The sequence below is a fragment of the Accumulibacter sp. genome (genome assembly GCF_029255285.1).
Lineage (GTDB): Bacteria > Pseudomonadota > Gammaproteobacteria > Burkholderiales > Rhodocyclaceae > Accumulibacter.
In genome coordinates this window covers 1-56,166 of sequence record NZ_JAPUVI010000087.1, presented here as the reverse complement: position 1 = coordinate 56,166, position 56,166 = coordinate 1, and the positions used below count along the sequence as shown (strand labels likewise).

The 56,166-nt window shown below is 63.4% G+C and carries 55 protein-coding genes and 1 pseudogene (1 of these 56 only partly in view); 34 read left to right on the top strand and 22 right to left on the bottom strand.

Annotated features, from left to right (window positions below; genetic code table 11):
• From Q1M07_RS10590 to moaC, 4 genes are all read right to left on the bottom strand, one after another.
• A protein-coding gene (locus Q1M07_RS10590; RefSeq protein ID WP_300453851.1) for a symmetrical bis(5'-nucleosyl)-tetraphosphatase crosses the window boundary here: on the bottom strand, positions 1–69 show its 5' portion. Its footprint begins 750 nt before the window's first position; the window shows 69 of its 819 coding nt (coding positions 1–69); its start codon is at positions 67–69; the stop codon falls past the left edge of the window.
• Between the two features lie 11 nt (positions 70–80).
• Entirely contained in the window at positions 81–1,082 is a 1,002-nt protein-coding gene (gene galE / locus Q1M07_RS10585; RefSeq protein WP_300453737.1) for a UDP-glucose 4-epimerase GalE, read from the bottom strand.
• A gap of 41 nt (positions 1,083–1,123) precedes the next feature.
• Positions 1,124–1,510 (bottom strand): H-NS histone family protein, encoded by a 387-nt coding sequence (locus tag Q1M07_RS10580; RefSeq protein ID WP_366984066.1) that lies wholly within the window; start codon positions 1,508–1,510, stop codon positions 1,124–1,126.
• A gap of 223 nt (positions 1,511–1,733) precedes the next feature.
• Positions 1,734–2,216, bottom strand: coding sequence for a cyclic pyranopterin monophosphate synthase MoaC (gene moaC, locus Q1M07_RS10575; RefSeq protein ID WP_300453735.1), 483 nt, complete (start codon positions 2,214–2,216; stop codon positions 1,734–1,736).
• 143 nt (positions 2,217–2,359) lie between these two features.
• Here moaC and Q1M07_RS10570 point away from each other — a divergent pair, with 143 nt between their 5' ends.
• The 3 genes from Q1M07_RS10570 to pabB all read left to right on the top strand — a co-directional run bounded on the left by Q1M07_RS10570 (position 2,360) and on the right by pabB (position 5,929).
• Positions 2,360–3,820: a M48 family metalloprotease gene (locus tag Q1M07_RS10570; protein WP_300453733.1), complete on the top strand. Its 1,461-nt coding sequence runs from the start codon at positions 2,360–2,362 to the stop codon at positions 3,818–3,820.
• 33 nt (positions 3,821–3,853) lie between these two features.
• Positions 3,854–4,081 (top strand): sulfurtransferase TusA family protein, encoded by a 228-nt coding sequence (locus tag Q1M07_RS10565; RefSeq protein ID WP_300453731.1) that lies wholly within the window; start codon positions 3,854–3,856, stop codon positions 4,079–4,081.
• 69 nt (positions 4,082–4,150) lie between these two features.
• A complete protein-coding gene (gene pabB, locus Q1M07_RS10560) occupies positions 4,151–5,929 on the top strand; it encodes an aminodeoxychorismate synthase component I (protein WP_300453729.1) in 1,779 nt (592 codons plus the stop codon).
• Positions 5,930–5,956: 27 nt separating this feature from the next.
• On the opposite strand, the gene Q1M07_RS10555 is transcribed toward pabB, so the two are convergent.
• The 4 genes from Q1M07_RS10555 to Q1M07_RS10540 are packed head-to-tail and all read right to left on the bottom strand — an operon-like array spanning position 5,957 to position 11,259.
• Positions 5,957–8,773 carry a valine--tRNA ligase gene (locus Q1M07_RS10555; RefSeq protein WP_300453727.1) on the bottom strand — a complete coding sequence of 939 codons (2,817 nt, stop codon included), beginning with the start codon at positions 8,771–8,773 and terminating at the stop codon, positions 5,957–5,959.
• Positions 8,774–8,831: 58 nt separating this feature from the next.
• Positions 8,832–9,341, bottom strand: a complete 510-nt coding sequence (locus Q1M07_RS10550) for a hypothetical protein (protein WP_300453725.1) — start codon at positions 9,339–9,341, stop codon at positions 8,832–8,834.
• Complete coding sequence (locus Q1M07_RS10545) at positions 9,341–9,766, bottom strand: DNA polymerase III subunit chi (protein WP_300453723.1); 426 nt, start codon at positions 9,764–9,766, stop codon at positions 9,341–9,343. Before Q1M07_RS10545 ends, Q1M07_RS10550 begins: the two co-directional genes overlap by 1 nt.
• On the bottom strand, positions 9,763–11,259 hold the full coding sequence (locus tag Q1M07_RS10540) for a leucyl aminopeptidase (RefSeq protein WP_300453721.1): 1,497 nt from the start codon (positions 11,257–11,259) through the stop codon (positions 9,763–9,765). Before Q1M07_RS10540 ends, Q1M07_RS10545 begins: the two co-directional genes overlap by 4 nt.
• Before the next feature lie 74 nt (positions 11,260–11,333).
• Here Q1M07_RS10540 and lptF point away from each other — a divergent pair, with 74 nt between their 5' ends.
• Together lptF and lptG are read left to right on the top strand one after the other, a co-directional pair.
• Positions 11,334–12,413, top strand: a complete 1,080-nt coding sequence (lptF, locus tag Q1M07_RS10535; protein ID WP_300453719.1) for an LPS export ABC transporter permease LptF — start codon at positions 11,334–11,336, stop codon at positions 12,411–12,413.
• A complete protein-coding gene (lptG, locus tag Q1M07_RS10530) occupies positions 12,410–13,483 on the top strand; it encodes an LPS export ABC transporter permease LptG (RefSeq protein WP_300453717.1) in 1,074 nt (357 codons plus the stop codon). The genes lptF and lptG overlap by 4 nt, the downstream gene beginning before the upstream one ends.
• On the opposite strand, the gene Q1M07_RS10525 is transcribed toward lptG, so the two are convergent.
• Genes Q1M07_RS10525 through Q1M07_RS10510 form a run of 4 tightly spaced genes read right to left on the bottom strand, consistent with a single transcriptional unit; the run spans position 13,431 to position 15,470 of the window.
• Positions 13,431–13,934, bottom strand: a complete 504-nt coding sequence (locus Q1M07_RS10525) for an RDD family protein (protein WP_300453714.1) — start codon at positions 13,932–13,934, stop codon at positions 13,431–13,433. The genes lptG and Q1M07_RS10525 overlap by 53 nt on opposite strands.
• Complete coding sequence (locus Q1M07_RS10520; protein ID WP_300453712.1) at positions 13,934–14,560, bottom strand: DUF3106 domain-containing protein; 627 nt, start codon at positions 14,558–14,560, stop codon at positions 13,934–13,936. Before Q1M07_RS10520 ends, Q1M07_RS10525 begins: the two co-directional genes overlap by 1 nt.
• A complete protein-coding gene (locus Q1M07_RS10515; protein WP_300453710.1) occupies positions 14,533–14,910 on the bottom strand; it encodes a DUF3619 family protein in 378 nt (125 codons plus the stop codon). Before Q1M07_RS10515 ends, Q1M07_RS10520 begins: the two co-directional genes overlap by 28 nt.
• Positions 14,907–15,470 carry an RNA polymerase sigma factor gene (locus Q1M07_RS10510; protein WP_300453846.1) on the bottom strand — a complete coding sequence of 188 codons (564 nt, stop codon included), beginning with the start codon at positions 15,468–15,470 and terminating at the stop codon, positions 14,907–14,909. The genes Q1M07_RS10515 and Q1M07_RS10510 overlap by 4 nt, the downstream gene beginning before the upstream one ends.
• 136 nt (positions 15,471–15,606) lie before the next feature.
• On the opposite strand from Q1M07_RS10510, the gene Q1M07_RS10505 reads away from it, so the two are divergent.
• From Q1M07_RS10505 to Q1M07_RS10485, 5 genes are all read left to right on the top strand, one after another.
• Complete coding sequence (locus tag Q1M07_RS10505; protein ID WP_300453708.1) at positions 15,607–17,319, top strand: acetolactate synthase 3 catalytic subunit; 1,713 nt, start codon at positions 15,607–15,609, stop codon at positions 17,317–17,319.
• Between the two features lie 12 nt (positions 17,320–17,331).
• Positions 17,332–17,823, top strand: coding sequence for an acetolactate synthase small subunit (ilvN, locus tag Q1M07_RS10500; RefSeq protein WP_300453707.1), 492 nt, complete (start codon positions 17,332–17,334; stop codon positions 17,821–17,823).
• A 32-nt stretch (positions 17,824–17,855) separates the two neighbouring features.
• Complete coding sequence (gene ilvC / locus Q1M07_RS10495) at positions 17,856–18,872, top strand: ketol-acid reductoisomerase (RefSeq protein WP_300453705.1); 1,017 nt, start codon at positions 17,856–17,858, stop codon at positions 18,870–18,872.
• 77 nt (positions 18,873–18,949) lie between these two features.
• Complete coding sequence (pssA, locus tag Q1M07_RS10490; protein WP_300453703.1) at positions 18,950–19,717, top strand: CDP-diacylglycerol--serine O-phosphatidyltransferase; 768 nt, start codon at positions 18,950–18,952, stop codon at positions 19,715–19,717.
• A gap of 102 nt (positions 19,718–19,819) precedes the next feature.
• Complete coding sequence (locus tag Q1M07_RS10485; RefSeq protein WP_300453701.1) at positions 19,820–21,358, top strand: 2-isopropylmalate synthase; 1,539 nt, start codon at positions 19,820–19,822, stop codon at positions 21,356–21,358.
• Positions 21,359–21,360: 2 nt separating this feature from the next.
• Here the strand turns inward: Q1M07_RS10485 and Q1M07_RS10480 are convergent, their stop codons facing one another.
• Entirely contained in the window at positions 21,361–21,708 is a 348-nt protein-coding gene (locus Q1M07_RS10480) for a DUF2069 domain-containing protein (protein WP_300453700.1), read from the bottom strand.
• Positions 21,708–22,301: an NAD(P)H:quinone oxidoreductase gene (gene wrbA, locus Q1M07_RS10475; protein ID WP_300453698.1), complete on the bottom strand. Its 594-nt coding sequence runs from the start codon at positions 22,299–22,301 to the stop codon at positions 21,708–21,710. Before wrbA ends, Q1M07_RS10480 begins: the two co-directional genes overlap by 1 nt.
• Positions 22,302–22,345: 44 nt before the next feature.
• On the opposite strand from wrbA, the gene Q1M07_RS10470 reads away from it, so the two are divergent.
• The 3 genes from Q1M07_RS10470 (at position 22,346) to Q1M07_RS10460 (ending at position 25,228) form a co-directional block, all read left to right on the top strand.
• Positions 22,346–23,560, top strand: coding sequence for a glutaredoxin family protein (locus Q1M07_RS10470; protein WP_300453696.1), 1,215 nt, complete (start codon positions 22,346–22,348; stop codon positions 23,558–23,560).
• A gap of 268 nt (positions 23,561–23,828) precedes the next feature.
• On the top strand, positions 23,829–24,764 hold the full coding sequence (locus Q1M07_RS10465) for a carbohydrate kinase family protein (protein WP_300453694.1): 936 nt from the start codon (positions 23,829–23,831) through the stop codon (positions 24,762–24,764).
• 11 nt (positions 24,765–24,775) lie between these two features.
• Positions 24,776–25,228: a glycine zipper 2TM domain-containing protein gene (locus Q1M07_RS10460; protein ID WP_300453693.1), complete on the top strand. Its 453-nt coding sequence runs from the start codon at positions 24,776–24,778 to the stop codon at positions 25,226–25,228.
• Here Q1M07_RS10460 and Q1M07_RS10455 read toward each other — a convergent pair.
• Positions 25,218–25,661: an MliC family protein gene (locus Q1M07_RS10455; RefSeq protein ID WP_300453692.1), complete on the bottom strand. Its 444-nt coding sequence runs from the start codon at positions 25,659–25,661 to the stop codon at positions 25,218–25,220. The two genes, Q1M07_RS10460 and Q1M07_RS10455, sit on opposite strands and share 11 nt — an antisense overlap.
• A gap of 200 nt (positions 25,662–25,861) precedes the next feature.
• Positions 25,862–29,128 (bottom strand): fused isobutyryl-CoA mutase/GTPase IcmF, encoded by a 3,267-nt coding sequence (gene icmF / locus Q1M07_RS10450; protein WP_300453690.1) that lies wholly within the window; start codon positions 29,126–29,128, stop codon positions 25,862–25,864.
• A 168-nt stretch (positions 29,129–29,296) separates the two neighbouring features.
• Here icmF and Q1M07_RS10445 point away from each other — a divergent pair, with 168 nt between their 5' ends.
• A complete protein-coding gene (locus Q1M07_RS10445; protein ID WP_300453688.1) occupies positions 29,297–30,409 on the top strand; it encodes an AraC family transcriptional regulator in 1,113 nt (370 codons plus the stop codon).
• Between the two features lie 44 nt (positions 30,410–30,453).
• Here Q1M07_RS10445 and Q1M07_RS10440 read toward each other — a convergent pair whose 3' ends face one another.
• Positions 30,454–31,764 carry a GNAT family N-acetyltransferase gene (locus Q1M07_RS10440; protein WP_300453686.1) on the bottom strand — a complete coding sequence of 437 codons (1,311 nt, stop codon included), beginning with the start codon at positions 31,762–31,764 and terminating at the stop codon, positions 30,454–30,456.
• Between the two features lie 32 nt (positions 31,765–31,796).
• Here Q1M07_RS10440 and Q1M07_RS10435 point away from each other — a divergent pair, with 32 nt between their 5' ends.
• Positions 31,797–32,888 carry a lipid A biosynthesis acyltransferase gene (locus Q1M07_RS10435; RefSeq protein ID WP_300453684.1) on the top strand — a complete coding sequence of 364 codons (1,092 nt, stop codon included), beginning with the start codon at positions 31,797–31,799 and terminating at the stop codon, positions 32,886–32,888.
• Between the two features lie 146 nt (positions 32,889–33,034).
• Positions 33,035–34,807 (top strand): carbamoyltransferase, encoded by a 1,773-nt coding sequence (locus tag Q1M07_RS10430; protein ID WP_300453683.1) that lies wholly within the window; start codon positions 33,035–33,037, stop codon positions 34,805–34,807.
• Positions 34,808–34,830: 23 nt separating this feature from the next.
• On the opposite strand, the gene Q1M07_RS10425 is transcribed toward Q1M07_RS10430, so the two are convergent.
• Complete coding sequence (locus tag Q1M07_RS10425; protein WP_300453682.1) at positions 34,831–35,514, bottom strand: transglycosylase SLT domain-containing protein; 684 nt, start codon at positions 35,512–35,514, stop codon at positions 34,831–34,833.
• Between the two features lie 444 nt (positions 35,515–35,958).
• On the opposite strand from Q1M07_RS10425, the gene Q1M07_RS10420 reads away from it, so the two are divergent.
• From Q1M07_RS10420 to Q1M07_RS10410, 3 genes are all read left to right on the top strand, one after another.
• Positions 35,959–36,729: a TerC family protein gene (locus Q1M07_RS10420; RefSeq protein WP_300453680.1), complete on the top strand. Its 771-nt coding sequence runs from the start codon at positions 35,959–35,961 to the stop codon at positions 36,727–36,729.
• Between the two features lie 2 nt (positions 36,730–36,731).
• Positions 36,732–37,514, top strand: a complete 783-nt coding sequence (gene aroD, locus Q1M07_RS10415) for a type I 3-dehydroquinate dehydratase (protein WP_300453678.1) — start codon at positions 36,732–36,734, stop codon at positions 37,512–37,514.
• A gap of 85 nt (positions 37,515–37,599) precedes the next feature.
• Positions 37,600–38,886 (top strand): hemolysin family protein, encoded by a 1,287-nt coding sequence (locus Q1M07_RS10410; RefSeq protein WP_300453676.1) that lies wholly within the window; start codon positions 37,600–37,602, stop codon positions 38,884–38,886.
• Positions 38,887–38,945: 59 nt separating this feature from the next.
• On the opposite strand, the gene Q1M07_RS10405 is transcribed toward Q1M07_RS10410, so the two are convergent.
• Positions 38,946–40,448 (bottom strand): YifB family Mg chelatase-like AAA ATPase, encoded by a 1,503-nt coding sequence (locus Q1M07_RS10405; RefSeq protein ID WP_300453674.1) that lies wholly within the window; start codon positions 40,446–40,448, stop codon positions 38,946–38,948.
• 159 nt (positions 40,449–40,607) lie between these two features.
• On the bottom strand, positions 40,608–40,853 hold the full coding sequence (locus Q1M07_RS10400; protein ID WP_300453672.1) for an accessory factor UbiK family protein: 246 nt from the start codon (positions 40,851–40,853) through the stop codon (positions 40,608–40,610).
• 246 nt (positions 40,854–41,099) lie between these two features.
• On the opposite strand from Q1M07_RS10400, the gene Q1M07_RS10395 reads away from it, so the two are divergent.
• From Q1M07_RS10395 to amt, 3 genes are read left to right on the top strand one after another with little or no spacing between them, the layout of a single operon-like run.
• Positions 41,100–41,975, top strand: a complete 876-nt coding sequence (locus Q1M07_RS10395) for a TorF family putative porin (protein ID WP_300453670.1) — start codon at positions 41,100–41,102, stop codon at positions 41,973–41,975.
• A gap of 51 nt (positions 41,976–42,026) precedes the next feature.
• A complete protein-coding gene (gene glnK, locus Q1M07_RS10390; protein ID WP_300453668.1) occupies positions 42,027–42,365 on the top strand; it encodes a P-II family nitrogen regulator in 339 nt (112 codons plus the stop codon).
• 10 nt (positions 42,366–42,375) lie between these two features.
• Positions 42,376–43,875: an ammonium transporter gene (gene amt / locus Q1M07_RS10385; RefSeq protein ID WP_300453666.1), complete on the top strand. Its 1,500-nt coding sequence runs from the start codon at positions 42,376–42,378 to the stop codon at positions 43,873–43,875.
• Positions 43,876–44,022: 147 nt separating this feature from the next.
• Here amt and Q1M07_RS10380 read toward each other — a convergent pair whose 3' ends face one another.
• The gene (locus tag Q1M07_RS10380) at positions 44,023–44,589 is read right to left on the bottom strand and encodes a response regulator transcription factor (RefSeq protein ID WP_300453665.1); all 567 of its coding nucleotides are present in this window, start codon (positions 44,587–44,589) and stop codon (positions 44,023–44,025) included.
• A 4-nt stretch (positions 44,590–44,593) separates the two neighbouring features.
• Positions 44,594–45,967 (bottom strand): ATP-binding protein, encoded by a 1,374-nt coding sequence (locus Q1M07_RS10375; protein WP_300453664.1) that lies wholly within the window; start codon positions 45,965–45,967, stop codon positions 44,594–44,596.
• Positions 45,968–46,301: 334 nt separating this feature from the next.
• On the opposite strand from Q1M07_RS10375, the gene tpx reads away from it, so the two are divergent.
• The 12 genes and pseudogenes from tpx to Q1M07_RS10315 all read left to right on the top strand — a co-directional run bounded on the left by tpx (position 46,302) and on the right by Q1M07_RS10315 (position 55,738).
• Positions 46,302–46,805 (top strand): thiol peroxidase, encoded by a 504-nt coding sequence (tpx, locus tag Q1M07_RS10370; protein WP_300453662.1) that lies wholly within the window; start codon positions 46,302–46,304, stop codon positions 46,803–46,805.
• 44 nt (positions 46,806–46,849) lie between these two features.
• A complete protein-coding gene (locus Q1M07_RS10365) occupies positions 46,850–47,725 on the top strand; it encodes an IclR family transcriptional regulator (protein ID WP_300453660.1) in 876 nt (291 codons plus the stop codon).
• Positions 47,709–47,975 (top strand): YkgJ family cysteine cluster protein, encoded by a 267-nt coding sequence (locus Q1M07_RS10360; protein WP_300453658.1) that lies wholly within the window; start codon positions 47,709–47,711, stop codon positions 47,973–47,975. The genes Q1M07_RS10365 and Q1M07_RS10360 overlap by 17 nt, the downstream gene beginning before the upstream one ends.
• 33 nt (positions 47,976–48,008) lie before the next feature.
• Complete coding sequence (locus Q1M07_RS10355; RefSeq protein ID WP_300453657.1) at positions 48,009–48,833, top strand: undecaprenyl-diphosphate phosphatase; 825 nt, start codon at positions 48,009–48,011, stop codon at positions 48,831–48,833.
• Entirely contained in the window at positions 48,805–49,407 is a 603-nt protein-coding gene (locus tag Q1M07_RS10350) for a YqiA/YcfP family alpha/beta fold hydrolase (protein WP_300453655.1), read from the top strand. The genes Q1M07_RS10355 and Q1M07_RS10350 overlap by 29 nt, the downstream gene beginning before the upstream one ends.
• 8 nt (positions 49,408–49,415) lie before the next feature.
• Positions 49,416–51,332, top strand: coding sequence for an RNB domain-containing ribonuclease (locus tag Q1M07_RS10345; RefSeq protein ID WP_300453844.1), 1,917 nt, complete (start codon positions 49,416–49,418; stop codon positions 51,330–51,332).
• Position 51,333: 1 nt separating this feature from the next.
• On the top strand, positions 51,334–52,224 hold the full coding sequence (locus Q1M07_RS10340) for a TonB family protein (protein ID WP_300453654.1): 891 nt from the start codon (positions 51,334–51,336) through the stop codon (positions 52,222–52,224).
• A gap of 6 nt (positions 52,225–52,230) precedes the next feature.
• Entirely contained in the window at positions 52,231–53,055 is an 825-nt protein-coding gene (gene aroE, locus Q1M07_RS10335; RefSeq protein ID WP_300453652.1) for a shikimate dehydrogenase, read from the top strand.
• Entirely contained in the window at positions 53,052–53,747 is a 696-nt protein-coding gene (gene mtgA / locus Q1M07_RS10330) for a monofunctional biosynthetic peptidoglycan transglycosylase (protein ID WP_300453650.1), read from the top strand. Before aroE ends, mtgA begins: the two co-directional genes overlap by 4 nt.
• A 139-nt stretch (positions 53,748–53,886) precedes the next feature.
• Positions 53,887–54,414, top strand: coding sequence for a LapA family protein (locus Q1M07_RS10325; RefSeq protein WP_300453648.1), 528 nt, complete (start codon positions 53,887–53,889; stop codon positions 54,412–54,414).
• Between the two features lie 829 nt (positions 54,415–55,243).
• Positions 55,244–55,348, top strand: a pseudogene (locus tag Q1M07_RS10320) (RHS repeat-associated core domain-containing protein); the annotation flags it as partial.
• Positions 55,349–55,483: 135 nt separating this feature from the next.
• A complete protein-coding gene (locus Q1M07_RS10315; RefSeq protein WP_300453646.1) occupies positions 55,484–55,738 on the top strand; it encodes a hypothetical protein in 255 nt (84 codons plus the stop codon).
• Positions 55,739–56,166: the final 428 nt, after the last annotated feature.

Genomic DNA, 56,166 nt, shown 5'->3' with positions numbered 1-56,166 from the left:
GCAGGTACTCAGCAAGCGTTGCAGCGAGTCGAAGCAACCCTGGATGTCGCCAATTGCATAGGTCGCCATCGGTACGGCGATCAGGTGGCTCGTTGCCGTTGCCAGCGCCAAGCATCGCGGCACATGTCGTCGATCCCGCGCTGTGCCGTCCAGCCGAGCAGACGCCGTGCGAGTTGCGGGTCGGCGTAGCAGGTGGCGATATCGCCTGGCCGGCGTGCCACCAGCGCGTACGGTACCGCTTGCCCACTGGCCCGTTCGAAGGCGCGCACCATTTCGAGTACCGAATAACCCCGACCGGTACCGAGATTTACCGTCAGCAAGCCGCCCTTGTCGAGTAGATAATCGAGCGCCGCGAGGTGACCCTCGACCAGATCCATCACATGGATGTAATCCCGCACGCCGGTACCATCAGGTGTTGGATAATCACTGCCGAAAATGCTCAACTGCCGCCGACTGCCGGCCGCCACTTGCGCGACATAAGGCATCAGATTGTTCGGCTCGCCATTCGGATCTTCGCCAATCAGCCCGCTTTCGTGCGCGCCGACCGGATTGAAATAGCGCAGGCGCGCGATCCGCCATTGATCGTCGGCCCGGCTGAGGTCGGCGAGTATGTCTTCGATCATCAGTTTGCTGCGGCCATAGGGATTGGTCGCCGAGCGCGGAAAATCCTCCCGGATGGGCACCGTGGCCGGATCGCCATAAACTGTTGCCGATGAACTGAAAATCAACGTCCGGACGTTTGCCTCGGCCATTATCTCGCACAGCGCGATGGCTCCGCCGACATTACAGTCGTAATAGCGTAGGGCCTGCGTAACCGACTCGCCGACCGCTTTGAGACCGGCAAAATGAAGCACCGCATCGACCGCTGTGGTGGCAAAGATACGATTCAGCAAGTCGCGGTCGCGAACGTCACCGTGAAAAAAAATCGGCCGCCGTCCGGCGATTCGGGCTACCCGATCAAGCACTTCGACCCGGCTGTTGGAAAGGTTATCCACCACACTCACGGTGTGGCCCATGGCGAGCAGAGAAACGCAGGCATGCGAGCCGATGTAGCCGGCACCACCCGTTACCAGGACGTGCATTTTCCGACCTTTCGAGTTTTGCCGATACGCGAGGCGATGATTCAGGAGCGGTGGACCAGGAAATCGTTCTTGTCTCTTCCCTGGGCAATCAAACTGGCTAGCCAATTCGGAGCCTTGCCACGGCCCGACCAGGTTTCGCCGTTCGGACCGCGATATTTTACGGCTACCGGCGTACGGACCTTGCCGCCCGCCGCCGAACCCGCGTTGGGTAGTTTGAAACCGCAATCGGCCGCCGTCAGGCCATACTCGGCAATCAGCTGTTTTGCCTGCGCGATGGCGGCCGCCACTTCCTGATTGCGTGTTTCGGCGATTTGTTTTTCCAGCTCGGCGCGTTGTGCGAGCAGTTCCTTGTAAGTTGCCATGCACTCCTCCTTAAAAAATCGGTTCATGGTTGATCGAAAGCCGGTAATTGCAACACGCAGAATCAAGTCCGTCAAGCGCCGCGGTGAATGGCGAGAGTTTTGGATTACCATTGGGCAGACCGGTGGGCAAGGATTTTCCCGTTCTGGAACAGGATTTTGACGAGTGCGATGCGCGGCGACTAGCACACGTCGTTAGTCGAGCTTTCGGGGTGGATATTCCGGCCGGCTCGCGATCAAACCATTGGGCGGCGCCTGGGTGCTCGCTGAAAGGGCGATAAGCATCGCCGACTCATTGACGCCGCCAATGCCCCGACTTGCCGCCGGTTTTTTCGAGCAGTCTAATGCTTTCGAAGCGCATCTCGCGATCGACCGACTTACACATGTCGTAGATGGTCAGCAAACCGATGGTCGCGGCGCAGAGAGCTTCCATCTCGACGCCGGTGCGACCGAAACACTCGGCACGGGTTAAACAGTGGACGGTGTTGGCGGCGGTATCGATTTCGAAGTCGACGGTGACCTGAGTCAGGGCGAGCGGGTGGCACAAGGGAATCAGTTCCGCCGTACGTTTGGCGCCCTGGATGGCGGCAATCCGCGCGACGCCGAGAACGTCACCCTTGCGGGCCGTGCCGGCGACGATCAGCGCCAGCGTCTCCGGCCGCATGACGATACTGCCGGCCGCTCTCGCTTGACGGTGGGTTTCCGCCTTTTCAGCGACATCGACCATTTGCGCCTGACCTGAGGAGTTGAAATGAGTGAGCGGACTGGCGGTCATTGGTGTTGGCACGAAAAGTGGGGACGGTTCGTCGGCGCCAAGCTGTCATGTCTGGCAACGGTTTGTAACAATTTGGCGGCGGACGATTGGGTATGATACGCCATCCTATTCAGGCGTGTGCCGAGCCGGCCCGGGAGTCCATCTTGATCAGAGCCACTCTTGCTTCGTTGTCGTTTGCCGTGCTGGCGCTGCTCGGCGCCAGCCGGACCGTCTGCGCCGACGATCTGCCGGATCTCGGCGAGGCGGCGCGTGCGGAGTTTTCGCCGCAGATCGAACGGAAAATCGGCGAACGGATTTTCAACGAGATCCGCTTGCACGAACCGAGTTATGTGGACGATGCACCGATCAACGACTATCTGAATCAGCTCGGTAGTCGCCTGGTGGCCGCCAGCGCGAACCCGTCCGTCGACTGCCAGTTCTTTGCCATTCGCGACAACGCCGTCAACGCTTTCGCGATGTTCGGCGGTTTCATCGGGGTGAACACCGGCACGCTGCTGACTGCGCAATCGGAGTCCGAGTTGGCAGGTGTTCTGGCGCATGAGATCGCGCACGTGATACAGAATCATCTGGCTCGGCAGATTGCCAGGGCAAAGCAGAATTCGATCGCGACGATGATCGCGATGGCGGTCGGTGTTCTGGCCGCTCGCTCCAATTCGCAGGTGGCGAGCGCGACGATCGCTTCGGCACAGGCCACCTCGATCCAGTCGCAACTGGCTTACAGTCGGGACTTCGAGCGTGAAGCCGACCGCGTTGGCTTTCAGACGCTGGCCGGCGCCGGCTACAACGTGCGTGGCATGGGCGACTTCTTCACTCGGCTGCAACAGGCCGGGCGGGTCTACGAGAACAACGCCCCGGTCTATCTGCGCTCGCATCCGCTGACTGTCGAACGCATTTCCGACATGCAGAGCCGGGCCGATGCCTCGCCCTATCGGCAGGTTCCCGACAGCCTGGACTTCCACCTCGTGCGGGCCAGGATACGGGCACAAGCGAACGCGCCGCGCGATGCCGCCAACGAGTTCGCCGCGCAGTTGAAGGAGAAGAAGTTCGCCTCCGAGGCGGCAACGCGCTATGGCCTGGCGTATTCGCTGCTGCGTGCCAAGGACATGGCGGCGGCGCAGCGCGAAGTCGAGGGCCTGCTGGCGCTCAGATTGTCGTCGCCGATGATCGCCGGTCTGGCGGCCGACATCCGCCTGGCGGCCGCCGACTCGGCCGGCGCGTTGGCGATCTATCGCGATGCGCTGCAACGTTATCCGCAGTCCAGGGCCCTACTCTATGGTCAGGCCGAGGTGCTGCTCGCCGCCGGACAGTATGAACAGGGTCTGCGTTTTCTCGACTCGCAGTTGCAGCTCTACCATTCCGACTACCGCCTGTACGGCTTGCAGGCGAGAACATTCGCGCTGGCCGGCAAGCGTCTGCAGCAACATCGGGCGCAGGCCGAGTTCTATTTCCTGCAGGGACAGTTGGGACCGGCCGTCGAGCAACTGCAGTTCGCGCAACAAGCGGCCGACGGCAATTTCTTCGAACAATCCGCCGTCGATGCGCGACTGCGCGAATTGCGCAAACTCCAGGCCGAAGAGGCCAAGCAGAAAAGGAATGGCGGTTAAAATACGCCCCCCGCTTTCGTTCTGGAACAGACCATGCAATTCGATCGAGAACTCGACGTCAAAGGGCTGAACTGTCCGTTACCGATTTTGCGCACCAAGAAGGCTTTGTCCGAAATGACTTCCGGGCAGGTGCTGCATGTGCTGGCAACCGATCCCGGCTCGCTCAAGGACTTCCAGGCTTTTGCCAGACAGACGGGCAATGAGTTGCTGTCCAGCGCCGAGGTGGAAAGCGTCTTCGAGTACTATCTCAAGCGGAAGTAAGCCCCGGCTTTCTTGGGCGGAATTCTCACTACCGCGCGCCCTGCCGCGCTTTCCTCGAGGTGTTGACTGATGGTCGCCGGCGGCCATTTCGCGCTGTTCGACGATGACACCGGCGGGGCTCTGCTGCTCAGCGGCTGGCTCCATTCCTGGCAGATCGCGGCAGGCGAAGACCCGGCGCCGGTCTTTGCGGCGCTCGACGGGGCGCGCGCCGACGGATATTGGGTTGCCCTGGCCGCCGATTACGCACTCGGTGCCAGCTTTGAAGCCGCGGTTCCTGCGCCGCCGCGCGGTCGCCCGGTGTTGCGCGCCTGGCTCTTCGCTAATGCGCAACGGCTGACAGCGGCCGGGGTCGACCGGTTTCTTGCCGAGCGTCTGGCGGCGCTATCCGAATCGCAGCGCGTGGCTGGAATTGCCGAGCTGACACCGGCCCTCGACGCGGCAAGGCACGCCGCGCAGGTCCGGCAGATCTGTCGCTGGATCGCCGATGGTGATTGCTATCAGATCAACCTGACGTTTCCCATCACTTTCCGGGTGTTTGGCCATCCGCTGGCACTCTACGCCGGTCTGCGCCGACGACAACCCGTTCGTTACGGTGGCTACGTCGATACCGCCGAGGCCAGGATCCTCTCCTTCTCACCGGAGCTGTTCTTCGAACGCCGCGCCAATCGGGTCGTGACGCGGCCGATGAAGGGCACCGCCGCACGCGGCGCCACTCCGTCGGAAGACGAGGCCAATCGTGCCGGTCTGCTGTCGTCGGCCAAGGAACGGGCAGAGAACGTCATGATCGTCGACCTGCTGCGCAACGACCTCGGTCGTCTGGCGTTGCCGGGCAAGGTCCGCGTAAGCGCTCTCTGCGAAGTAGAGCCCTATCCGACACTGTGGCAAATGGTGTCCACGGTAGTCGCTGAGCTTCCCGCGGTCAGCTTGGCGGAGTTGTTCGGTGCCTTGTTTCCCTGCGGGTCGATCACCGGCGCGCCGAAGATTCGCGCCATGCAGCGCATCGCCCAGCTCGAAGAAGTACCGCGCGGACTCTACACGGGCGCTTTGGGCTGGCTGGCGCCAGACGGCGACTGTCGCTTCAACGTCGCGATCCGTACCATCGACATGGGGGTCGGCTCGTCGGCTAGGCTGGGTGTCGGCAGTGGCATCGTCGCGGACGCCCAGCCGGGGCGCGAATACGCGGAATGTCTGTTGAAGGCGAGTTTCCTCAGTGGCTTCGATCCCGGCTTCGAGCTACTCGAAACCTTGCGCCTCGAAGCCGGCGTCTATCCGCGGTTGAGGTGGCACCTCGAACGTCTGCGGGCGTCGGCGCGCGCCCTGGGCTTTGCCTGTTCCCTGGCCGCGGTGCGCGCGGTGCTGGCCGCCGAGGCGGCGAGCCGGCGGCGAGGTGTTTTCCGCGTTCGCCTGAACCTGGCGCACGATGGCCGTTGCCGGGTGGAGTCGTCTGCCTTGGCGAACGACGACCGCGCGCCGCGGCTAGTGGTCCTGGCCAACGAAGCCCTGGAGGCCGACGACTACCTGCTGCGCCACAAGACGACCGCACGCCAGCGCTACGACCGCATCCTGGCGGCGCTGGCCGAGCGGCCGGAAGTATTCGACGCCGTATTCCTGAACACCGCTGGCGAAGTATGCGAGGGCGCGCGCAGCAACGTCTTTGTCGAGCGCGCTGGTCTTCTGCTGACGCCGCCCCTGGCCTGCGGCCTGCTGCCCGGTGTTCTGCGGCGAACGCTGCTCGAGTCCGGGCGCGCCGTCGAGTCGGTGCTGTCGCTCGACGATCTGCAACAAGCGGACGCCTTGTATGTCGGTAACGCCCTGCGCGGTCTGCTGCCCGTGCTCCTCGAGTGCTGACCGCCGGGGCTCAAGAGCCCGACGGGCCTAGCCGCAGCGAAGGCGTGCGCGTTGCGCTTCGAGTTTATCGAGAGTGGCGACGAAGTCGCCGAGTCGCTTCCTTTCCTGGTCGACCACCGCTGTCGGTGCGCGCGCGACGAAGCTGGCGTTGGCCAGTTTGGCCTTGGCTTTGTCGATCTCGCCAGCCAGGCGGGTGATTTCCCGGTTCAGCCGATCACACTCGACCGCCAGGTCGATCTCGATCTGCAGCATCAATTTCGTGTCGCCAACAATCGCTACCGGCGCGTTCGCATTGGCCGGCAGTTCGTCGACAATCTGTACTTCGGCCAGCTTGCAGAGGGCCTTGAGATAGGGCGCAAATTCCCCGAGCAGGCGACTGTCTCCGCTGGCCAGGAGCGGTACGCGCCGGGCCGGCGAGAGGTTCATTTCGCCGCGCAGGTTACGGCCCGCGTACACGAGAGCCTTCAGTTGCGCCACCCTGGCTTCGCTGTCGGTATCAACCTTCTCGGCCTGCGCGACAGGGTAGGCGGCGAGCATGACCGAGGGATGCGTCTTGCGGCCGGCGATCGGCGCCACCGCTTGCCAGAGCTCCTCGGTGATGAACGGCAACAGCGGGTGCGCCAGGCGGAGAACGGTTTCCAGTACGCGCGCCAGCGTCCGGCGGGTGGCGCGTATCCGGATCTCGCTGTCGCTTTGCAGTTGCACCTTGGCGAGCTCGACATACCAGTCGCAGAATTCGTCCCACACGAACTCGTAGATCGCGCGCGCCAGCAGGTCGAAGCGATAGTCGGCGTAGTGCTGCGCGACTTCGGCTTCGGTTCGCTGCAGCTGGCTGACGATCCAGCGGTCGGCACAGCTCAGGGCGGCCGATCCGTCGTCGCCGCCGACGCCAAGCGCCAGACCGAGATCCTGGCCGGCGGTGTGCATGAGGACGAAGCGGCTGGCGTTCCACAGCTTGTTGCAGAAGTTGCGGTAACCTTCGCAGCGGCTGAGGTCGAACTTGATGTCGCGCCCCGGGCTGGCCAGCGAGAGGAAGGTGAAGCGCAGGGCGTCGGTACCGAAAGCCGGAATGCCGGAAGGAAACTCCTTGCGGGTGCGCTTCTCGATCTGTTCCGCCTGGCCGGGATTCATCAGGCCGCTGGTGCGCTTGGCGACCAGTGCCTCGAGATCGATCCCGTCGATGAGGTCGATCGGGTCGAGGACGTTGCCTTTCGACTTGCTCATTTTCTGGCCCTCCGCGTCGCGGATCAGGCCGTGTACATAGACGTGCCGGAAAGGAATCCGGCCGGTGAGATGTCGGGTCATCATCACCATCCGCGCCACCCAGAAGAAGATGATGTCGAAACCGGTGACGAGCACGGTCGACGGCAGATAGAGGTCGAGAGCCGGATTGGAACAGGCCGGGTAGTCCGGCGTCCAGTCGAGTGTCGAGAACGGCCACAGGGCCGACGAGTACCAGGTGTCGAGAACGTCCGGGTCGCGCTGCAGCAGGCCGTGATAGCCTTGTTCAGCCGCGTCGGCGCGCGCTTGCTCTTCGTCGTGGGCGACGAAGATCCGGCCGTCGTCGCCGTACCAGGCCGGAATCTGATGGCCCCACCACAGTTGCCGAGAAATGCACCAATCCTGAATGTTGGTCAGCCACTGGTTGTAGGTGTTGACCCAGTTCTCCGGAAAAAACCGGATCTCGCCCGCGGCGACACAGGCCAGCGCCTTGCCCGCAATGCTCGTCCCGTCGGCGCCCGGTTTGCTCATCGCGACAAACCACTGATCGGTGAGCATCGGCTCGATGACGACACCGGTGCGGTCGCCGCGCGGCACTTTCAGGACATGCGCTTCGACCTTGTCCAGCAGGCCCTCGCTTTCCAGATCGGCGACGATCCTTCGGCGCGCGTCGAAGCGGTCCATTCCCCGATAAGCCGTAGGTGCGTTGTCGTTTATCCTGGCGTCGAGAGTCAGGATGGGAATCATGGGCAGTTTGTGCCGCTGGCCGATGGCGTAATCGTTGAAGTCGTGGGCCGGTGTCACCTTGACGCAGCCGGTACCGAACTCGAGATCCACATAGGCGTCGGCGATGATCGGGATCTCGCGGCCGCACAGCGGCAGGCGGACCATTTTTCCAAGCAGGTGGCGGTAACGCTCGTCCTCCGGATGGACCATCAGCGCGGTGTCTCCGAGCATGGTTTCTGGCCGGGTGGTGGCGACGGTCAGCGTCGCGCTACCGTCAACCAGCGGATAGCGAATGTGCCACAGATGGCCTTGCTCTTCCTCCTGCACCACTTCGAGGTCGGAGACCGCGGTGCGCAATACCGGATCCCAGTTCACCAGGCGCTTGCCGCGGTAGATCAAGCCTTCCCGATAGAGCCGGACGAAGGTTTCGGTGACTGTCTTCGACAATCCGGCGTCCATCGTGAAGCGCTCGCGCCGCCAGTCGGGGGAAGTCCCGAGGCGGCGCATTTGTCGTGTGATGGTGCTCCCCGAGAACTCCTTCCACTCCCAGACTTTTTCGAGGAAGCGCTCGCGACCCAGGTCGTGACGCGAGATTCCCTGCGCGTCGAGCTGGCGCTCGACGACGATCTGCGTCGCAATGCCGGCGTGGTCGGTTCCCGGTTGCCACAGCGTGTTGTCGCCGCGCATCCGATGGTAGCGCGTGAGTGCGTCCATGATCGCCTGGTTGAAACCATGGCCCATGTGCAGCGTACCGGTGACGTTGGGTGGCGGCAACAGAATGCAGAAGGCGGCCGACTTGTCGGCGTCGAGGCCGGCGTCGAAATAGCCTGCGGCTTCCCATTCAGGATACCAGCGGCGTTCGATATCCGCCGGTTCAAAGCTCTTGGCAAGTTCCATGGGCGCCTAGGGGGAATTCGGGAGCGCGCATTATACCGGATCGCGCCGGGGCTCCGGATCAGTCCTCCGGCGTCCGATCGGCAGCCGATTGCTCATCGTCGTGGCGCTCGGCCAGTGGTAGCCGGAGCTGACCGCGTGCCGCGACGAAGTTGCGCAGGGCCAGTTGTAACGTCGCCTCGAGGCTTTGCCGCAAGGGTTCGGCGGCATTGAGCAAAGCGGCTTCGAGCAGGACTGGCAAGTCGTTTGCCAGTTGTCGAGCGACCATGTCGGCCAAGTCGTCGGCCAGGGTCGCGCGCAGCCGCGCTACTAGCGGTTCGAGGTTTGCGCCGGGTTCCGTCGTTGCCGGCAGGACGATGTCGGTCAGTACCGGCAAATCGTCGTCGTCGCTGGCGGGTGGCGTTGGCCGAGCCGGCGCCAGCCGCCGGTCGGCGCGTGTTGGCGAGGCGACGAAGCTGCGGCGTCTAGACATTTGGAGCCGGCTTTCCAGGCGCTCGCCAGCCGCGTCGGGCTTGATCAGAGAGTCGGCACGGCTGATCAGATCGTCAATCGGATCAAGGCCTTCCCGCATCAGCCCTGCCCCGACAAATCGACATAGCGAATGTCGTAACCGCGGTCCTTGTAGAACCGGGCGCGTTGGCGAGCGGCGGTGCGTTCTTCTTCCGCCTGGCCGACGACTTCGATCAGGCTCGTGAAGCGGGAAAATCCCGGCGGCACGTCGGCCGAGAGGTTGAAAAGCCGCTCGTCCTGCGCCACGGAGTCGAGTCGATCGGCGATCAGTACCGGCGTTTCACCGGCCAGTGGCGAATCGATCCCGACGTGCGGAACGAAACCCGTCGGCGGATGCATCCACAGGTGACGGTCGAGTGCCGCGGCGACCGACGCCTCCGGGGCGTAAACCAATAGGGCCTTTTTTTGCGCGACGGCCTTGCGGATCAGGTTGGAGGCCGCGGCGATCCGGTCACCGGCGCCATGGTAGAAGAAAATCTGCGTCAAACCAGCTTTCCGGCCCGTTTCAGCAGGTAGTGAACGAGCAGGGGTACCGGCCGGCCGGTGGCGCCCTTGTCGGGCCCTGACTTCCACGCGGTGCCAGCGATGTCGAGGTGGGCCCAGGTGTACTTTCGGGTGAAGCGGGAGAGGAAGCAGGCGGCGGTAATGCTGCCACCCCAGCGGCCGCCGACGTTGGCCATGTCCGCAAAAGGACTCTTGAGCAACTCCTGGTAATCGTTCCACAGGGGCATCTGCCAGGCGCGGTCGTGTGCTTCGTCGCCGGCATGGACGAGTTCCCGAGCGAGTGCGTCATTGTTCGCGAACAGGCCGCTGGCGACGTGGCCGAGAGCGATCACGCAGGCGCCGGTCAGCGTCGCCACGTCGATCACCGTGTCCGGGTCGAAACGCGCGGCATAGCTCAGTGCATCGCACAGGATCAGGCGGCCCTCGGCGTCGGTGTTGAGGATCTCGATGGTTTGCCCGGACATCGAGGTCACGATGTCACCGGGTCGGCTGGCGCCACCACCAGGCATGTTTTCCGCCGTCGGCACGATCACCGTCAGATTGAGCGGCAGCTTCATCTGTGCCACGGCACGGAGTGCCCCGAGAACACTGGCGGCACCGCACATGTCGTACTTCATTTCGTCCATGTCGGGCGCCGGCTTGAGCGATATGCCGCCACTATCGAAAGTAATTCCCTTGCCGACCAGCACCACCGGCCGGTCATCGGCGCGGCCTCCTTTGTACTGCAGAACGATCAGTTTTGGCGGCTGCCGCGAGCCCTGCGCGACGGAAAGCAGCGAGTGCATGCCCAAGGCGGCCATCTCGTCGCGCTCAAGAATTTGGCACTCGATCTTGAATTCGCTGGCCAGTTTTTGCGCCATTTCCGCGAGGTAGGTCGGGGTGCACACGTTGCCGGGCAGATTGGCCAGATCCTTGGCGAAAGACATGCCGTCGGCGATGGCCTCTCCCTGGCGCAGAGCTTCCTCGGCGGCCGCCAGTTCGTTGCGACGGTCGACCACGAAGGTGAGCTTGCGTAGCGGTCGGCGAACCTTGTCCTTCTTGCTCTTGAACTGATCGAAGCGATAGACGGACTCCTGCGCCGCGACGCTGGCCTGACGCACACGCCAGGTCGCGCTGCGCTTCCTGACGCCGGTTTCGGTGAGAAAGACCGTGCCGTCGAAGGCGCCGGTTTCATTGAGCGTACGCACCGCACTGCGGATGGCGTCGCCATACTCCTTGTCACCGAATTCCTTTTCTTTGCCGAGACCGACCAACAGGACGCGATCGCATAGGGTTCCTGGAACGTTGTGTAGCAGTAGCGTGGCCCCCGCTTTGCCTTCCATGTCGCCGCGCCGAACGATGTCCGACAGGTGATTGCGCGCCGCGTTATCGAGCAGTTCGGCCGCCAGTGTCAGCTTGCGTGGTTCGAAAACGCCGACCACGACACAGGCGCTGCGTTGCTTTTCCGGGCTGCCGCTTTTTATGCTAAATTCCACTCCCCCTCCTCGTGCGCTGCGTATTGGCTCCAAAAGTCTGATTATCTCTTCAGTTTTTCACCAAAGTCAAAACAATGATCTTCCAGCGCGCCGTGCGGCGCGAGTTCGCCCACGTGGCGGCCGGCATTTTCACCGCGCTTTTCGCGATCATGGTGACGACCCAGCTTATTCGCCTGTTGAACGAGGCCGCACAGGGCAGTGTCACCCCGGATGCGGTCGCGGCGCTGCTTGGCTTTGCCTCGCTCAACTACCTTGCTCCCCTGCTCTCTCTGTCACTGTTCGTCGCCATCCTGCTGACGCTTTCGCGTAGCTATCGCGATTCCGAGATGGTCGTCTGGTTTTCGTCGGGTTTGCCATTGACGGCCTGGATTCGGCCGGTCCTGGTATTCGCAGCGCCTCTGGTCGTGATGGTTGCCGCGCTGTCCTTCTTTCTCTCGCCGTGGGCCTTGTCGCAGAGTGCCGAGTACCGCGGCAAGTTGAGTACGCGCAAGGATGCCGGAGAGATCTCGCCTGGAACCTTTCAGGAGTCATCGGCCGGTGACCGTGTGGTCTTCGTCGAAGGAGTCGCTGACGATACCAGTCACGTTCGCAACGTTTTCGTCAGCGAAGCGAGGGAGGGCCTCCTTGGCGTGACCATGGCAGTGACCGGTCATCAGGAGACGGCGCAGAACGGTGATCGCTTCATCGTTCTTCAGGGCGGTCGCCGCTACGAACTCGTACCCGGAACAGCGGAGTTGCGCATTCTCGAGTATGCGCGCTACGCCGTTCGCCTGGAAACCAAGGAAGCGCGCGGTATCAAGACTACGCCGAAGACCTTGCCGACCCTGGCGCTGCTGCCGGTGGACTTGCCCGCCTATCGTGCCGAACTGCTTTGGCGCCTCGGGTTGCCGGTGTCGGCGGCGGTGATGGCTTTGCTGGCGATACCGCTCTCTTTCGTCAACCCACGCGCCAGTCGTTCGGCGAACATGCTGCTTGCCATCCTTGTCTACGTGATCTATAGCAATCTGCTGACCATCAGCCAGGGCTGGGTGGCGGCCGGCAAACTGTCTTTCACGGTCGGCGTGGCCGCTGTTCATCTCCTCATGCTGAGTCTCCTGCCGCTCCTGTTCTACCATCGGATCGCGGTGAATTCTTTCCGGCGCCTGTCGCGATGAAAATCTATCGTCGCTACCTGGGGCGCGAGGTAACGGCCGCGATTCTTCTGGTCTTGCTGGCCTTCCTCGCTTTGTTCGCCTTCTTCGACATGCTCGGTGAAGTCAGGAACGTCGGCCAGGGTGGCTACCAGTTGCACCACGCGTTTGGCTTCGTTCTGCTGCGGGTTCCCGGGAGGGTCTACGAATTGATGCCGATTGCCGTCCTGATCGGCGCGCTTTACGCACTTTCGACGCTGGCCCGTCACTCGGAGATCACCGTTTTGCGGGCTTCCGGCTTGTCTTCCGGGGCCTTGCTGCGAGCACTGTTTCAGGTGGCGGGCTGGTTTGCCGTCGTGACCTTCCTGATTGGCGAATACGTTGCCCCACCCGCCGAACGAGCCGCTTTTCAGCTCCGCTCGAAGGAAAGAACCGGCATGGTCGGGCAGGATCTGCGCTCGGGCTTGTGGGTCAAGGACGAGCGCCGTTTCATCAATGTGCGCGTGGTTCTGCCGGATACTCGCCTGCGTGGAATCCGCATCTTCGAATTCGACGAGGAGGCCCGCCTACGCTCGGTCACCGAGGCGGCGGAAGGCGAATACGTGGTGCCGGATAGTTGGCGTCTGACGAAGGTCGTACACACTGTTCTCGGTGCCGAGCAGGCCGAGGTTCAGAAGGTGCCCGACATGTTGTGGCGTTCCGCCCTCAACCCCGACATTCTGGCGGTGCTGCTGGTGGCGCCGGATCGCATGTCCCTGCGCCACCTGTCGGCGTATACCAGGCATCTGGCGGAGAATCGTCAGATTACCAACCGTTACGACATTGCTTTCTGGAAAAAAGTGGTTTATCCGTTGGCGGCGCTGGTCATGGTCGCCTTGGCCGTGCCTTTTGGCACGGCGCGTTCGCGGGTCGAAGGTGCCGGCCTCAAGATCTTTGCCGGAGTGATGATCGGCATTCTGTTTCACATGCTCAATGGCCTGTTTGCCAACCTCGGGGCGATCAACAACTGGTCGCCACTGATCAGCGCGGCGACCCCATCGGTCATCTTTCTCCTGGCGGCGGCGGCCATGACCTGGTGGGTCGAGAGGCGCTGAGCGCCGCTCGATCAGGCAAGCTCATTACCAGTTGCGTGCCTGCCAGTCGGTCATGCAGAAACAGGCGGTCGCGGTCGACCAGCGCCCAAAGGATTCCGCCGCCGCCCAGCGCCAGGCTTGGCCAGCACAGCAGGAAACGAAGTAAAGCCTGTACCGGTGGAACGGCCAATCCGTCGCGCGTCACCAGCCGGATACGCCAGGTTTTCATGGCCAGTGTCTGTCCGCCGTTAGTCCAGAACCACAGGAAATAAATCAGCAGCACAACGAAGCAATGAAGCTGCAGGACGATCGGAGCCGCTAGGCGATGAGCGAAGGCACCGAGCAGGACGTGCGGGAGAACCAGTAGAATCGCCAGCACACCAAGCAACAGCAAGGACTCGTAAGCCATGCTGGCGAGTCGGCGCAGGATGCCCGGCCGCTTGACGAGGGGAGGGTCGGACGCCGCCGGCATCAGCGCTTGGTTTCAGCCTCGCTTGGCGTTACCGTCGCACTACCGCTCGCCACTGAAGTGTCGGCGCTTTCCGCCGGCGCTGGCGTGGGCGATGGGCCGCCGCCGATACCCGGCGGTGCGGCGCTAACTGGCGCGCTTGCCGGAGCTGGCGAAGTCGCATCGGCTGTCACGCGTCCAGGTCGTGGACGCGGCTTGCTGTCGGCTTGCTGCTTAAGTCTGGCCTTCTCTTCTTCGGGCAAACTGGAATACTCTTCCCATTTTTGCTTGAGTTCTTCCTTCTTCTCGGCCGGAAGCTGCTTGGCCGTCTTGAAGTTCTCCCGCGCGAGCCGCCGTTGCTCCGGGGTCAGTTTTCCCCACTCCTGCATCTGAACCTGTATCCGGCGTTGCTCTTCCGGGGTCATGGTCGAGAAGCGACGAGTGATTCCCAGCCATTTCTTCTGGCGGAAATACTCCATCGCATCCCAGTCGTCGCTCAGCGGGGCGAGGATCACTTTCTGCTCCACCGTGAGCTCGCTCCATTGCGGCTGCGGTGGCGTGACGATGACCGACGGTACGGGGACGTCGGCCCAGGCCGTGAACGCGATGAAGCTGCTGAGAATTACTCCGAGGAGGAGCTTTTCAGCCATGCCGCAAAGCCCCGGTCGGTGTACGCAGCAATCGGCAGATCGTCGGCGAGCAGTGCGCTGTCGATGGCCTCGAGTTCGGCGACGCTTTCGTCGGCAGACCAGTAGGTATATGTCGCAACGCCACACACCACGGCAAGAGCCAACAGCGCCTGCCTGAGATGCGGGCTGTCCACGTGATGCTGAACGAAGCTCCCGGCCAGGCTCAACACCGACTGTCGCTCGGCGACCTTTTGCCGCGCCAGCGCGCGTTCGCGCGCGCTGGCCAGGCGGTTGACGGTTGCCGGCGGCAGCTCGTGCAGCCCTCCGTTGAGGTATTGCCTCAGCTTGTACGCAAAATGTAGTTCATTCATAGGGTGATTCCTCTTGCTTTGAGTGCTGCCGCCAGCGTATGGTTGGCCCTTGAGCAATGCGTCTTGACGCTGCCCTCCGAGCAGCCCATGGCCGACGCCGTCTCGGCAACATCCATATCTTCCCAGTAACGCAGCAGGAAGGCTTCGCGTTGACGTGCCGGCAGCAATTCGATCTCTTTCTCTATTATCGCAAGGATTTGTGCTTGCTGGAGCTGCCCGTCCGGTGTCTGCGGGCTGTGTGACCCCGCTTCGCCGGCGATGGTTTCGAGTGGGTCGTGCTCCTCGTCGTCGTTCGGAGAAAGGGATGACAGCAGGGTGGTCCACAGCGAGCGCACCTTGCTGCGTCGATAGTAGTCACGAATCGTGTTCTGCAGGATGCGATGGAAAAGCATCGGCAGTTCCGTCGGTGGGCGGTCGCCGTACTTCTCGGCGAGCTTCATCATCGCATCCTGCACGATGTCGAGTGCGGACTCTTCGTTGCGCACGGCGAACATCGCCTGTTTGAAGGCGCGGCGCTCAATCTCGATAAGAAAATCCGACAGTTCGCGTTGGCTGGCCAGAGCGAGGTTCCTTGCTGTTTTCGGGATGGAAACTGTTGACCGAGACGCCGATTCTTGTGAATGCCTTGACCAATCGAAGTATAGGCGCTAACGTTGCAGAATTTTTTCGAGCAAATTGCTTGCTGGGGCTACGGCGATGACCATGATGACCGGTGCAGAGATTGTAATCAGGTGCCTGCAGGAAGAAAAGGTCGAATACGTATTCGGCTACCCCGGCGGGGCGGTTCTCCATATCTATGACGCTCTGTTCAAACAGGATCAGATCAAGCACGTTCTGGTGCGCCATGAACAGGCGGCAGTGCACGCCGCCGACGGCCTGGCCCGTTCGACGCACAAAGTCGGCGTCGCGCTGGTAACCTCGGGCCCTGGGGCGACCAACGCGGTGACCGGCATCGCGACGGCTTACATGGATTCGATTCCGGTCGTGGTCATCTCGGGACAGGTGCCGAACGAGTACATCGGGCAGGACGCCTTCCAGGAATGCGATACCGTCGGCATCACGCGGCCCTGCGTCAAGCACAACTTCCTGGTCAATGACGTACGCAACCTAGCGCTGACGATTAAAAAGGCCTTCTATATCGCCAACAGCGGCCGTCCCGGCCCGGTGGTGATCGACATTCCAAAAGATGTCACAGCGGCCAAGTGCCGCTTCGAGTATCCGGAAACCGTCCAGATGCGCTCCTACAACCCGGTCGTCAAGGGACATCTCGGGCAGATCAAAAAGGCCGTCCACCTGCTCCTCGAAGCCAAGCGACCGATGATTTACAGCGGCGGCGGCGTTATCCTGTCGAATGGCTCCGAACAGTTGACCCGGCTCACCCGCCGTCTCGGCTTTCCGATCACCAACACCCTGATGGGGCTGGGCGCTTATCCGGCGACCGATCGGCAGTTCCTCGGCATGCCGGGCATGCACGGCACGGTCGAGGCCAACCTGGCAATGCAGCACTGCGATGTGCTGCTCGCCATCGGTGCCCGCTTCGACGACCGGGTGATCGGCAATCCGCTGAATTTTGCCTCGCTGCCCCGCCGGATCATCCATGTCGATATCGATCCGTCGTCGATCTCCAAACGTGTTCAGGTCGACGTGCCGATCGTCGGTAACGTTCCTGATGTCCTCGACGAGATGCTCAAGCTGCTGGACGCCGGCAATGCGGTTCCGGAGGCGGCAGCGCTTGCCGACTGGTGGCGACAGATCGAGGAGTGGCGGGCCAAGGAGTGCATGAAGTACCGGCGGCGGAAAAGCGTCATCATGCCGCAGTACGTGATGGAGAAGCTGTACGAGGTTACCGGCGGCAACGCGATCGTCACCTCCGACGTCGGCCAGCACCAGATGTGGGCGGCGCAATACTACAAGTTCGACCAGCCGCGCCGCTGGCTCAACTCGGGCGGTCTGGGGACCATGGGTGTCGGCCTCCCTTATGCCATGGGTGCGGCGCTGGCGCACCCGGAGATGACGGTCGTCTGTGTCACCGGGGAAGGTTCGATCCAGATGTGCATCCAGGAACTTTCCACGGCCAAGCAGTTCCGTTTGCCGATCAAGATCATCAATCTCAACAACCGCTACCTCGGCATGGTCAGGCAGTGGCAGGAGATGTTTTACGGCAGTCGCTACTCGGAGTCGTACATGGACTCGCTACCCGACTTCGTCAAACTGGCCGAGGCCTACGGCCATGTCGGCATCCGCGTCGAACGGCCGGAAGACGTCGACGCGGCCTTGAAGAAGGCGTTCATCGACCATAAGGACGACCTCGTATTCATGGATTTCATCACCGATCAGAAGGCCAACGTCTTTCCGATGGTGGCTGCCGGCAAGGGACTGGCGGACATGATCCTGACTGAAGATCTGTAGGGGAAAGGCAAGATGCGACACATCATCTCAATCCTGCTGGAGAACGAAGCCGGGGCGCTGTCGCGCGTGGCGGGTCTTTTTTCGGCACGGGCCTACAACATCGAGACTCTGACCGTGGCGCCGACCGAGGACGTTTCGCTGTCACGGCTGACCATCGTCACTTCGGGAACCGACGCGGTAATCGAGCAGATCACCAAGCAATTGAACAAGCTGATCGACGTCATCAAGGTCGTCGATCTCTCCGAGGCGGCCCATATCGAGCGCGAACTGATGCTGATCAAGGTACGCGCCATCGGCAAGGACCGTGAGGAGGTCAAGCGTCTGGCCGACATTTTCCGCGGCCACATCGTCGATGTCACCGAATCGACTTATGTCATCGAGCTTGCCGCGAGCGGGGCAAAACTCGATTCCTTCATTCAGGCCATCGACCCCGGACTGATTCTCGAAACGGTTCGCACTGGCGTCTGCGGCATCGGTCGTGGCGAGCGCATTCTAAAAGTCTAGTCAGACGCAACAGCAAGAGAGGAAAATAGTGCATGAAAGTTTATTACGACAAGGACGCCGATCTGTCCCTGATCAAGGGCAAGAAAGTCACTATCGTCGGTTACGGCTCGCAGGGGCATGCGCACGCACAGAATCTGAGCGATTCTGGAGTCAGCGTAACGGTCGGTTTACGCAAGGGAGGTGCCTCGTGGGGCAAGGCGGAGAATGCCGGCCTGCAGGTGGCCGAGGTGGCCAGTGCGGTGAGGGATGCCGACGTAGTAATGATGCTGTTGCCGGATGAAAGCATCCCGCAGGTCTATAACATCGATGTCGCGCCGAACATGAAGAAGGGCGCGGCACTGGCGTTTGCCCATGGTTTCAACATCCATTACAACCAGGTCGTGCCGCGCGACGACCTCGACGTAATCATGGTGGCACCTAAGGGTCCGGGTCACACGGTACGTTCCGAGTACCTAAAAGGGGGCGGGGTGCCGTCGCTGATCGCCGTTCACCAGGACCGTTCGGGCAAGGCGCGCGACCTTGCCTTGTCCTATGCCGCGGCCAATGGCGGGACTAAAGGTGGCGTGATCGAAACCAATTTTCGTGAAGAGACCGAAACCGACCTGTTTGGCGAGCAGGCGGTGCTCTGCGGTGGCGCCGTCGAACTGGTCAAGATGGGCTTCGAGACCCTGGTCGAGGCCGGCTATGCTCCGGAAATGGCGTATTTCGAGTGCCTGCACGAACTGAAGCTGATTGTCGACCTGATGTACGAGGGTGGTATCGCCAACATGAACTACTCGATTTCCAACAACGCCGAGTATGGCGAGTATGTGACCGGCCCCGAGGTGATCAATGAACAGTCGCGTGCCGCGATGCGCGCTGCACTGAAGCGGATTCAGAACGGTGACTACGCGAAGATGTTCATCCTCGAAGGGCGAACCAACTATCCTGCGATGACCGCACGGCGTCGCCTCATTGCCCAGCACGAGGTGGAGACCGTTGGCGCCAAGCTGCGCGACATGATGCCCTGGATCAGGAAGAACCGGCTCGTCGATCAGAGCAAGAACTGATCGCTCCCGTGGTGGTTTGCGGGGAGAACGGATGGTCGTTCTTTCCCCGCCCGGTCCCGATTCCCGTCGAGAGCGCAATGCCCGAAATCAAGCCTCGCAAGACCCTGTTCAATCCCGAATTGAGGCGCCGGGGAATCTATGTGCTGCCCAATTTGTTCACCACCGCAGCGCTGTTCTGCGGCTTTTTCGCCATCGTCAAGGCGATGATGGGCAACTTTGAACAGGCGGCGGTGGCAATTTTCATCGCCATGGTCCTCGATGGCCTCGATGGACGGGTGGCGCGCATGACGCGGACGCAGAGTGCTTTCGGCGCGGAATACGATTCGTTGTCCGACATGGTCTCGTTTGGCGTCGCCCCGGCGCTGGTGATCTATGCCTGGGCGCTCAAGGACATGGGGCGGCTAGGCTGGATCGCAGCGTTTATCTACTGCGCCGGCGCAGCCTTGCGCTTGGCGCGTTTCAACACGACGCTGGAAGTAATGGACCGGCGTTATTTTCAGGGTTTGCCGAGTCCGGCAGCGGCGGCGCTGGTGGCCGGATTCCTGTGGGTGATGATCGACAAGAATGTGGTCGCCGACGACGTGCGCTGGCTGGCCTGCGGCTTGGTGATCTTTGCCGGCATCTCGATGGTGAGCAATATTCGTTTCTACAGTTTCAAGGATGTCAACCTGCGACGCAGCGTACCTTTCATCTCGGTCGTTGCCATTGCCTTGGCATTTGCCGTAGTCTCCTACGACACGCCGCTTGCCTTGTTCGGCCTTTTTGTCGCCTACGCTTTCTCGGGATACGTTCTGGCGCTGACACGGGTGATCAGATCGAGGTCAGCTCCACCGCCAGCCGCTTAAGCAAGGCCCGGCGGTCCCGTGACCGCCAGCCGTTCGCGTCGCTGCTCAGCGATGACGGCCGTCTTTGCCGTGTAGATATTCGTTCAGATCCGGAGTCGGGACATGAAAGATCACCTGGTAATTTTCGATACAACCTTGCGCGACGGGGAGCAGAGCCCCGGCGCTTCGATGACCAAGGAAGAGAAGCTGCGTGTCGCGCGACAACTCGAGCGGATGCGGGTCGACGTGATCGAGGCCGGCTTTGCCGCGGCTTCGCCCGGCGATTTCGACGCGATCCGCTCGATTGCCAGGATCATCAAGGGCTCGACGGTCTGTTCCCTGGCGCGCTCCAACGAAAATGACATTCGTCGGGCCGGCGAAGCGATCACGCCCGCCGCTCGCGGGCGGATTCATACTTTCATCGCCACCAGTCCGATCCACATGGAAAAAAAGCTGCGCATGACGCCCGATCAGGTCGTCGAAGCCGCCGTTCGTGCGGTGCACTGGGCACGCGAATACACCGATGACGTCGAGTTTTCAGCCGAGGACGCCGTGCGTTCGGAGGTCGATTTTCTGTGCCGGGTCTTTGCGGCAGCGATCGAGGCAGGGGCGACGACGATCAACGTTCCCGATACGGTCGGCTACAGCGTTCCCTCGGTATGGGGCGACCTCATCCGCATTCTGATCGAGCGCGTTCCGGGTGCCGACCGGGTCGTGTGGTCGACCCATTGTCACAATGACTTGGGAATGGCGGTTGCCAATTCGCTGTCAGCCGTCCTGGCTGGCGCACGGCAGGTCGAATGCACGATCAACGGACTCGGCGAACGCGCCGGCAATGCCTCTCTGGAAGAGGTCGTGATGGCGGTACGCACGCGTGGCGACATTTTTCCGGTGCAGACCGGCATCGATACGACGCAGATCGTTCCGGCATCCAAGCTGGTGTCACAGATTACCGGTTACCCGGTACAGCCCAACAAGGCCGTCGTCGGCGCCAACGCCTTTGCGCACGAATCGGGGATTCACCAGGACGGGGTGCTCAAGCACCGCGAAACCTACGAGATCATGCGTGCCGAAGATGTTGGCTGGGCACAGAACAAGCTGGTGCTCGGCAAGCACTCGGGACGCAATGCCTTCAAGTCTCGCCTGTCGGCGTTGGGCGTCGTACTCGAGAGCGAGGAGGCCTTGAACGCCGCGTTTGCCCGCTTCAAGGAACTGGCCGATAAGAAGCACGAGATTTTTGACGAAGATCTTCAGGCGCTGGTTTCCGACGAAGAAGTGGCGCCGGCCGGCGAATACTACAAGCTGGTCTATTCGCGTGTCTGCTCGGAAACCGGCGAAACACCCGCTGCCGACGTAACCCTGATGGTCGACGGCACGGAACGAAAAGCGTCAGGAATGGGCAGTGGCCCGGTCGATGCGACGTTCACGGCGATCGAATCGATCGTCGCCAGTGGCGCCCAATTGCTGCTCTATTCGGTCAACGCCATTACTACCGGCACCGACGCGCAAGGCGAGGTGACCGTGCGGCTGGCCAAAGGAGGACGCATCGTCAATGGCAACGGCGCCGACACCGACATCGTGATCGCCTCGGCCAAGGCCTATCTGAATGCCTTGAACAAACTGCAGTTTCCTGATCGGGTCGATCCGCAGGGCGATGTCTGAACTCACCCTCCCGCTGGTGCGCGAGTGAGCCTGACGTAGCCGACGCTGGCGGCAAAGAAGATTAGTGAGAGGGCGGTTTCAGCGATCGCCAGCGTCTGGCCCAAGCCCGTTTCGGTGGTCGCGCGGACGATGCCCTCGGTGAAATAGAGCAGGATCAGCAGGCAGGCCCACTGATACGAATAACGCCGGCCATGCAGGATTCCGAACAGTGGTGCCAGCAGAGGCAGGCATTTCAAGGCCAGCCAGGAGCCGCCGCTTTGCACCGGCGCTAGGCGAAGCTCCCAAGCAAGACAGAGAAAGATCAACGCGATCAGACTGCTGCAAGCCGCCAGGTAGACGTTGCGCAGCATCAGCTAGCGAGCTTGCGGGCAATGGTCACGAGCCGGCGCCCTTGCGCAAAAGCCAGCTGGCGTTCTTCGTCGCTCAGCGTCGGGTCGCCACTGACTCCGGCCAAATGGCTGGCGCCATAGGGAGTGCCGCCGCTGCGTGTGCGTGAGAGGGCGGTTTCGGCATACGGCAGGCCGACCAGCAGCATGCCGTGGTGCAGCAGTGGCAGCATCATCGACAGCAAGGTGCTTTCCTGGCCGCCATGGGCGCTGGCCGTCGAGGTGAACACGCAAGCCGGCTTCCCGGCCAAGGTACCGGCCGACCATTGGCTGGCGGTGCTGTCCCAGAAGTACTTCATTGCCGCCGCCATGTTGCCGAAGCGAGTCGGGCTGCCGAGCGCCAGTCCAATGCAGTCCGTCAAGTCGGCTGCCTCGACGTATGGTGCCCCGCTGTCGGGGACGTCTGGCGCGCTTGCTGTGCAAACCGAAGAGACTTTCGGCACGGTCCGCAGACGAGCGTGGACCTCGCCCGTGGATTCGATGCCGCGAGCGATCTGCTGCGCTAGCGCCCGCACCGAACCCCGATGGCTGTAGTAAAGAACGAGTATTTCCGCCATCGCGCTATTATAACCACCTCGCCGTTTCCTCTTGTCCCTGTTGCATGCGGCACCGTCCTTTCCCGACACCGTCCTGGCTGTCGCGCTTCCGTCTGATCGGCGCCGTCCTTTGTCTGCTCGTGCTTTCGGCGGGCCAGAGCCAGGCTGTGGCGGCGGCCCCGGAGAGGCCGCGGCTCGAGATCGAGGCTTTTCTCAAGGAAGGCTGTCCGCATTGCACGGCGGCCAAGGCATTTCTCGCCGATTTGGCAGTCGAACGCCCTGACCTGCGCATCAGCCTGCGCGATATCCGTCGCGATCCTGACGCGCTGGCCCGCCTGAACGAGCTTTCGCGCCAAGCCGGTGTCGCGCCGGCTGGCGTGCCGACGATCCGTATCGGTGCCGAACTCGTGATCGGTTTCGACACGCCGGCAACAACCGGTGAGCAAGTCCGCGCCCTGCTCGACCGGGATGTGGCCGCAGCGGCGAACGCCGCCATTTGCGACGTTGCCGCGGCAAGCGATTGTCAGAGTGCGGACGAAAGCCCTGTCGAGCTTTCCGTGGGCGGCCGGCGGATCGGCGTCGATGAAATCGGGTTGCCTTTGTTCACGGTCGTCATCGGCTTGCTCGACGGCTTCAATCCCTGTTCGCTCTGGGTGCTGATCCTGATGGTTTCGATGCTGGCGACCCTGGGTGATCGACGCCGCATGCTGGCGATTGCCGGCACTTTCGTCGCCGTCGAGGGGGTTGCCTACTTCGCTTTCATGGCCGCCTGGCTCAACCTGTTCGTCCTGGTCGGGCTGTCGCGTCTTTCCGAGATCGTGATCGGATTGCTCGCCATCTTCGCTGGCACCATCAACCTGAAGGATTTCGTGGCCTTCGGGCGTGGCGTCACGCTCTCCATTCCGGACATCGCCAAGCCGGGCATCTATGCTCGACTACGGGCGATTCTACGTACCGATCGTCTTTGGCCGGCGGTCGCCGGGGCAGCCGTCCTGGCGTTGCTGGTGCAGGTCGTCGAACTGCTCTGCACTTCGGGTTTCCCGGCGCTCTATACTCGCCTGCTCACCATGCGCCGGCTCGACAACGAGAGCTACTACGCATATCTGCTGCTCTACAACCTGATGTACATGCTCGACGACCTGGTGATTCTCGCCATCGGCGTCGCTACGCTGAGCCAGCGCCGCCTGCAGGAAAAGGAGGGCCGGCTCCTCAAACTGCTCGCCGGGCTGGTCATGTTCGGGCTGGGCGTCTATCTGCTCGTCCCGGCGGCAAGCACCTAGCCACACACCGCGGACGGCGATTCGCCAAAGGTTTCAGCCTCCGCTGCACGGCGTTCACGGCTGGCCTGGCCGCTCCGCAAGGCGGGCGGTACCGCTGTCAGCCAGCAAGCGACGGCCGGGGCAAGCACGGGAAGCGCCGCCGGAACAGCATCTCCGGTGATGTGCCGGGTTGGCGCCGTGGCAGACCGAGAAGAGGGCGCGGCGAAGCCGGGAGGCAACGATGCTATACTTTTTCCCTCCCGCCCTACCCAGTGAACCCAGAAACGCCATGTCCACGCTTATTTGCGGCTCGATCGCCTTCGACAACATCATGGTTTTCCATGATCGCTTCAAGAATCATATTCTCCCGCAGCAGATCCACATTCTCAACGTGGCTTTTCTGGTCCCCGAGATGCGCCGCGAATTTGGCGGCTGTGCGGGCAACATCGCCTACAACCTGAAGTTGCTGGGCGGCGAACCGACGATCATGGCGACCGTCGGCGACGATGCCGACTCGTACTTGGTACGCCTCGACGATTTGGGCCTGTCGCGCGCGCATGTACGGCGGATCGCCGGCAGCTTTACCGCGCAGGCCTTCATCACCACGGATCTCGACGACAACCAGATCACCGCCTTCCATCCGGGAGCGATGACTTTTTCGCATCTCAATCGGGTTGCCGACGTGCCGGAAGCCACTCTCGGCATCGTCGCTCCGGATGGGCGCGCCGGCATGCTGCAGCACGCTCACGACCTGGCGGCAGCGCGCATTCCTTTCGTGTTCGATCCTGGTCAGGGCTTGCCGATGTTCTCGGGCGACGAACTGATGACCTTCATACGGCTGGCCAACTACGCCTGCTTCAACGACTATGAAGCCAGATTGCTGTGCGACCGGACCGGCCGTTCACTGGAGCAGCTCGCCGGCGAGGTGGAAGCCTTGATCGTCACACGCGGTGGCGAGGGCTCGCACATTCACGCCGACGGACGTCGCTACGAGATTCCCTGCGTCGAGGCTGACTCCGTGGTCGATCCAACCGGCTGTGGCGACGCCTACCGTTCGGGGCTTCTCTATGGTCTGGCGGCTGGCTGGGAATGGGAAAAAACGGGCCGCTTGGCGGCCGTCATGGGCGCCATCAAGGTCGCCCATCGTGGTGGGCAGAACCACCGTCCAAGCCGTGACGACATCGCGGCGTGTTTTGCTCGGACCTTCGGCAGCACACTCTGGTAAAGGAGCGAACCATGAAACTACCCTTGGTTGTCGCACTCGTTCTATCGGGCAGCGTACTCGTCGGCTGCGCCGACAGCCGGTCGGGGAGCGTCTATTCACGCGACCAGGCGCGTCAGGAACTGCTTGTTCGGCAGGGAATTGTCGAGAGCGTGCGCGAGGTCGCCCTGGAAGGCAGCAAGTCGGGTACCGGCATTGTCGCCGGGGCGGCCGTCGGCGGTGTGGCGGGAAGCAACATCGGCGGCGGCAAGGGGCAAATCGTCGGCGCGATTCTTGGCGCCGTCGCCGGCGGCCTCGCTGGCGCGGCTATCGAGGAGGGAGCGACGAGGAAGATCGGTCTCGAGATCACCGTCCGCCTGGAGAGCGGCCAGCTCGTTGCGGTCGTTCAGGAGGGCGATGAACGCTTCCTGCCCGGAGAGAGGGTCCGCCTGCTGTCCGGTCGGGGCGACACCCGCGTCACGCATTAGGCGGCGCGCGGCGAATCGTTGACTTAGCCGGCGCCGCCTTGCATTCGTTGGCCAGCGGCCGTCCACTGTTGACGTCCATGAGGACGCTCTTCCAGGGCAGGTCGACCCACAACAGGCCATTCTGCCGGTCTTCGTAGCGCGGAAGGCCGGAAGAAGAGTCGTGGCGTTGCAGGGTGTGACGATTTCCCTGCCAGCTCAGCTCGATCAGGTTCGCGTTTCGCGTATCGCGCTGGACTTCGATTTTCTGGCCCGCCTCGCAAAGGTAAACACCGCTGGCCAAGCGGAATCTGAGCTGCTGTTGCTCGCGGCGGGCCTTGCCGCCCGCGTCGGCGCGTGCGCTGGTTTCTATCGCCGCTTCCTGCGTTGCGCAGGCGGTAAGCAGCGCAGCCATGCTTGCCGTGGCGGTGGCCCTGACCAGGTGTTCGAAAGTCATAGGTTTTGCTCTCCGAAGCTTAGCTGGTAGGCCGCACTGACGATCCGAGCCGCGCGCCACACCCGGTGATGGGCGTGGCGCTCGCGACCACGGTGGCGTGGTGGTGATCACCATGCCGTCGGCAGCGTGGCATTTGGCCGGGAGCGGGTGCCGGAACACGAACGAATCCGCTGGCCGCTCACGCCGGACAGCCGTGTTCGCTACATGCTGCGGCGATACTGGCCGCCGACTTCATACAGTGCGCTGGTGATCTGCCCCAGCGAACAGACGCGGACGGCGTCGATAAGCACGGCGAAGACATTGCCGTTCTCGATGACCGTCTGTCTCAAGCGCTCGATCATTGCTCCGGAAGCCCCCGCATTGCGCCCCTGGAAGTCACGCAAGCGATTGATCTGCGACTGTTTTTCCTCTTCGGTCGAGCGCGCGAGTTCGATTTCGATCTGGGCGTCGCCCTGCGGGTTGCGGAAGGTGTTGACGCCCACGATCGGGAACGATCCGTCGTGCTTCTTGTGCTCATAGTAGAGCGACTCTTCCTGGATCTTGCCGCGCTGATAGCCGGTTTCCATCGCGCCGAGAACGCCGCCGCGCGACGCAATCGCTTCGAACTCCTTCAGCACGGCTTCTTCCACAAGGTCGGTCAACTCGTCGATGATGAAGGATCCCTGATTCGGGTTCTCGTTCATCGCCAGGCCCCACTCGCGGTTGATGATCAGCTGTATGGCCATCGCCCGGCGAACGGATTCCTCGGTCGGTGTCGTGATTGCTTCGTCGTAGGCGTTGGTATGCAGCGAGTTGCAGTTGTCGTAAATGGCGATCAGCGCCTGCAGCGTCGTCCGGATATCGTTGAACGCCATTTCCTGCGCGTGTAGCGAACGGCCGGACGTCTGGATGTGGTACTTCAGTTTCTGGCTGCGCTCGCTGCCGCCGTACTTGTTCTTCATCGCGACCGCCCAGATGCGGCGCGCCACACGGCCGATCACCGAATACTCCGGGTCCATGCCGTTGCTGAAGAAGAACGACAGGTTGGGTGCGAAGTCGTCGATGTGCATGCCACGCGCCAGATAGGCCTCGACATAAGTAAAGCCGTTGGCCAGCGTGAAAGCCAGTTGTGAAATCGGATTGGCGCCGGCCTCGGCGATGTGATAGCCGGATATCGACACCGAGTAGAAGTTGCCGATATGGTTATGGACGAAGAACTCCTGGATATCGCCCATCATCTTGAGCGCGAACTCGGTCGAAAAGATGCAGGTGTTTTGCCCCTGATCTTCCTTCAGGATGTCCGCCTGGACCGTGCCGCGAACGTTGGCCAGCACCCAGCTGCGGATTTTCTGGATCTCGTCTTCGGTTGGCTCACGGCCGTTGTCGCTGCGGAATTTCTCGACCTGCTGATCGATCGCGGTGTTGAAAAACATCGACAGAATGATCGGTGCCGGACCGTTGATCGTCAGCGATACCGAAGTGGTCGGCGCGCAGAGCTCGAAGCCGTCGAACAGGACCTTCATGTCGTCGAGCGTCGCGATCGAGACGCCCGAATTGCCGACTTTGCCGTAGATATCCGGTCGGGGGTCGGGATCGCAACCATAAAGCGTGACCGAATCGAAAGCGGTCGACAGCCGCTTGGCCGGCATGCCCTCGGAAACCTTCTTGAAGCGCCGGTTGGTGCGGAAAGCATCGCCTTCGCCAGCGAACATGCGCGTCGGATCTTCGTTCTCGCGCTTGAACGCAAAGACGCCGGCGGTGAAAGGGAACGAACCCGGGACGTTCTCCTTCATCAGGAAGCGTAGTACCTCGCCGTCATCCTTGTAGTTCGGCAGCGCGACCTTGCGAATGCGCGATCCGGACAGCGACGTGTTGGTCAGCCGGGTACGAATTTCCTTGTCGCGGATCTTCACCACGTACTCGTCCTGCGCGTAAAGCTCGACGGTCTTGGGCCACATGTCGAGCAGCTTCTTCGCCCGTGGGTCGAGCTGTCCTTCCTTCCAGGTGATCAATTCGTCGAAATCACCGGCCGGCTTGCCGCAACCGACGAACAGTTGTTTGGCAGTGCGCAGCGACTGCCGCTGGCGCGCGACTTCTGCCTGTTCGGCGGTGTGGCTGTGGTAGCGGCGCACCGCCTCGGCAATCTCGGCCAGGTAGCGTACGCGCGGCGCCGGAACGATCGCGCGCTGGTTCGACGACTGCTTGACCGTCACCAGGGGCAGCTTGCCCTTCTTGAGCTTCAATCCGAGGCCGTGCAACTTCGGCGCAATCGCCTGATAGAGCGCGGTCACGCCGTCGTCGTTGAAACGCGCCGCCATGGTACCGAAGACGGGCATTTCGTCGGGGCTCTGGCCGAAAGCCTCGTGGTTGCGCTGATACTGCTTGCGGACGTCGCGCAAGGCATCTTCCGCCCCTTTGCGGTCGAACTTGTTGATGGCGATGAAATCGGCGAAATCGAGCATGTCGATCTTCTCGAGCTGCGACGCAGCGCCGAACTCGGGCGTCATCACGTACAGCGAAACATCGACCAGCGGCACGATTGCCGCATTGCCCTGGCCGATTCCCGAGGTTTCGACGATGACGAAATCAAAACCGGCCAGTTTGCAGGCGGCGATCACTTCGGGCAAGGCCGCCGACAGTTCGGATCCCGTTTCCCGTGTCGCCAGCGAGCGCATATAGATGTTCGTGTGCTCGATGGCGTTCATGCGGATGCGGTCGCCGAGCAGCGCGCCTCCAGTACGTTTGCGTGACGGATCGATCGAAATGATCGCCAGCTTGATGGCGTCGCCTTGGTCGAGCCGGAAGCGGCGCACCAGTTCGTCGGTCAGGGACGATTTGCCGGCGCCGCCCGTACCGGTGATGCCCAGCGTCGGAACCTTGAGTCCGGCAGCCGCGTGGACGATTCTTTTGCGCAGCGCTTCAGGGTAGTGACCGTTTTCGAGCGAAGTGATGATGCGTGCCAGTTGGCGCCGATCACCGCTCTTCAGCGCCGCCAGAACGGCTTCGGGGTCCTGCGGGGCAAGCGCTGACAAGTCGACGTCGGCTTTTGCCACCACTTCGTTGATCATCCCCTGCAGGCCGAGGGACTGGCCATCCTGCGGCGAGTAGATGCGCGCCACTCCATACGCATGCAACTCGTCGATCTCGCTCGGCACGATGACCCCGCCGCCTCCGCCAAAGACCTTGATGTTCTCGCCGCCACCCGCTCGCAGCAGGTCGATCATGTACTTGAAAAACTCGACGTGACCGCCTTGGTAGGACGTAATGGCGATGCCCTGCACATCTTCCTGCAGGGCGGCATTGACGATCTCCTGCACGGAACGATTGTGGCCGAGGTGAATGACTTCGGCGCCGGTGGATTGGAGGATGCGACGCATGATGTTGATCGACGCATCATGCCCGTCAAACAGCGAAGCCGCGGTGACGAAGCGCACCTTGTGCTTGGGTTTGTAGGGCAGAAGCTTCTTGGCGATGGATAGGTCGGTCATGACGGTCACGCTCCTCAGAAATCAGAAGGGTCTTGTTACCAGAAACTGCTCAAGGACGCCCATGGTAGAAAGTTGACGACAATAAAGCCACTACCCAATACGCCGCCCACGATGTAAATATTGCCAACTTGGAATATGCTGTCAATACACGGTCTTGCGAGAAAACGCTTGCCCTACCCTGAGAAGACCGCCAACAGGAGCGCCGAACCGGCGCCGTCGAGCGTCGCCAGTCCCGCACCGGCGAGGGCCACGGTGGCCATCGCCTTCGTGCAGGGGATGCTGGCCGGTCTGCAAAATTCCGGGCGCGATGGTTCGCGCCTGCTGGAACAGGCCCACATCCCTCCGGCGATCCTGAGCGACCCGACGGCGCGGATTCCAGTCGACCGCTACGCCGAACTGTACAACCTGATCAACCAGGAACTCGACGACGAAGGCTTCGGCCTGTTTTCGGTGCCGCTACGCACCGGCACGTTCGAGTTCCTGTGTCGCGCCATCATCACCGCACCGACGCTGGCCGATGCCATCGAGCGCAGTATTCGCTTTCTGCGCCTGGTTCTTCCTGATCTTGCCGTCCGCCTCGCGAGCACGCGCGAGCAGGCGCACCTGTGTATCGTCGAAACTCGCCGCCTGACGATCGGCCGGGTTTTCGCCTTCGAATGGCTTCTTCGCTTGCTGCATGGCGTCTTTTCCTGGCTTGTCGGGCGCGGCATCGTTCTCGATTCGGTGGCCTTTCCCTATTCCCGCCCCGAACACGCCGACGATTATTCCCTGATCTACACGGCCCGGTCGACCTTCGATGCCGACACGCTGACGGCGGCCTTTGCCGCGCATCTGCTCGAGCTGCCGATCCGGCGTGACGAAACCGCCTTGCAAACCTTTCTCGACGGCGCGCCGGGCCGACTGACGACCTTGTACCGGCGCGACCGCGAAATCGTACAGCGCGTGCGCAACGCACTGCGCAGCGCACTGCCGGTTTCGCTCTCGCTGTCCGAAGTCGCACACGCCCTGCATTTCTCGCCACGCACCTTGCATCGCCGTCTGGAAGACGAGGGATCGAGCTTCCAGACGATCAAGGACGCGTTGCGACGCGATGTGGCGACCAGCAGTCTGGCGAAAACCCGACAGGCCGTGGCGGAGGTTGCCGCCGAACTCGGCTTCGCCGACACCGCCGCCTTCTATCGGGCCTTCGTGCGGTGGACGGGAATGGCGCCGGCGCATTACCGACGGCGACTGCAGGCGGGCGGCGGCGCTTCGCGTGCCGGCGGCAACGCGACAGATTAGAACCGCGCGGGGCCATGCCGCGCGCGATGTCGCGCGACCCGCGGTCAACGATCGGTCATGAAGCGCGTCGCGTTTTCCAGGTCGGCGTGGATGCTGCCGCTGTACAAGGCGTTGACGAACTTGCGCCAGATCAGGTCGGGTTCGCCGAGGCGGAAACCGTAGACTCCTTCGCCCGAGTCCCGCGAGGCCGAAACCTGGATGCGCGACACTTCTGCCGGTCCCAGTTGAATCATCGCTTCGCCCCAGACGTTGATCGGAATGGCAGAGAGCGCGTGCGCCTTGAAGCCGTAACGCGAAAGCTGAAAGATTTCCAGATTGACCTTGCTTTCGATGCCGTCGGGCGCGACGAGCGACAGTTTCGCCGGGCAGCGCACCGAAAAACGCTGGTGCCGCCGTCGCGCCGTGCCATCCTGGCTACCCTCGGAGAGCGCCGGCAGAACGGCCTGATAGGCCGGCAAGTCGTAGATCGTGTGCATCAGACATTTCTTGCGGTCGCTGAGCTGTTGGAATACCTTGGTCCGGACGTTGAAGAAGTAGTCGAGCAGTTCCGGAGTCAGTACCGGATCGTTGGTGGTATAGAAGCGTCGTTGCGGCAGTTTGATGTTGGGCAGCTTGACCGAGGTGAAGAAAGCGTAAAGATTCCGCTTCGGTGGTTTCGATCCATAGTGCCGGCGAAAGATCTCCGGCGCCGAGCCAAGATCGAGAGTGGCGCCGACCGCTGGCGCGCCGTTGACGAAGTCGTAGTTTTCGACGACGTTCTGCGTCAGACGTTCGAAGAACAGCAGCGATTCGTACATCTCGATGTGCTTGGGGTTGACGGCGATAACGAGATGTCGTGTGTCGAAGAAGGTCGTGCAATACTCGTACATGAACTTCATCAACGGAAACAGGATGCTGCCGCCGGTCTTGCGGAACTTCTTGTGTACTGCCAAGGCCGACACTTCGGCGATGTTGCCCTTCTTCTCGCGGATAGCCGTCAGATCGAAGATGCGCTGCAGCGGAAATCCGAGCACACTCTCCCGGATCAGGGACAGCGTGCCGACCACCCGGCCATCATATTTTGCACACAGCGTCGTGGTCGTCGGCAGGGCATGATAAATGGTGACACGCATTCCCGAGGGGTCGGGTTTCATGAAGCCACTGTCGACGTAGGCGTCGTGCAGCAGGCTGAAGCACGCTTCGAGTTCCTCGCGCGTTTCGGCAATCTTGAGCACCAGCCGCTCACTCGGCGCCGGATCGCAATCGACGAAGTTGCGATAGACCGCGAAGCGTCGCTTCTGTGGGAGAACGTTGAACAGTTTCCGCAGCGTGCCGTGCAGCAGTTTTCGTACTGGCAAGACTAGTTTTCTGATCATCCCCATCCCCTCGGCAACGGCGATCGTCCGCAATGCGCACTGCCCCGACGCCGACAAGAATCAGCCGCCGCAAGCCCGAAAACGCTGGGGCTTCCGACGCTTATACTTTACCCAAATCTCGGTCAAAGAGGCACAATCCGGGAACCGTGCTCACGAGATCCTCAGCATGCATCTTATCAAAAGCCGCGCCGACGCCGCCGATTGTTTGGCTAAGCCGACGGCATCGCCAGTCCCGATCGCCTAAAGGTATGTTGAGTCGTTTGCTCGCCACCGTGCTGTGGCTGCTGCACTTCCTGCCGCTGCCGGTCCTGGCGGGTATCGGTAACGGACTCGGGGCGGCTCTTTTCGCACTCGCCAGGCGACGCCGGCACATCGTGCTGGTGAATCTTCGCCTATGTTTCCCGGAGCTCGCCGAGCCTCAGCGCGAACGTTTGGCGAAAGCGCATTTCAAGGTGCTGAGCCGCAGCATGCTCGAACGCGGACTGCTGTGGTGGGCGGCTCCGGAGAGGCTGCAGCGGTTGACGCGGGTCGAGGGAGAAGAGCGGCTGCGCCTACTGCTCGACGCCGGACGTCCGGTGCTCATGCTGGCCCCGCATTTCGTCGGGCTCGATGTGGGCGGCGTGGCGATTGCCATGCGCCACGATAGCGCGAGCATCTACGCGGTACAGTCGGACCCGCTGTTCGACCGCCTGCTGTACCGTGGTCGCCGCCGCTTCGGCGACCAGCTGCTGCTGTCCCGCCAGGAAAGCGTGCGCGCCAGCGTCAAGGCAATGAAATCCGGGCGCCCGCTGTACTACTTGCCCGATATGGATCTCGGCAGTCGCGATTCGATCTTCGTTCCCTTCTTCGGCGTCCCGGCCGCCACCGTTCCCGGATTGTCGCGGCTGGCGCGGCTGGCTGGTGCCACCGTCGTCCCGGTGGTGACGCGCCTGCTGCCGGGCGGCGAAGGCTATGTGGTCACGATCGGCGAGCCATGGCAAGATTTTCCCACACACGATGTCGCGGCCGACACCCGGCGCATGAACGCCTGGATCGAAGCGGCCGTGCGCACGATGCCGGAGCAGTATTACTGGGTCCATCGCCGTTTCAAGACTCGCCCGGCTGGCGAGCCGCGTCCTTACTGAGGGCGCACCGGCCGGCCGCGGCCGCCTGTCGCCCGGACGACGAGTCGACGGCGCGCCAAGGCAGGTATACTTGAAACTTTCGGCGGTTCGCGGCCCTGCTGGGCGCGACGGGCCGATTCAATGGCTGGCCCTTTGAGAACCCGATCTTGGCTCTGACTCTACTCGGACTGTCCGGCGCGCTGACGCACGACCCCTCGGCGGCCCTCTATATCGACGGCAAACTCGTCGCGGCGGCGGAGGAAGAGCGCTTCGTTCGCGACAAGCACGCCAAGAACCGCATGCCCTACGAGGCCGCCAAGTTCTGCCTCGAGTTTGCCGGGATAAAACCGGCGCAGGTCGACGCGGTGGCCATCCCCTTTGCCCCGATCAGCCTCACCGAGCCAGCGCGCTGGCACTACGCGAGACGTTACTGGTACGCGCCGGACCGTTCGATAGACGCCATTCTGAGCGGTAACCGGCGTTTTTATCGCTACCGGAAGCGCATCGAGTGGTGCCTGCAACAGCTCGGCTTCGAGCTGAAGAAGACCGAAATCGTTCCCGTCGAGCACCACCTGGCGCATGCGGCGAGTGCCTACCACTGTGCCGGCTTCGGCGAAAAGACGGCGATTCTCGGTATCGACGGCAAGGGCGAATACGCCACGACGTTTTTCGGTTACGGCGAGAACGGCCGAATTCACAAGATCAAGGAGTTCTACGACCCCGACTCGCTGGGCGGGCTCTACGGCGCTTTGACCGAGTATCTGGGCTTCGAGATGCTCGACGGCGAATACAAGGTGATGGGCATGGCGCCCTACGGCGACCCTGCGCGCTACGACTTTTCGCGACTGGCGAAGTTCGACAAGGGCCAACTGACGGTCAACACGGACTACGCCAACGTGATCGGCTTTCGTCGCTACAAGGAGAACGGCAAGGGCTACTACTTTTCGCCGAAGCTGGTCGACTGGCTGGGTCCCCGACGCTCCGGAGACGTCGCCGACGATCCCTACATCCACTACGCAGCGAGCATGCAGAAGCTGTTCGAAGACCTGTCGCTGCAGATGCTCGAGCACTACCTGGGCGATATCCTGCGGGAAACGGGGCGTCTCGCCTTTTCGGGCGGTGGCGCGCTGAACGTCAAGCTCAACCAGAAGATCATCGCTCGTCCGGATGTGCGGCAGCTTTTCGTCCAGCCGGCTTCCGGCGACGCCGGAACGGCGGTCGGTGCCGCGGCCTACGTGTCGGTGCAACGCGGCGCGCCGGTGGAAAAAATGGAGCACGTCTATCTGGGCCCGGCGTACAGCAACGAAGATGTCGTCGCCGCCTGCGCCCGCCATGCGGCCCGGCCATCCTGGCAGCGCGTGGACGACGTGCCGCGGCGGGTCGCCAGGTTGCTTGCCGACGGTCACCCGGTCGCCTGGTTTCAGGGGCGAATGGAATTCGGCCCGCGTGCCCTGGGCGGTCGCTCGATCCTCGGCTGTCCCAGTGTCGCCGGCGTTGCCGACCGGATCAACGCGCAGATCAAGTTTCGCGAGCGTTGGCGCCCTTTTTGTCCAAGCATGCTCGACAGGGTCGGCCCGCAGATGCTCGGTAGCGACCATCCGGCGCCGTTCATGACCTTCACCTTCGCGGTCGCCGACGGCTGGCGGGAGCGCGTGCCCGAAGTGGTGCACGAAGACGGCAGCTCGCGCGCGCAGGTTCTCGAGCGGCGCTTCAATCCACGTTACTACGACCTGATGCTCGAACTCGAAAAGTTGACCGGCAACGGCGTCGTACTCAATACCTCGCTGAACCGTCGCGGCGAACCGATGATCTGTTCGCCCACGGACGCTCTCGACATGTTCTTCGGCTCGGATCTTCAGTACCTGGTCATGGAAGACATCGTCGTCGTCAAGAACGGGGCGGCTGGCGAGACCGGCGGCGTACCGACGGCGCCCGCCTGACTCTCCTCTCGCCTGGCCGGCGCTCAGCCGCGCGCGGGAGCTCGGCGGGCCGCCTGTTCGAGACGCTGTTTCTCGGCCAGAACCTTGTTGGCGTAAGCCGTTTCGGGGTCGTCCGCCGCGCCGCCGTAGTGCTGCAGGCCGGCGGTCAGACCGCCACGCCAGCGGATCGCTTCCTCGAGGACGTGTACGCCGACCTGGATATTGGTTACCGGGTCGAGAAACGGTTGCTCGCCCGCCCCTTGCGGTACCTTGTCCATGTGGTATCCGGGGATCACCTGCATCAGTCCCTTGGCACCAAAGGCGCTTTCCGCGAACGGGTTGAACCTCGACTCGATGCCGATGATGGCGATGATCAGCAAGGGATCGACGCGTCGCTCGCGGCCCACCGCCTGCGCGGCTTCGAAGACCGGAACCAGCGCTTCGGGAGCCACCCGGTAGCGCCGTGAGACGTAATCGAGGGCGCGCAGCAGGCTTGGTGACAGCGCCTCGGGAACGGTTTTCACGGGTTCCGGCGCGACCACTTCGTTGATCGCAGGCGACTCGACGGGCAGCGCCGGCTCCGTTTCGGCGCCAGCGTTGCTGACGAAGGGTTTGAGCGTCGTCAGCAGAAGCATCAGCCCGACGACGATCATGCTGTGTTGAATAAAACTTAAAGTGGCGTCGATGCGACGCCCGGAAATACTGCTAAGCGAGATGGTTGCGGACATGCTCTCTCCTTCACTTTGGTCATCGCGCCAAAAACAACGGCACGACGATGGACGGTTACAGGCGGGTGCAAAGCCTCGAATACGCGGGAGAAACCTACCCTGAGGCCGGAACTCTGCGCGGTCTGGAAACCCGCGGGCAGAGCGGCGAGAGTGCAGCGGAATAGCCGGGATTGGCTCGGTTGCTGCACGAGAGATCGCACTCTATTGATTAATGGGCATTTCGTCAACCCGCATCAAGCTCGCGGCAGGCTGAGCAGCGCGCAGGCTAGCTTCGACAAACCGTCGAGCGCGTCGCGAAGCCGTTTTTTTCGGTTGCCTGTCGGATGCCATCGATATTATTCGGCGGGCTTTCCCTGGCTGGTCGAAGTCGACGGCCACAGCCCTCAAGGCTCCTTATAATGGCGCCATGCGGCCCGCGGGCCGGGCTCATCCTAGGATACAAGCATGGATTTCGTCTCTCTGCTGGCCAATCCCCAGGCTTGGCTGGCCTTCGCCACCCTGACGGCGCTCGAGCTGGTGTTGGGAATTGACAACATTATCTTCATTTCGATCCTGGTCGACCGCCTGCCCCCGGTGGCGCGTGAGAAAGCGAGAAAGCTCGGACTATTCCTGGCGATGTTCCTGCGCATCGCGTTGCTCCTGCTGCTGTCGGTCATCGTCGGCGCGACCGACCCGCTGTTCAGCGTCTTCGGGCAGGCCATCTCGCCGCGCGATCTCATCCTGATCGGCGGCGGCATCTTCCTGATCTGGAAGAGCACGCAGGAGATCCACCAGTTGCTCGAAGGTGAGGAAGGGCACGCTTCGACGGCGGTCAAAGCCACCTTCTCGGCTATCATCCTGCAGATCATCGTCATCGACATCGTCTTTTCGCTGGATTCGATCATCACCGCGGTGGGAATGGTCGACGAGGTGGCGGTGATGGTCGCTGCCGTCGTCACTTCAGTCGGCCTGATGATGCTCTTTGCGGCGGCCATCGGACGCTTCGTCTCGGCGCACCCGACGGTCAAGATGCTGGCTCTGTCCTTCCTCATGGTCGTCGGCGTGGCGCTCGTCGCCGAGGGCTTTGGCCACAAGGTACCGAAAGGCTACATCTACTTCGCGATGGCCTTCTCGGTCGCCGTCGAGATGCTGAATATCCGCCTGCGCCGAAAGGCGGTGGCGCCGGTGCATCTGCACGAGGCCTATACGCACGACGAAGCCACGCCAAAGGAATGACCGTGACTTTCGGCAAGATCATCGAACTCGGCGGCCAGCCGCTGACCGGCGGAGGCGGGCCGCTGATCTGCACCCCGCTGGTGGCGAGCGACGAGCCGTCGCTCTTGCGCGAACTGGACGCCGTCTGCGCCAAACGGCCCGACCTCGTCGAATGGCGGGTCGATTTCTTTTCCGGAATCGCCGATACGGCGCGCGTCCTTGCTCTGGCGCGCGCGATTCGCGAACGCGCCGGCAAGCGGCCGATCATTTTCACCCGCCGCTCGACGCGCGAGGGCGGGCAGCCGACCGGAATCACGGAAGAACAGGTCCTGTCGCTCTGCGAAGCCGTGTGCGCGACCGGCTGCGTCGATTTTCTCGACTACGAGATGAGCAGCGAGGCGCGGCATTTCCAGGCCGCACGGCAGGCCGCGCAGCGTGCTGGCGTGCAGTTGATAGCGTCCTTCCACGACTTCGACGGGACGCCACCGGGCGAGGAGATCGTCGCCAGGCTGGTGGCCATGGAGCAGGCGGGGGCCGACATCGCCAAGGTGGCGGTCATGCCGCGCGTCATCGAAGACGTACTCACGCTGCTCGGTGCGACCGTCGCCGCCAGGCGGCGCATCGAGCTGCCGATCATCAGCATGTCGATGGGCGCCTACGGTTCGCTGAGCCGCTTGTTCGGCTGGGCCTTCGGCTCGTCGGTAAGCTTCGCCGTCGGCGACCAGGCGTCGGCGCCCGGCCAAGTGCCGATCGAAGACCTGCGCCTCGTGGTCGACATCGTGCGGCGCGCGCTGGCGGCCGGATGACCGGATCGAGTGCCGATCGCCGACCGGCTGGCGGTGGTTTGTCGGCCGCCTCCGGCCGCGAGGCACAGGTCCGACGGAAATGACCATGGACATCGTCTTGCTTCTTCTCCTGATCCTGCTCAACGGTCTCTTCGCCATGTCGGAGATCGCCGTGCTGTCGTCTCGCCAATCGCGCCTGCAGACGCTCGCCGACGACGGCAACCGGGGCGCCCGTGCGGCCCTGGCGCTGCACCGCGAGCCCTCGACCTTCCTGTCCACCGTCCAGGTGGGAATCACCACGGTGGGCATCCTCAGCGGCGCCATTGGCGAGACGGCGCTGGCCATCCCGCTGGCCCAGCAACTGGCGGCCTGGCCGGTGCTCGCCGAGCACGCCGAAGGCATCGCTCTGGCTCTGGTCGTCGCCGGTCTGACGTACTTCTCGGTCGTGGTCGGCGAACTGGTTCCGAAGCGCCTCGGCTTGCTGGCACCGGAACGCGTCGCGTCGTTCATCGCGCCGCTGATGAACTTCCTCTCTTCGCTGGCGCGCCCCGCGGTCTATCTGCTGTCGTCGTCGTCCAATCTGTTCGTCCGCTTGCTGGGCGCCGATCGTTCGCCGGAGTCGTCGGTGACCGACGACGAGATCAAGCTGCTGATGGGTCAGGGGGCCGAATCCGGGGTCTTCCACGCCAGCGAACAGGCGATCGTGGCCAACGTCCTGCGCCTGGACGACCAGCGCATCAGCGCGATCATGACCCATCGCAAGGACATCTACCTGCTCGACCTCAACGCGAGCGAAGCGGAAATCCGCCACCGCCTCGCCGAGAGCCCGCACCGGCGCATCGTCGTTTGCCGCGAGGGCCTCGAGCAGATCGTCGGTGTCCTGCATACCAGCGATCTTCTCAAAGGCGTGCTCGCCGGCCAGCCGCTGGCCATCGACGCCTTTGTCCGGCCCGCGCTCTATGTCCCGGCCAGCGTGACGACGACGCAACTGCTCGAGACTTTCCGGCGCGCGCGCCAGCAATGTGCGTTGATGGTCGACGAGTACGGCGAACTGCAGGGGCTGGTGACGCTGACCGACGTGCTGGCTTCGATCGTCGGCGACCTGCCCGGCTGGGACAGCTCCGACGAGCAGGATGTCGTCGTTCGTGAGGACGGCTCGCGGCTGATCGACGGAAGCGTCAGCATCGAACGTCTGAAGAGCGTTCTCGGTCTGGTGGCCGAGCTGCCCGGTGAAAACGAGAACGCCTTCAATACCCTGGGTGGCTTCGCCATGTACGCGCTGGGGCGCATCCCCTCGGCAGCCGATCACTTCGAAAGTGCTGGGTGGCGATTCGAAGTCGTCGACATGGATGGCAACCGAGTGGACAAGGTTCTCGTCTCCCGGCGCACGTAGCGCGCCGACACACGAGCCGGGCCGGTCGCCCAGGCTACTCCTTCGGTTCCGGCGACAAGTCAGGTTTTCGCGAAGCGGCGGTACTGAACGGCTTCGGCAACATGCGGCATTTCGATCGCGTCGCTGCCGGCGAGGTCGGCGAGCGTCCGCGCCACCTTGAGGACGCGATGAAAAGCGCGCGCCGATAGCTCGAAGCGGCTGATCGCCTGCTTCAACAGCGTCGCGGCGGATGCCGCCGGCTGGCAGTGCTGATCGATTTCCCTGGTCGTCAGGCGCGCGTTGGCTTTTCCCTGGCGCGCCATCTGTCTTTCGCGTGCCCGGGTGACGCGGGCACGAACGGCTGCCGAGGCTTCGCCGTCCGGTGCTCGCTGCAGCACGTCGGCGGGCAGCGCCGGAACTTCGATCTGCAGGTCGATGCGGTCGAGCAAGGGTCCGGAAAGGCGGCTGCGATAGCGCAGCACCTGGTCCGGCGTACACCGGCAACGCCCGCGCGAGTCTCCGTGGTAGCCGCAGGGACAGGGGTTCATCGCCGCAACGAGCTGAAACTGCGCCGGAAACTCGGCCTGCCTCGTGGCGCGAGAAATGTGGATGCGTCCGCTGTCCAGCGGTTCGCGCAAGGCTTCGAGAACTCGCCGGTCGAACTCAGGGATCTCGTCGAGAAACAGCACTCCGTGATGGGCCAGCGAGATTTCGCCGGGGTGCGGGACGCTGCCACCCCCGACGAGTGCCGCGGAGGAAGCCGTGTGATGCGGCGCGCGGTAGGGATGGCGGCGAAACCATTCCGGCCGGAACTGGCCGGCGAGCGATAGTACAGCCGCCGATTCGAGCGCGGCGTCGAGCGTCATCGGCGGCAGCAAGCCCGGCAGGCGGCTCGCGAGCATCGACTTGCCGGTGCCCGGTGGCCCGGCCAGCAGGATCGAATGTGCCCCAGCCGCGGCCACCTCGAGGACTCGCTTGGCCTGCGTCTGACCCCGTACGTCAGCCAGGTCGGGATGGTCGTCGCCGTTGTCGCACGGGGAGCGATCGACCGCGACGCAGTCGCTCAGCTTGCCCTGTCCGGTCAGGTGAGCGCAGACCTCGAGCAGGCTGGCGGCGGCGAGCACCGGCGCTCTAGCGGCCAACGCCGCCTCCTGCGCACTGCCCGTTGGCAGGATGAAACGGCGGCCGCTGCTGCCGGCAGCGAGCACCATCGCGAGGGCGCCGCGGATCGGCCGCAGTTCGCCCGAGAGTGACAGTTCGCCCGCGAACTCATGGTCGGCCAGGGCCTGCTTCGGAATCTGGTCCGACGCGGCAAGAATGCCGAGCGCGATGGGCAGGTCGAAACGCCCGGATTCCTTGGGCAGGTCGGCCGGGGCGAGGTTCACCGTGATCCGCTTGCTCGGAAAGTCGAAGCCGGAGTTCTGCAACGCCGCTCTGACCCGGTCACGCGCCTCTTTGACCTCGGTGTCGGGTAGCCCGACCAGCGTGACGCTCGGCAAGCCGCCGGCCAGGTGGACCTCGACCGCGACTTCCGGCGCGGAAAGCCCATCCAGACCACGGCTGAAAACGATAGCGAGCGGCATGGCGGTACGGGAGCAAAACCTCAGTCTAGTCAATCACTGCCCGAAAGGGGGATGGTGGTTGCCGATGTCAGACCCGCCCAGTCCTGAGCGGGGTGACGCGCCGGCGTCGCACCCCATGGTGACCCTCGTCACGCCGCCCGGTCAGGCCGGGCTGCGGATTCAGATCGGCGGTGCGGGTGGGTTTTCCAGCCGCTCGAGCCGTGCTTCGAGGGCCTTCAATTTTTCTCGCGTGCGCTGCAGAACCTGCATCTGGATGTCGAATTCTTCACGACTTACCAGATCGAGCTTGGCAAACACGCTCGAAAGCAGGGCGCGAACGTTTTTTTCTATATCGGCCGCCGGGCTGGCAGCAATCATGCCACTCAGGCGGGCGCCGAGTTCTTCGAGGATCCGGGGATCAAGCATCGTGTTCACCGAAAGGCGTAGAGGTTGCAGGACCGACGAAGTTTAGCACACGCAAACGGCCCTCCAGGGCGCGCACCACCTTGGTGCGCCAATTTTCCTGGGCCGCGCACTTGCAGTGCGGTCTTGCCTTGGCGATCTCGCCGAAATCGGCCAAGTGATTGCGATACATAAATAAAATTGTTATGGCACGAAAAGTGCTTGACGGTCGACGGTATTTCCCTTTTCTACTCTGCTTAAGGCGCTACCATGAAGAACCTCGCACTTGCCACCGTGTTCTGCGCGGCCTTGTCCACGCCGGCCGTCGCCCAAACACCCGACTCGGCGCAGGCTGACACCGTACCCGCGGGGACGGCCAGTCCGCATACGCTGAGCGGCAATCTGGGCCTGTTCAGCAGTTACCGCTTTCGCGGCATCGACCAGACCTTCGGCAAGCCGGCGCTGCAAGGGGGCTTCGACTACGCGCACGCCAGCGGTTTCTACGTCGGGAACTGGAACTCGAACGTCAGTTCCGGCGCCGGATTCCCGGATGGCAATCTGGAAATGGACTTCTACGGAGGCTACAAGGCGGCTTTCGGTGACTTCGCCATCGACATCGGCGCGATCTACTACTACTACCCAGGGTCGGACGCCAGTGGCCTTGGCGTCGGCGCCAATTCCGGGGCGGTGAACAACAAGGAGCTTTACCTTGGTGGCTCGTGGAAGTTCCTGTCACTGAAGTACTTTTACTCGATGGGCGACTACTTCTCGCTGCGCGGCGTGGACAAGTTCGGCCTGTCGACCGGCAAGAACACGCACGGCAGCCAGTATCTCGATCTATCGGCCAACTACGATCTCGGGCAAGGCTGGGGGGTCAATGCCCACCTCGGTCGCCTGAACCTCAAGAACGTCTACAACGGCGATTACACGGACTGGAAGGTTGGCGTGACCAAAGACGTGAGTGGCTGGCTGTTCGCCCTGTCGTACATCGATACCAATGCAGCGGGCAATTGCGGAGCCGCGAGCTATCAGCCCTACTGCTTCACCAATTCGAACTCGGACAGCGGCGGCGTGATCAGCTTCGGCTCGCACACCAAAGATGCCGGTCGCGCGCTCGCCGTACTTTCGGTCAGCCGGACTTTCTAGGCCAATACTCGTTCAACCGGGGAGCAGAGCCCCCCTGATATGGAGCACAACATGAAACTGGTTACCGCCATCATCAAGCCTTTCAAGCTCGACGAAGTACGAGAAGCCCTGTCGGCCATTGGCGTGCAGGGCATCACCGTCACCGAAGTCAAGGGCTTCGGGCGCCAGAAGGGTCACACCGAGCTTTACCGTGGTGCCGAGTACGTCGTCGACTTCCTGCCCAAGGTGAAGGTCGAAGCGGCGATCCGGGACGACATTCTCGACCAGGTGATCGAAGCGATCGAAAAGTCCGCCAGTACCGGCAAGATCGGTGATGGGAAGATTTTCATCTCGGCCATCGAACAAGTCATTCGCATCCGCACCGGCGAAACCGGTGAAGATGCCCTGTGAGGAGCAAAACATGAAACGTACACTCGCCATCCTCGCTCTGCTCGGCGTCATCAACATCGGTGCACCGGTCTGGGCGGAAGATAAACCGGCCGCCGCAGCCAGCACTGGCACCAGCGCGGTGACCGAACCCGCGGCTAGCGCGACGCCTTCGAGCACCGCGGCAAGCGCTGCCCCGGCCGCTGCCGCAGCCGCTCCGGCTCTGGTTGCCAACAAGGGCGACAACGCCTGGATCATGGTCAGCGCCGCGCTCGTCATCCTGATGTCCATCCCCGGCCTGGCCTTGTTTTATGGTGGCCTGGTGCGTACCAAGAACATGCTCTCGGTGCTGATGCAGGTCTTCGTCACCTTTTCGCTGATCAGCGTGTTGTGGGTCGTTTATGGCTACTCGGTGGCGTTCACCGAGGGCGGCGGCTTCTTCGGGGTGCTCGACAAAGTATTCCTGAAGGGAGTCACCGTTGACTCGGTGGTCGCCACATTCTCCAAGGGGGTGGTGATCTCGGAGCTGGCCTACGTGATCTTTCAGGGAGCTTTCGCGGCAATTACTTGCGGACTGATCGTCGGCGCCTTCGCCGAACGGGCAAAGTTCGCCGCGATCCTCGTCTTCATGGTGATCTGGTTCACCCTCTCTTATCTGCCGATGGCGCACATGGTGTGGTACTGGGCGGGGCCGGACGCCTATCTTGACGCGGCTGCTGGCGAGGCGGCCGGCAAGACCGCTGGCTTCCTGTTTCAAAAGGGCGCGCTCGACTTCGCTGGCGGGACGGTGGTGCACATCAACGCCGCTATCGCCGGTTTGATCGGCGCGATCGTCATCGGCAAGCGAATCGGCTACGGCCGTGAGTCGATGGCTCCGCACAGCCTGACCTTCACGATGATCGGCGCATCGCTGCTGTGGTTCGGCTGGTTCGGTTTCAACGCCGGTTCGGCGCTCGAGGCGAGCGGCGGTGCCGCGCTGGCGATGGTCAACACCTGGGTGGCAACCGCCTGCGCCGCGCTGTCCTGGATGCTGGCCGAGTGGCTGTTGAAGGGCAAGCCGTCAATGCTCGGCGCGGCTTCGGGTGCGGTGTCGGGCCTCGTCGCGATTACCCCGGCCGCCGGCTTCGTCGGTGTCATGGGAGCCATCGCCATCGGTCTGCTGGCCGGCGTGATCTGCCTGTGGGGCGTCAATGGCCTGAAGCGCCTGCTCGGGGCCGACGATTCGCTCGACGTCTTCGGTGTGCACGGCGTTGGCGGCATTCTTGGCGCGATCCTGACCGGTGTTTTCACCGATCCGGCGCTCGGCGGCACCGGTGTCTATGACTACGTGGCCAACAAGGTCGGCGACTACGACATGGCGGCCCAGGTCATCAGCCAGTTGTGGGGGGTAGGTACCGTGATCGTCTGGTCTGGCGTCGTCTCGCTGGTGGCTTTCAAACTCGTCGATATGGTCATCGGGCTGCGGGTGCCGGAGGAAGAGGAACGCGAAGGTCTCGACATCACTTCGCACGGCGAATCGGCTTACCACTATTGAAAGCTTCTGCAGGTGACTTCTCTCCCCTTGGGGCGCCTTCGTGGCGCCCATTTTTTTATCCTTCGCCGCCGCCGGCTGGAGTGGCGCCCGCCCACAGCCGCTTGTCGGCCGACACGGCCAAGGCCGCTCGTCTGTCGTCCGGCCTCGCTACTCCCGGCTCGGGCGCTTACCGAGTTTGCGCTGCAGCGTGCGTCGATGCATCTTGAGCGCGCGGGCGGTAGCCGAGACGTTGCCCTGATGTTCGCCCAGCACGCGCTGGATGTGTTCCCACTCGAGACGGTCGACCGACAACGGTGAATCGGCGACCGCCGTCGCCGCATCCCCCTCGCTGCTCTTGTTGAGCGCCGCCACGACCTCGTCCGCGTCGCATGGTTTGGCGAGGTAGTGGATGGCGCCGAGCTTGATTGCCTCGATCGCCGTCGCGATACTCGCGTAGCCGGTCAGCATGACGACACGCGTGTTCGGATCGAGGTCGATGAGCTTCCGGATGAGAAACAGTCCCGATTCTCCGGGCATCTTGAGATCCACCACGGCGTACTCGGGAGGCTGCGCCTGCGCTTTGAGGACAGCCGCTTCGACGTTCGCGGCAACGCTCACGGCATAGCCGCGGCGCTCCAGCGCGCGCCCGAGAACCCGGCGGAAGGCGTCGTCGTCGTCGACCAGCAGCAGCGTCGGGCGTTCGTCGGCGGTGTGTCTGGCATTTTGCACAAGCATGGATTCAGACTTTCAGGCGATCGAGTGGCAGGGTGACGCGAGTACGCACGCCCGCACGCGAATCGTCACGGTTAACGAGCTCGACTCTGCCACCAAAGCGCGCGATGGTGGCATTCGACAGAAACAGACCGATTCCGATACCGCCGCCGGGCTCTGCGCTGTTTGTCTTGGTGCTGAAGAATGCCTCACCCAAGCGCTCGGCAGCCTCGGCGTCCAGCCCCGGCCCCCCGTCGACGATCTCGATGTGACAGGTCTCGCTGTCCCAGTCGGCCGTGAAACGCAAGGCGTCGGGGTTCGCGCCATGGGCGTCGGCGGCATTGTCCAGCAGATTGAGTATCGCCTGTTCCAGCGTACGGTCGGCGGCGACCCGTGGCGCCGGCTGCTCGCCATGCAGCGTTGTGCTGAGCAAGGCGTGCGGGCGGATCACCTGCCACTCGTCGAGCAGTCGGTGCAGGTAGGCGTCGAGGGTCAGGGCGCGCAGGCTCTCATCGCGGCTCTGCCCGGTCGAAGCAAGAATCTGCGAAATCGTTCGCTTGCAGCGGTCGACCTGTTCGCGCAACAGCCACAGATCCTCCTTGATCTCGGGATCGTTGCCGGTGTTCAGTTCGAGCTCGCGGATGACGATCGCCATCGTCCCCAGCGGCGTACCCAACTGGTGAGCGGCGCCGGCGGCGAGCGTCCCGAGCGCGAGAATCTGCTCGTTGCGCAGCGCGGCTTCGCGGGCCGCCGCCAGCTGCCGCTCGCGGTCCTTGAGGGTCGAGGCCATACGGGTCAGAAAGAAAGCGACGATGCCGACGCTGATCACGAAGTTCAGCCACATTCCGAGGACATGCAGGGCAAAGCCGTTGTTGTGACTCGCATGCTCGCCAGCACCGCCGGTGGCACGAGCGAGCAGCGCATCGAACTGCGCCAGGTCGCCTTGAGGCGGCGGTAGCGGCAGGCTCCAGAAAATCAAAAAAGTATAAATGAGCAGTGTAAGGCCGGCCACCGTCCAGGCGCGCTTCGCCGACAGCATCGCCGCAGCCAGCGTCGGCGGCAGCAGGAAAAGCGAGACGAATGGGTTGGTCGAGCCGCCGGCGAAGAAAAGAAGCAAGCCCAGAGCAATGACATCGATCATCAGGTGGCCCAAGATCTCGCGTTCGCTCACCGGACCGCCACGCTCGAGCCGCCATCGAGTGGCCAGGTTGATCGCCGCGAGCAGCGCAATGGTCGCGCTCATGAACGGGACATCGAGGGGAATCCTGAGCCACGCCACCGCCAGCAGGAGGACGACCGCCTGTGTCAGCACCTCGAGTCGGCGTAGTGTTACCAGTCGGGCCAGCGGGTTGGCCGCTGTGGGCAGCAAAGCCGCTGGCGGATCGCGACGGGATGGAGGCATGGTCGGCACTTCACCTGGCGAGAGGTACAGACGTCAAATTTTACGCCGCCGACCGATCGCGTGCCTGCGGCTGCGGCAATTCGTCGCCTACTTCGCGAACGCCGGGAACACCGACTGGCGCCGGTATCTCGCGCCCGAGTGCCATTGCGCACCGAGCGGGAGGCCGTATCAACCTGTGCCAGTCGGGCTATCGCACGGCAGTGAGGGCTGCCGCCGGACGGAGATTCGTCCGGCGGCGAACTTTGGCCATGAAATGGTGACCAAGTAGCGCCGACCCGAACGACCTGGGCTGGTACCATTCTCCGCTCCCTTCAAACCTCCACGAGGAATCGACATGACGAACACAGTAACGCTTGGCGGCAAGCCGATGCAAGTAAGCGGCCGCTTTCCGCAGCTTGGCCAGTCGGCGCCGGACTTCACGCTGGTCGGCAAGGATCTTGCCGACGTTTCGCTGCGCAGCTTTGCCGGTCAGCGCAAGGTTCTGAACATTTTCCCGAGCATCGACACGCCGACCTGCGCGACGTCGGTGCGCAAGTTCAACGAGCGGGCGGCGGCGCTGACGAATACCGTGGTGCTCTGTGTTTCCGCCGACCTGCCATTTGCGCAAAGCCGTTTCTGCGGTGCCGAGGGACTCGACCGGGTGGTGATGCTCTCCACGATGCGGGGCCGCGATTTCCTCGAAGCCTACGGCGTCGCACTGAGCTCCGGTCCGTTGACTGGACTGGCGGCACGTGCGGTGCTTGTCCTCGACGGTGACGATACCGTATTGCACAGTCAGTTGGTGGCCGAGATCAAAGACGAGCCGGACTACGACGCGGCGCTGCAGGCGCTTGCCTGAGCCGGCGCGCCATCGCCTTGCCCGCCCCGCCGTCATCAGGTCCGGTGTCCGACGCCAACGGCACGTCGCCCACCAGGCAGCGACAAGGCATTCAGTCGATCGAGGTCGGCACGCGCCTGCTACGCGCGCTGGCCGCACACGGTCGCTCGATGATGCTGCGCGACGTGGCGCGCCATGCCGGCATGCCGGCGGCCAAGGCGCACCGCTACCTGGTGAGCTTCATGCGCATGGGCCTCGTCGAACAGGATGCCAACACCGGCCGCTACGATCTGGGTGAGTTCGCGCTCGAACTGGGCCTGGCGAGTCTGGCCAGGCTCGATCCGGTGCGGCTCGCCGGACCGGTGCTCGACGACCTCTGCGAGCACATCGGCGAAACCGTCGCGCTGGCGATGTGGGGCAATCGCGGCGCGACCTGTGTGCGCTGGGTCGAGGCGGGCGGTCCGGTGACCGTCACGCTGCGTAACGGCGTCGTCCTGCCGCTCACTTCGTCGGCCACCGGATTGGCATTTTCCGCTTTCTACCGCTCGCCGTATCTCAAAAAAATGCTCGACGCGGAAATAGAAGCCACCGCCGAACTGCGCCAGACGACACCCGCCGCGCTATCGGAGGTATTGACGCGGCAACTCGACGAGATTCGCCGGCATGGCATCGCCCGCGCTTCGGGCAGCGTGTCGCCGGGAATCAATGGCTTCAGTGCGCCGGTCTTCGATCATACGGGGCGGATGGTCGCGGCCATCACCTCGCTGGGTATCATCGGCAACTTCGACCTGGACTGGGACAGTCCGATGGCGCAGGCCACCAGGCAGGCGGCGGCCACCCTGTCGCGGCGACTCGGCGGTCAGGTCGCCGATGGCGCCGCGGATCAAGGCTCGTCCGCCGGCGACGTCATGCCGCAAGTGGCCGATGCCGAGCCGGCGTGACTGCCGACCGGCGTGTGGCGCTTGCTGCATCGCACCGTCGATCGGCACGCCGATACCCGGTCATCCGCGAGGCAAAGCGGCTGACGAGCCCTGCGTCAATCTGGGCGCGGATTACCTCTGTCGCCTGTGGGGCCGACCCGAACGGCCGGCTTTCTGCGGCGGCTTGCAGCCCTCGGTCGAGATGTGCGGCGACAATCGCCAGCACGCGCTCGATTGGCTGTCGGCACTGGAGCGGGCAACCCGGCCTTGAGTGCTAGAATGCGGGTTTTGTCGAGAACCCGTCGTGGACCTGTTGCTCCTGCTGAAAGCCCTGATTCTCGGCGTCGTCGAAGGACTGACCGAGTTTCTGCCGGTGTCTTCCACCGGCCATCTGATTCTCGCTGGCGACCTGCTCGATTTCAACGACGAGCGTGGCAAGCTCTTCGAGATCGTCATTCAATCCGGCGCCATGCTGGCCGTCTGCTGGGAGTATCGGGCGAAGATCACGCAAGTCCTGCTGGGGCTGCCGAGTGAACGCGCGGCGCAGCGTTTCGCGCTCAATGTGCTGATCGCTTTCCTGCCGCTGGCGATCATCGGCCTGCTCTTCGGCAAGGCGATCAAGTCGTATCTTTTCAACGCGCCGGTCGTCGCGACGGCTTTCATCGTCGGCGGCCTGATCATTCTCTGGGCCGAACGCCGCGACCACCGCATCCGCGTCGAGTCGGTCGACGATCTGACGCCGGCCGATGCCCTGAAGCTCGGACTGGCGCAGGCGCTGGCCTTGATCCCGGGCACGTCGCGCTCGGGAGCAACCATCATCGGCGGCCTGTTCTTCGGTCTCTCGCGCCGCGCGGCGACCGAGTTTTCGTTCTTTCTCGCCATACCGACGCTCATCGGAGCGAGCCTCTACCAGCTTTACAAGGAACGTGCCCTGCTTTCCTTCGACGATCTGGGGATGTGGATCGTTGGCTTCGTCGCCGCCTTCGCCTCGGCCTTCTGGGCGGTGCGCGGGCTGTTGCGCTACATCAGCACGCACGACTTTGCGATCTTCGCCTGGTACCGCATCGCCTTTGGCATCGTCGTTCTGGCGACCTGGCATTATGGCGCCGTTTCCTGGACGAGTGGCTGAGTTGGTGGCGCCGCGCATCCTCTACCTGCACGGCTTCTGCTCGTCGCCGGCCTCTTGGAAAGCGCGGCTGCTCGGCGAGCGACTGATCGGCGCCGGTCTCGGGGAGCGTTTCGCCTGCCCCACGCTGCCGCCCGTTCCGTTCGCCGCGATTGCCAGCGCGGAGAAACTGCTCGCCGCGGCCGACGGACCGACAACCTTGGTCGGCAGTTCGCTCGGCGGCTATTACGCCTCCTGGCTGGCCGAAAAATACGACTTGCGCGCCGTACTGATCAACCCGGCGGTAATGGCACCCGCCTTGCTCGGCGGACTGGTGGGAACGCAGACCAATTTCCACACCGGCGAAACCTTCGAGTTCACGCCCGAGCACGTCGACCAGTTGCGCGCCCTCGCAACACCGTCCGTGACCCCCGAGCGCTACCTGTTGCTGGTCGAAACCGGCGACGAGGTGCTGGACTACCGCTTGGCCCTGGCACGCTACGCCGGCAGCCGCCAGGTGGTCATCGACGGGGGTGATCACAGCTTCGTGCACTTCCCCGATCTGCTGCCGCAAATCATTGAATTCTGTGGGCTATAATCGCCGTGATGCACGTTCTATTCGAGGAAGACGGGGTTTTCCGGGCGGCCACCATCGTGACCGACAACGACTCGTCGCTGCAGGTCGAAATGGCTTCCGGCAAACGCAGCAAAGTCAAGTCGGCGAGCATCCTGTTGCGCTACAGCGAGCCGGCGCCAGCCAGTCTGCTCGACCAGGCCGAGGCGCTGGCCAGCGGGATCGAGCCTGACTTTCTCTGGGAATGCCTGGGTGAAGGCGAGTTTTCCTTTTCCGAAATTGCCGACGAGTACTTCGGCCATGTCGCCACGGCAGTCGAAGCGTCGGCGCTGCTGCTGGCCCTGCATGCGGCGCCGATCTACTTCCATCGTAAGGGCAAGGGGCGTTTTCGCAAGGCTCCCGCTGACATCCTGCAGGCCGCTCTCGCCGGTCTCGAAAGGAAGCGCCAGCAGGCCGTCGCAATCGAACGAATGATCGTCGAGCTCAAGGCTTTCTCGCTGCCCGCCGAGTTTCCGCCACTTATCAGGCAGTTGCTCTACAAACCCGACCGCAACCGCGGCGAGGCCAAGGCGCTCGAAGTGGCTTGCCGTGAAACCGGCCTCTCGGCGGCCCATCTCCTGGCTCGATGCGGCGCCATCCGCTCGGCCTACGACTACCATCTGCAGCGTTTCCTGCTCGAGCGCTTTCCGCACGGGACGGGCTTTCCGCCCTATCCCGCGCCGCCCCTGCCGGGTGGCCTGCCGCGTGCCGATGTGCAGGCCTTCTCGATCGACGATGCGACGACGACCGAGATCGACGATGCTTTCTCGCTGCAGACGCTGCCCGGTGTCGGCTGGCGGGTCGGCGTCCATATCGCGGCGCCGGCGCTGGGTATCGCGCCGGGTTCGCCGCTCGACGATATGGCGCGCGACAGGTTGTCGACCGTTTACATGCCCGGCGCCAAGATCACCATGTTGCCGGACGCCGTGGTGGACCGCTTCACGCTGTCCAGCGGCCGTACGTCGCCGGCCGTTTCTCTCTATCTCACTGTAACCCCCGACTTCGAGATCACGGCACATGAGTCGCGCCTCGAGAACGTTCCCGTCGTTGCCAACCTTCGCCACCACGACATCGAACCGTTGTTCAACGAGCAGACGATTGCGGCCGGCCTGCCGGAGTTCGCTTTTCGCGCCGAACTGATGACGCTCTGGCAACTGGCCAATGCCTGCGAGGGTCGGCGCGGCAAACCGTCGGCAATGGCAGGCAATCACGATTACAACTTCCGGATCGACGGCGATCTGGCCGACGCCGAGGCGTGCCGGGTCGAGATCAGTGCCCGCCGGCGTGGCAGCCCGCTCGACAAGCTGGTCGCCGAGCTGATGATAATCGCCAACAGCACCTGGGGCGGTCTGCTGGCCGAGAAGGGCGTGGCGGCCATCTATCGCGTACAGACCGGCGGCAAGGTGCGCATGAGCACCGTGGCGCAAGCGCACGAGGGTCTCGGCGTCAAACAGTACGCCTGGTTGTCGTCGCCGCTTCGGCGCTACGTCGACCTGCTCAACCAGTGGCAACTGGTCGCCCTCCTGAACGGTGAGACACCGCCCTTTGCCGCCCGCTCGGATGCCTTGTTTGCGGCGCTGCGCGATTTCGACCTTGCTTACAGCGCCTACGCCGAGTTCCAGCGCAGCATGGAACGTTACTGGTGTTTGCGCTGGCTGCGGCAGAACGGTCTCGAGACGATCGAGGCGACGGTCGTCGGCCGCGAGAACTTGTGCCGGCTGGACGATCTGCCGCTGGTGCAGCGCATGGCGTCGGCGCCGGATCTCAAACCGGGTCAGCGGCTCCGGCTACGCATCGAATCGATCGACTTTCTCACCCTGGAACTGGCCTGCCGTTACGTCGATACGCTCGTCGCCGTGAGCGCCAGCGCGCCGCTGGCTGACGACGAAATGCTGGAGGCGGTCGATTGAAGTGAACGGCAGGGCACGCGAACTGTCGCAGCATATTCTCGCTCTCGCCGGGCGCCGCTTGTGGCTGGCGCTGGGCGTCTCGCTGCTGCTGCATGCCGTCCTGCTGTCGCTGCACTTCAACTTCCCGAACGCCGCACGTGCCTTCCAGGATCGCGCGCTCGACATCATACTGGTCAACAGCCGCTCGGCCAGGAAGCCAGCCGACGCCCAGGTGCTGGCGCAAGCTCATCTCGACGGCGGCGGCAACACCGAGGAGAAGCGACGCGCCAAGACCCCGCTGCCTCCAGCTCCCCGGCATCAGGACGGCGATGATCTGGACCAGTCGCAAAGGCGCATCCAAGAACTCGAGGCGCATCAGCAACGATTGGCGGCGCAGACGCGCAGCCGTACCGTCGTCGCGCCGATGGCGGACAAGGCGACCCAACCGGAACCTTCGCCCAGCATCACCGGCCGTGACCTGGCGCAGAGTGCTCTGGCCATGGCGCGCCTCGAAGGCGAGATCGCCAAGGAGGTCGACGACTACAACCAGCGGCCGCGCAAGAAGTTCATCGGCACGCGCGCCGACGAGTACCGCTTTGCACAGTACGTCGAGGAGTGGCGGCTCAAGGTCGAACGTGTGGGAACCCTCAACTATCCGGAGGCGGCGCGCGGAAAACTCTATGGCAGTCTGGTTCTGACGGTGACCCTGCGCGGTGACGGAACGGTCGCCGCGGTCGAAATCAACCGCTCGTCGGGACACCGGATTCTCGACGACGCCGCGCGCCGCATCGTCACCATGGCGGCGCCCTTTGCCGCCTTCCCGCCAGCCATTCGGCACGATACCGATATCCTGGTCATCACCCGAAGCTGGAACTTCACCCAACGCGACAGCCTCGAAACTCGAGCAAGGTAGGCCACGATGAGCGACCGTTACTGCGTTTTTGGCAACCCGGTGGGGCACAGCAAGTCGCCGGCGATTCACGCCGCCTTCGCCGCCCAGTGCCGGCAGGATATCCGCTACGAAGCCATTCTCGTGCCGCGCGATGGCTTCGCGGAAAGCGTGCGCGACTTTGCCGCCGCTGGTGGCCGTGGCGCCAACGTCACGCTGCCCTTCAAGGAAGAAGCCTACGGGCTGACGACGCGGCTGTCCGCCCGCGCCGAACTGGCCGGCGCGGTCAACACGATGGTTTTCCATCACGCGGACGTTTTCGGCGACAACACCGACGGCGCCGGCCTGCTCTTCGATCTCGGCGTCAACCTGTCCTGTCCGATCGCCGGCAAGCGAGTGCTGTTGCTCGGCGCGGGCGGTGCGGCGCGTGGCGTCGTCGGACCGCTGCTCGACGCTCGACCGGCGAATCTGGTCATCGCCAACCGGGCGGCGGCGCGCGCCGAGGATCTGGCACAGCGCTTCGCGGGGGCGACTTCACCGGTCGGCTGCGGCTACACCGATCTCCCCGGCATGTGCTTCGATGTGGTGATCAACGCCACTTCGGCCAGTCTGGGTGGCGAGCTGCCGCCCCTGCCGAGCGGGATTTTCGCGCCCGGCAGCCTGGCCTACGACATGATGTACGGACGGGAGGCGACGCCCTTTCTGGCCTTCGCCGCTCAACAGGGCGCGGCCCGCCTGGCGGATGGCCTCGGCATGCTCGTCGAACAGGCGGCGGAAGCCTTTCTCGTCTGGCGCGGCATTCGCCCCGCAACGGCACCGGTACTGGCCATGCTGCGCGTCGCTCTGGAGCGATGAGGCAAGCCTTCGCCTGGCTCAAGAAGCTTATCCTTGGTCTGGTCGCCGTCCTGCTGCTCTATCAGTTGTGGCTATTCGGCTGGGTCTTGTGGTGGAACTGGGTCAATCCGGAAACCACTCGCTTCATGAGCATCCGCCTCGACGAACTGCGGGTCAAGGACCCGCAAGCCCAGTTGAAGAGGGAATGGAGCGCTTACGGCCGGATCTCGGCGCATCTCAAGCAGGCGATCGTCGCGGCCGAGGATGCCAAGTTCGTCGATCACGAAGGCTTCGACTGGGAAGGCATCCAGCACGCCATCGAAAAGAACCAGCGGAAAGGGCGCATCGTCGCCGGCGGATCGACGATTTCGCAGCAGCTTGCCAAAAACCTCTTCCTGACGCCGGCCAAGACGTCCTGGCGCAAGGCGGAAGAGGCAGTCATCACCTTGATGCTGGAAGCCGTCTGGAGCAAGCAGCGCATCCTCGAGGTCTACCTCAATGTCATCGAGTGGGGTAATGGTGTGTTCGGGGCCGAAGCGGCGGCCCGCCACTACTACGGTGTTTCAGCGGCGCAACTGTCGCGCGAGCAGGCCGCCCGGCTGGCCGGAATGGTCCCCAGCCCGCGATTCTACGATCGCAACCGCAACGCGCCTGGACTGGCCAGAAAGTCCGCGATCATCCTGGCCCGCATGCCGTCGGCCGAGGTGCCGTGACGGCCGGCCAAGCGGCGGGAGGCGAAGGCCCGGCCCGCCCAACGCTGCCGACCGCGCACCGCCGGCCTGCGATACACTCGTCACTTGAACGATCTCTGGCCCGCTCCGGCAGGCAGAACGAACCAGGAGTACTCATCCCATGAAGCTTCGCACCATACTGTTGCTGCTTGTCCTTGGCGCCATCGCGGCCTTTTCGGCGCTCAACTGGAACCAATTCATCGCCCCGACCACGCTCTCGCTCGGAGTGACCGAGCTGCAGGCGCCGCTCGGCGTACTCATGCTCGGTGTGGTAGCGTTTCTCACCGCTTTCTTCCTGGTCTTCGTGGTCTATGTGCAGGCGTCTGCGCTCCTGGATTCGCGCCGGCATGCGCAGGAACTGCAGCTCAACCGCGAACTGGCCGACAAAGCGGAGGCCTCCCGCTTCACGGAACTACGCGCCTTTCTCGAGGCCGAGCTGCAGAAGCTGGCCAATCGTGACAGCGGCTCCCGGGCCGCGACGGACACCGCGGTCCTCGCCCGGCTCGACCGGCTCGAGAAAGATTTGCTGACCGCCGTCGAACAGTCCGGCAACAGCCTGGCGGCCTGCATCGGGGAGTTGGAGGATCGGCTGGAAAGAAACGGCGGCGCTCTGTCGACTCGCCGGCCGGGCGACACCTGGTCGGCTTGAGCCGCGGCAGCCGTCGATGCACCGACCCGGTCGTACGCTGTCGCCGACGCGACCGCCGCCCTCTCCGGCAGCAGCAAGCCCCTCAGCCCCCGATCCTTCATCCCATCTTCCTCTGTCGAACGCTCTCGAGTTGCTGCAAGCCCGGCATTGATGAGGGATTGCGGCCAGGAAGGCGGGTCACGATCCAGTTCGAGCCCGACTGAGGTGCCGCCAACGGCGGCTTAGGCGCGCTGTAGTCGAAGGCTGGCGGACCGATGGCGTTCGCGTCGCTGAGGCTCGCGCTGTGGCGAAAGTCCACCATCCCGGCCCGCTACCTGCTTGGGACGATGGCTGCACGCGACGAACGCTTTCGGCAATGGTCGGGCGCCAAGACCGATCAGGCGCTGCCGCGACCTGCAGCGGCAGCCGGATCCTCGACCTCGCCTACGATGCCAACCAGCGCCTCGTCGCCGCCGCCGGCAACGGCGTCAGCGAGACCTACGGCTACGAGACGACCAGGGCCGGCGGATCCTCAAGACGAGCCACGGCGTCACCACCTGGTACCTCTACAATGGCTCGGACATCGTCGCCGAGTACGAAGGCGACTGGCAGCCGCCGACAGCCTTCACGACGCACGGTCCGAACACCGACGACCCGATCGTGCGCTACACCCGCCACGCCGCCGGCGGCTACGACAAGCGCAACTACCACCAGGATGCGCCGACCAGCGCGGTCGCCGTCACCGACGGCAACGGCGCGCTGGTCGGCGCGCAACTGGGCCGCATCGAGCGCTACGGCGATACCGGGCGCGAGCCCGACGCCAGCGGGCTGATCTACTACCGCGCGCTACGACGATCCGGCGCTCGCGCGCTTCACGCAAAGAGACCCCAGCGGGCTGGCCGGCGGCCTCAACCCCTACGCCTACGTCGGCAACGACCCGGTCAAGTACATCGACCCGAGCGGGCTGGTCAGGGCCAGCCCGGTCAGCACGAGCAACGAGACCGCCTACGGCGTCGGCGACTGCCTGTCGGCCAACGGCTACGGCGACGACGGAGAAACGCTGACGGATGCCGAGGTCGCGCGCGGGGAGGTGGAGTTCGGGGAGGAGGCGGTAGGGCTGGCCGAAGGCGGATGCACCTCGTTCGGCGTGCGGGCAAGGCTTCAGACAGGGATCGATGCCTGGGTTGAAGAGGCTGACTACTCGGTGCCGGCGATGGCCGCCGGTGCGCTGCTGACTGCGGCCAACCAAATGGGTGTGGCGGATACGCCGTTGGAAGCGGCAATGATGTTCGTGGCGCCGGTCCGCGTGCTGGGTAGGGGTAAAAACCTCGGTGTCAGGTCTTGAATCTTGCATTCGCTCACCTATTCCGCCCGAAACCGAACACATCACCCTCGCCAATACCGTCGCCGCCAAGAAAACCGCCCGCTTGAAACCAACCTCGATGACCGACACCCCCCTTGCTTTCACTCCGCCTCCGGCTCCAGCCACCGGCGCGTCTGCCTCCGCACCCATCTTGCCCGAGCGGCTGGCCACCAGTCTCGAACAGGCCGGGAACAGGCCCTCGACCGGCCCTTGCTGGACGCCTCGTTCCGCCGCCACTTTTCCAGGAACTGCCGCATGAAATTCCTTTGCCGGTCAGCCCAGTTCGCCCTTCTCGCCGCTGTGCTCCTGCCACTGCCGACTCTTGCCCAGACGCCGCCGGTGGCGGCGTGGCTGCCGGCGGTCCTGCAACTGCTGCTGTCCTGCACCCCGGAGCCCGGCGCGGGCGTCTG

Coding starts and splice junctions, on each gene's coding strand:
- galE (WP_300453737.1), bottom strand. CDS start 1,082: ATGCACGTCCTGGTAACGGGTGGTGCCGGCTACATCGGCTCGCATGCC.
- moaC (WP_300453735.1), bottom strand. CDS start 2,216: ATGACCGCCAGTCCGCTCACTCATTTCAACTCCTCAGGTCAGGCGCAA.
- Q1M07_RS10565 (WP_300453731.1), top strand. CDS start 3,854: ATGCAATTCGATCGAGAACTCGACGTCAAAGGGCTGAACTGTCCGTTA.
- pabB (WP_300453729.1), top strand. CDS start 4,151: ATGGTCGCCGGCGGCCATTTCGCGCTGTTCGACGATGACACCGGCGGG.
- Q1M07_RS10555 (WP_300453727.1), bottom strand. CDS start 8,773: ATGGAACTTGCCAAGAGCTTTGAACCGGCGGATATCGAACGCCGCTGG.
- Q1M07_RS10550 (WP_300453725.1), bottom strand. CDS start 9,341: ATGCGGGAAGGCCTTGATCCGATTGACGATCTGATCAGCCGTGCCGAC.
- lptF (WP_300453719.1), top strand. CDS start 11,334: ATGATCTTCCAGCGCGCCGTGCGGCGCGAGTTCGCCCACGTGGCGGCC.
- lptG (WP_300453717.1), top strand. CDS start 12,410: ATGAAAATCTATCGTCGCTACCTGGGGCGCGAGGTAACGGCCGCGATT.
- Q1M07_RS10525 (WP_300453714.1), bottom strand. CDS start 13,934: ATGCCGGCGGCGTCCGACCCTCCCCTCGTCAAGCGGCCGGGCATCCTG.
- Q1M07_RS10520 (WP_300453712.1), bottom strand. CDS start 14,560: ATGGCTGAAAAGCTCCTCCTCGGAGTAATTCTCAGCAGCTTCATCGCG.
- Q1M07_RS10515 (WP_300453710.1), bottom strand. CDS start 14,910: ATGAATGAACTACATTTTGCGTACAAGCTGAGGCAATACCTCAACGGA.
- Q1M07_RS10505 (WP_300453708.1), top strand. CDS start 15,607: ATGACCATGATGACCGGTGCAGAGATTGTAATCAGGTGCCTGCAGGAA.
- ilvN (WP_300453707.1), top strand. CDS start 17,332: ATGCGACACATCATCTCAATCCTGCTGGAGAACGAAGCCGGGGCGCTG.
- ilvC (WP_300453705.1), top strand. CDS start 17,856: ATGAAAGTTTATTACGACAAGGACGCCGATCTGTCCCTGATCAAGGGC.
- pssA (WP_300453703.1), top strand. CDS start 18,950: ATGCCCGAAATCAAGCCTCGCAAGACCCTGTTCAATCCCGAATTGAGG.
- Q1M07_RS10485 (WP_300453701.1), top strand. CDS start 19,820: ATGAAAGATCACCTGGTAATTTTCGATACAACCTTGCGCGACGGGGAG.
- Q1M07_RS10480 (WP_300453700.1), bottom strand. CDS start 21,708: ATGCTGCGCAACGTCTACCTGGCGGCTTGCAGCAGTCTGATCGCGTTG.
- wrbA (WP_300453698.1), bottom strand. CDS start 22,301: ATGGCGGAAATACTCGTTCTTTACTACAGCCATCGGGGTTCGGTGCGG.
- Q1M07_RS10470 (WP_300453696.1), top strand. CDS start 22,346: ATGCGGCACCGTCCTTTCCCGACACCGTCCTGGCTGTCGCGCTTCCGT.
- Q1M07_RS10465 (WP_300453694.1), top strand. CDS start 23,829: ATGTCCACGCTTATTTGCGGCTCGATCGCCTTCGACAACATCATGGTT.
- Q1M07_RS10460 (WP_300453693.1), top strand. CDS start 24,776: ATGAAACTACCCTTGGTTGTCGCACTCGTTCTATCGGGCAGCGTACTC.
- Q1M07_RS10455 (WP_300453692.1), bottom strand. CDS start 25,661: ATGACTTTCGAACACCTGGTCAGGGCCACCGCCACGGCAAGCATGGCT.
- icmF (WP_300453690.1), bottom strand. CDS start 29,128: ATGACCGACCTATCCATCGCCAAGAAGCTTCTGCCCTACAAACCCAAG.
- Q1M07_RS10440 (WP_300453686.1), bottom strand. CDS start 31,764: ATGATCAGAAAACTAGTCTTGCCAGTACGAAAACTGCTGCACGGCACG.
- Q1M07_RS10435 (WP_300453684.1), top strand. CDS start 31,797: ATGCGCACTGCCCCGACGCCGACAAGAATCAGCCGCCGCAAGCCCGAA.
- Q1M07_RS10425 (WP_300453682.1), bottom strand. CDS start 35,514: ATGTCCGCAACCATCTCGCTTAGCAGTATTTCCGGGCGTCGCATCGAC.
- Q1M07_RS10420 (WP_300453680.1), top strand. CDS start 35,959: ATGGATTTCGTCTCTCTGCTGGCCAATCCCCAGGCTTGGCTGGCCTTC.
- Q1M07_RS10410 (WP_300453676.1), top strand. CDS start 37,600: ATGGACATCGTCTTGCTTCTTCTCCTGATCCTGCTCAACGGTCTCTTC.
- Q1M07_RS10405 (WP_300453674.1), bottom strand. CDS start 40,448: ATGCCGCTCGCTATCGTTTTCAGCCGTGGTCTGGATGGGCTTTCCGCG.
- Q1M07_RS10400 (WP_300453672.1), bottom strand. CDS start 40,853: ATGCTTGATCCCCGGATCCTCGAAGAACTCGGCGCCCGCCTGAGTGGC.
- Q1M07_RS10395 (WP_300453670.1), top strand. CDS start 41,100: ATGAAGAACCTCGCACTTGCCACCGTGTTCTGCGCGGCCTTGTCCACG.
- glnK (WP_300453668.1), top strand. CDS start 42,027: ATGAAACTGGTTACCGCCATCATCAAGCCTTTCAAGCTCGACGAAGTA.
- amt (WP_300453666.1), top strand. CDS start 42,376: ATGAAACGTACACTCGCCATCCTCGCTCTGCTCGGCGTCATCAACATC.
- Q1M07_RS10380 (WP_300453665.1), bottom strand. CDS start 44,589: ATGCTTGTGCAAAATGCCAGACACACCGCCGACGAACGCCCGACGCTG.
- Q1M07_RS10375 (WP_300453664.1), bottom strand. CDS start 45,967: ATGCCTCCATCCCGTCGCGATCCGCCAGCGGCTTTGCTGCCCACAGCG.
- tpx (WP_300453662.1), top strand. CDS start 46,302: ATGACGAACACAGTAACGCTTGGCGGCAAGCCGATGCAAGTAAGCGGC.
- Q1M07_RS10360 (WP_300453658.1), top strand. CDS start 47,709: ATGCCGAGCCGGCGTGACTGCCGACCGGCGTGTGGCGCTTGCTGCATC.
- Q1M07_RS10350 (WP_300453655.1), top strand. CDS start 48,805: ATGGCGCCGTTTCCTGGACGAGTGGCTGAGTTGGTGGCGCCGCGCATC.
- Q1M07_RS10345 (WP_300453844.1), top strand. CDS start 49,416: ATGCACGTTCTATTCGAGGAAGACGGGGTTTTCCGGGCGGCCACCATC.
- aroE (WP_300453652.1), top strand. CDS start 52,231: ATGAGCGACCGTTACTGCGTTTTTGGCAACCCGGTGGGGCACAGCAAG.
- mtgA (WP_300453650.1), top strand. CDS start 53,052: ATGAGGCAAGCCTTCGCCTGGCTCAAGAAGCTTATCCTTGGTCTGGTC.
- Q1M07_RS10325 (WP_300453648.1), top strand. CDS start 53,887: ATGAAGCTTCGCACCATACTGTTGCTGCTTGTCCTTGGCGCCATCGCG.